59 protein-coding genes (1 of these 59 only partly in view) are annotated in these 55,176 nt (G+C 66.8%); 34 read left to right on the plus strand and 25 right to left on the minus strand.

The window, feature by feature from the left end:
* Positions 1-418 (plus strand): DUF7858 family protein (locus U3A55_RS08425; protein WP_330991049.1); only part of this gene is annotated, 418 nt, incomplete at its 5' end.
* On the opposite strand, the gene U3A55_RS08430 is transcribed toward U3A55_RS08425, so the two are convergent.
* Genes U3A55_RS08430 through U3A55_RS08440 form a run of 3 tightly spaced genes read right to left on the minus strand, consistent with a single transcriptional unit; the run spans position 410 to position 2,243 of the window.
* Positions 410-1,144 (minus strand): AAA family ATPase, encoded by a 735-nt coding sequence (locus tag U3A55_RS08430; RefSeq protein ID WP_330991050.1) that lies wholly within the window; start codon positions 1,142-1,144, stop codon positions 410-412. The genes U3A55_RS08425 and U3A55_RS08430 overlap by 9 nt on opposite strands.
* A gap of 51 nt (positions 1,145-1,195) precedes the next feature.
* Entirely contained in the window at positions 1,196-1,636 is a 441-nt protein-coding gene (locus U3A55_RS08435; RefSeq protein WP_330991051.1) for an HIT family protein, read from the minus strand.
* Between the two features lie 37 nt (positions 1,637-1,673).
* Entirely contained in the window at positions 1,674-2,243 is a 570-nt protein-coding gene (locus tag U3A55_RS08440) for a GNAT family N-acetyltransferase (RefSeq protein ID WP_330991112.1), read from the minus strand.
* 168 nt (positions 2,244-2,411) lie between these two features.
* Between U3A55_RS08440 and U3A55_RS08445 the strand changes: the two genes are divergently transcribed.
* On the plus strand, positions 2,412-2,639 hold the full coding sequence (locus tag U3A55_RS08445; RefSeq protein WP_330991052.1) for a hypothetical protein: 228 nt from the start codon (positions 2,412-2,414) through the stop codon (positions 2,637-2,639).
* A gap of 48 nt (positions 2,640-2,687) precedes the next feature.
* Complete coding sequence (ileS, locus tag U3A55_RS08450; RefSeq protein WP_330991053.1) at positions 2,688-5,912, plus strand: isoleucine--tRNA ligase; 3,225 nt, start codon at positions 2,688-2,690, stop codon at positions 5,910-5,912.
* Here ileS and U3A55_RS08455 read toward each other — a convergent pair.
* Positions 5,909-6,751 carry a ribose-phosphate diphosphokinase gene (locus U3A55_RS08455; RefSeq protein ID WP_330991054.1) on the minus strand — a complete coding sequence of 281 codons (843 nt, stop codon included), beginning with the start codon at positions 6,749-6,751 and terminating at the stop codon, positions 5,909-5,911. The two genes, ileS and U3A55_RS08455, sit on opposite strands and share 4 nt — an antisense overlap.
* A gap of 87 nt (positions 6,752-6,838) precedes the next feature.
* On the opposite strand from U3A55_RS08455, the gene U3A55_RS08460 reads away from it, so the two are divergent.
* Positions 6,839-7,684, plus strand: a complete 846-nt coding sequence (locus U3A55_RS08460) for an ArsR/SmtB family transcription factor (protein ID WP_330991055.1) — start codon at positions 6,839-6,841, stop codon at positions 7,682-7,684.
* On the opposite strand, the gene U3A55_RS08465 is transcribed toward U3A55_RS08460, so the two are convergent.
* Positions 7,681-8,460, minus strand: coding sequence for an HVO_0234 family beta-propeller protein (locus U3A55_RS08465; protein ID WP_330991056.1), 780 nt, complete (start codon positions 8,458-8,460; stop codon positions 7,681-7,683). The two genes, U3A55_RS08460 and U3A55_RS08465, sit on opposite strands and share 4 nt — an antisense overlap.
* A 65-nt stretch (positions 8,461-8,525) precedes the next feature.
* Here U3A55_RS08465 and U3A55_RS08470 point away from each other — a divergent pair, with 65 nt between their 5' ends.
* On the plus strand, positions 8,526-8,933 hold the full coding sequence (locus U3A55_RS08470; protein ID WP_330991057.1) for a hypothetical protein: 408 nt from the start codon (positions 8,526-8,528) through the stop codon (positions 8,931-8,933).
* Positions 8,934-8,969: 36 nt separating this feature from the next.
* The gene (gene glmM, locus U3A55_RS08475; RefSeq protein ID WP_330991058.1) at positions 8,970-10,319 is read left to right on the plus strand and encodes a phosphoglucosamine mutase; all 1,350 of its coding nucleotides are present in this window, start codon (positions 8,970-8,972) and stop codon (positions 10,317-10,319) included.
* Here the strand turns inward: glmM and U3A55_RS08480 are convergent.
* The 4 genes from U3A55_RS08480 to U3A55_RS08495 are packed head-to-tail and all read right to left on the minus strand — an operon-like array spanning position 10,316 to position 13,132.
* The gene (locus tag U3A55_RS08480) at positions 10,316-11,422 is read right to left on the minus strand and encodes a DUF7118 family protein (RefSeq protein ID WP_330991059.1); all 1,107 of its coding nucleotides are present in this window, start codon (positions 11,420-11,422) and stop codon (positions 10,316-10,318) included. The genes glmM and U3A55_RS08480 overlap by 4 nt on opposite strands.
* Positions 11,406-11,780, minus strand: a complete 375-nt coding sequence (hisI, locus tag U3A55_RS08485; protein WP_330991060.1) for a phosphoribosyl-AMP cyclohydrolase — start codon at positions 11,778-11,780, stop codon at positions 11,406-11,408. The genes U3A55_RS08480 and hisI overlap by 17 nt, the downstream gene beginning before the upstream one ends.
* A 37-nt stretch (positions 11,781-11,817) precedes the next feature.
* Positions 11,818-12,126 carry a hypothetical protein gene (locus U3A55_RS08490; protein ID WP_330991061.1) on the minus strand — a complete coding sequence of 103 codons (309 nt, stop codon included), beginning with the start codon at positions 12,124-12,126 and terminating at the stop codon, positions 11,818-11,820.
* 37 nt (positions 12,127-12,163) lie between these two features.
* Complete coding sequence (locus tag U3A55_RS08495) at positions 12,164-13,132, minus strand: A24 family peptidase (protein ID WP_330991062.1); 969 nt, start codon at positions 13,130-13,132, stop codon at positions 12,164-12,166.
* Positions 13,133-13,442: 310 nt separating this feature from the next.
* Here U3A55_RS08495 and U3A55_RS08500 point away from each other — a divergent pair, with 310 nt between their 5' ends.
* Positions 13,443-14,849: an ATP-binding protein gene (locus U3A55_RS08500; RefSeq protein ID WP_330991063.1), complete on the plus strand. Its 1,407-nt coding sequence runs from the start codon at positions 13,443-13,445 to the stop codon at positions 14,847-14,849.
* A 358-nt stretch (positions 14,850-15,207) separates the two neighbouring features.
* On the opposite strand, the gene fer is transcribed toward U3A55_RS08500, so the two are convergent.
* The gene (gene fer / locus U3A55_RS08505) at positions 15,208-15,597 is read right to left on the minus strand and encodes a ferredoxin Fer (RefSeq protein ID WP_330991064.1); all 390 of its coding nucleotides are present in this window, start codon (positions 15,595-15,597) and stop codon (positions 15,208-15,210) included.
* 52 nt (positions 15,598-15,649) lie between these two features.
* The gene (locus U3A55_RS08510) at positions 15,650-16,804 is read right to left on the minus strand and encodes an inorganic phosphate transporter (protein ID WP_330991065.1); all 1,155 of its coding nucleotides are present in this window, start codon (positions 16,802-16,804) and stop codon (positions 15,650-15,652) included.
* Positions 16,805-16,886: 82 nt separating this feature from the next.
* Here U3A55_RS08510 and hisA point away from each other — a divergent pair, with 82 nt between their 5' ends.
* From hisA to U3A55_RS08535, 5 genes are all read left to right on the plus strand, one after another.
* Positions 16,887-17,615: a 1-(5-phosphoribosyl)-5-[(5-phosphoribosylamino)methylideneamino]imidazole-4-carboxamide isomerase gene (hisA, locus tag U3A55_RS08515; RefSeq protein ID WP_330991066.1), complete on the plus strand. Its 729-nt coding sequence runs from the start codon at positions 16,887-16,889 to the stop codon at positions 17,613-17,615.
* A 30-nt stretch (positions 17,616-17,645) separates the two neighbouring features.
* Positions 17,646-18,233 carry an imidazoleglycerol-phosphate dehydratase HisB gene (hisB, locus tag U3A55_RS08520; protein ID WP_330991067.1) on the plus strand — a complete coding sequence of 196 codons (588 nt, stop codon included), beginning with the start codon at positions 17,646-17,648 and terminating at the stop codon, positions 18,231-18,233.
* Entirely contained in the window at positions 18,234-18,737 is a 504-nt protein-coding gene (locus tag U3A55_RS08525) for an amino acid-binding protein (RefSeq protein ID WP_330991068.1), read from the plus strand.
* Positions 18,737-19,357, plus strand: coding sequence for an IMPACT family protein (locus U3A55_RS08530; RefSeq protein ID WP_330991070.1), 621 nt, complete (start codon positions 18,737-18,739; stop codon positions 19,355-19,357). The genes U3A55_RS08525 and U3A55_RS08530 overlap by 1 nt, the downstream gene beginning before the upstream one ends.
* A 73-nt stretch (positions 19,358-19,430) precedes the next feature.
* Entirely contained in the window at positions 19,431-21,527 is a 2,097-nt protein-coding gene (locus tag U3A55_RS08535; RefSeq protein ID WP_330991071.1) for a S9 family peptidase, read from the plus strand.
* 94 nt (positions 21,528-21,621) lie between these two features.
* Here U3A55_RS08535 and U3A55_RS08540 read toward each other — a convergent pair whose 3' ends face one another.
* The 4 genes from U3A55_RS08540 to upp are packed head-to-tail and all read right to left on the minus strand — an operon-like array spanning position 21,622 to position 23,320.
* Positions 21,622-21,966 (minus strand): hypothetical protein, encoded by a 345-nt coding sequence (locus U3A55_RS08540; protein WP_330991072.1) that lies wholly within the window; start codon positions 21,964-21,966, stop codon positions 21,622-21,624.
* Positions 21,967-21,996: 30 nt separating this feature from the next.
* Positions 21,997-22,200, minus strand: a complete 204-nt coding sequence (locus U3A55_RS08545; RefSeq protein WP_330991073.1) for a DUF7569 family protein — start codon at positions 22,198-22,200, stop codon at positions 21,997-21,999.
* 39 nt (positions 22,201-22,239) lie between these two features.
* Positions 22,240-22,605, minus strand: a complete 366-nt coding sequence (locus U3A55_RS08550; RefSeq protein ID WP_330991074.1) for a hypothetical protein — start codon at positions 22,603-22,605, stop codon at positions 22,240-22,242.
* A 40-nt stretch (positions 22,606-22,645) separates the two neighbouring features.
* A complete protein-coding gene (upp, locus tag U3A55_RS08555) occupies positions 22,646-23,320 on the minus strand; it encodes a uracil phosphoribosyltransferase (RefSeq protein WP_330991075.1) in 675 nt (224 codons plus the stop codon).
* Between the two features lie 380 nt (positions 23,321-23,700).
* On the opposite strand from upp, the gene U3A55_RS08560 reads away from it, so the two are divergent.
* Both U3A55_RS08560 and U3A55_RS08565 read left to right on the plus strand, forming a co-directional pair.
* A complete protein-coding gene (locus U3A55_RS08560; RefSeq protein WP_330991077.1) occupies positions 23,701-24,378 on the plus strand; it encodes a DUF5828 family protein in 678 nt (225 codons plus the stop codon).
* Positions 24,379-24,415: 37 nt separating this feature from the next.
* Positions 24,416-25,573 carry an inorganic phosphate transporter gene (locus U3A55_RS08565; protein WP_330991078.1) on the plus strand — a complete coding sequence of 386 codons (1,158 nt, stop codon included), beginning with the start codon at positions 24,416-24,418 and terminating at the stop codon, positions 25,571-25,573.
* Here U3A55_RS08565 and U3A55_RS08570 read toward each other — a convergent pair.
* Positions 25,570-26,940, minus strand: coding sequence for a CNNM domain-containing protein (locus U3A55_RS08570; protein ID WP_442978292.1), 1,371 nt, complete (start codon positions 26,938-26,940; stop codon positions 25,570-25,572). The genes U3A55_RS08565 and U3A55_RS08570 overlap by 4 nt on opposite strands.
* Before the next feature lie 84 nt (positions 26,941-27,024).
* Between U3A55_RS08570 and U3A55_RS08575 the strand changes: the two genes are divergently transcribed.
* The 3 genes from U3A55_RS08575 to U3A55_RS08585 are packed head-to-tail and all read left to right on the plus strand — an operon-like array spanning position 27,025 to position 28,406.
* A complete protein-coding gene (locus U3A55_RS08575) occupies positions 27,025-27,315 on the plus strand; it encodes a glutaredoxin family protein (RefSeq protein ID WP_330991079.1) in 291 nt (96 codons plus the stop codon).
* Positions 27,315-27,824: a peroxiredoxin family protein gene (locus U3A55_RS08580; RefSeq protein ID WP_330991080.1), complete on the plus strand. Its 510-nt coding sequence runs from the start codon at positions 27,315-27,317 to the stop codon at positions 27,822-27,824. Before U3A55_RS08575 ends, U3A55_RS08580 begins: the two co-directional genes overlap by 1 nt.
* The gene (locus U3A55_RS08585; protein ID WP_330991081.1) at positions 27,825-28,406 is read left to right on the plus strand and encodes an L-threonylcarbamoyladenylate synthase; all 582 of its coding nucleotides are present in this window, start codon (positions 27,825-27,827) and stop codon (positions 28,404-28,406) included.
* Here U3A55_RS08585 and U3A55_RS08590 read toward each other — a convergent pair.
* Positions 28,389-29,036 (minus strand): CRISPR-associated protein Cas4, encoded by a 648-nt coding sequence (locus U3A55_RS08590; protein ID WP_330991082.1) that lies wholly within the window; start codon positions 29,034-29,036, stop codon positions 28,389-28,391. The two genes, U3A55_RS08585 and U3A55_RS08590, sit on opposite strands and share 18 nt — an antisense overlap.
* A gap of 33 nt (positions 29,037-29,069) precedes the next feature.
* Positions 29,070-29,666 (minus strand): conditioned medium-induced protein 4, encoded by a 597-nt coding sequence (locus U3A55_RS08595; protein ID WP_330991083.1) that lies wholly within the window; start codon positions 29,664-29,666, stop codon positions 29,070-29,072.
* 111 nt (positions 29,667-29,777) lie between these two features.
* On the opposite strand from U3A55_RS08595, the gene U3A55_RS08600 reads away from it, so the two are divergent.
* The 4 genes from U3A55_RS08600 (at position 29,778) to U3A55_RS08615 (ending at position 34,006) form a co-directional block, all read left to right on the plus strand.
* Positions 29,778-30,359 (plus strand): biotin transporter BioY, encoded by a 582-nt coding sequence (locus U3A55_RS08600; RefSeq protein WP_330991084.1) that lies wholly within the window; start codon positions 29,778-29,780, stop codon positions 30,357-30,359.
* Positions 30,359-31,060, plus strand: coding sequence for an energy-coupling factor ABC transporter ATP-binding protein (locus U3A55_RS08605; RefSeq protein WP_330991085.1), 702 nt, complete (start codon positions 30,359-30,361; stop codon positions 31,058-31,060). The genes U3A55_RS08600 and U3A55_RS08605 overlap by 1 nt, the downstream gene beginning before the upstream one ends.
* Complete coding sequence (locus U3A55_RS08610; protein ID WP_330991086.1) at positions 31,054-31,782, plus strand: energy-coupling factor transporter transmembrane component T family protein; 729 nt, start codon at positions 31,054-31,056, stop codon at positions 31,780-31,782. Before U3A55_RS08605 ends, U3A55_RS08610 begins: the two co-directional genes overlap by 7 nt.
* A 91-nt stretch (positions 31,783-31,873) precedes the next feature.
* Complete coding sequence (locus U3A55_RS08615) at positions 31,874-34,006, plus strand: (Fe-S)-binding protein (protein WP_330991087.1); 2,133 nt, start codon at positions 31,874-31,876, stop codon at positions 34,004-34,006.
* Here U3A55_RS08615 and U3A55_RS08620 read toward each other — a convergent pair.
* Entirely contained in the window at positions 34,003-34,512 is a 510-nt protein-coding gene (locus U3A55_RS08620) for a GNAT family N-acetyltransferase (RefSeq protein WP_330991088.1), read from the minus strand. The genes U3A55_RS08615 and U3A55_RS08620 overlap by 4 nt on opposite strands.
* Positions 34,513-34,545: 33 nt before the next feature.
* On the minus strand, positions 34,546-35,787 hold the full coding sequence (locus U3A55_RS08625; protein ID WP_330991089.1) for an MFS transporter: 1,242 nt from the start codon (positions 35,785-35,787) through the stop codon (positions 34,546-34,548).
* A gap of 96 nt (positions 35,788-35,883) precedes the next feature.
* Between U3A55_RS08625 and hemB the strand changes: the two genes are divergently transcribed.
* Entirely contained in the window at positions 35,884-36,918 is a 1,035-nt protein-coding gene (gene hemB, locus U3A55_RS08630) for a porphobilinogen synthase (protein ID WP_330991090.1), read from the plus strand.
* A gap of 382 nt (positions 36,919-37,300) precedes the next feature.
* A complete protein-coding gene (locus U3A55_RS08635) occupies positions 37,301-39,127 on the plus strand; it encodes an ammonium transporter (protein WP_330991091.1) in 1,827 nt (608 codons plus the stop codon).
* A 92-nt stretch (positions 39,128-39,219) separates the two neighbouring features.
* Here the strand turns inward: U3A55_RS08635 and U3A55_RS08640 are convergent, their stop codons facing one another.
* Positions 39,220-40,053: a VOC family protein gene (locus U3A55_RS08640; RefSeq protein ID WP_330991092.1), complete on the minus strand. Its 834-nt coding sequence runs from the start codon at positions 40,051-40,053 to the stop codon at positions 39,220-39,222.
* Between the two features lie 106 nt (positions 40,054-40,159).
* Between U3A55_RS08640 and hemL the strand changes: the two genes are divergently transcribed.
* The 5 genes from hemL to U3A55_RS08665 are packed head-to-tail and all read left to right on the plus strand — an operon-like array spanning position 40,160 to position 45,538.
* Positions 40,160-41,476, plus strand: coding sequence for a glutamate-1-semialdehyde 2,1-aminomutase (gene hemL, locus U3A55_RS08645; protein WP_330991093.1), 1,317 nt, complete (start codon positions 40,160-40,162; stop codon positions 41,474-41,476).
* Between the two features lie 39 nt (positions 41,477-41,515).
* Positions 41,516-42,634: a hydroxymethylbilane synthase gene (gene hemC, locus U3A55_RS08650; protein ID WP_330991094.1), complete on the plus strand. Its 1,119-nt coding sequence runs from the start codon at positions 41,516-41,518 to the stop codon at positions 42,632-42,634.
* The gene (gene cobA / locus U3A55_RS08655) at positions 42,631-43,377 is read left to right on the plus strand and encodes a uroporphyrinogen-III C-methyltransferase (RefSeq protein WP_330991095.1); all 747 of its coding nucleotides are present in this window, start codon (positions 42,631-42,633) and stop codon (positions 43,375-43,377) included. Before hemC ends, cobA begins: the two co-directional genes overlap by 4 nt.
* Positions 43,370-44,089 (plus strand): uroporphyrinogen-III synthase, encoded by a 720-nt coding sequence (locus U3A55_RS08660; RefSeq protein WP_330991096.1) that lies wholly within the window; start codon positions 43,370-43,372, stop codon positions 44,087-44,089. The genes cobA and U3A55_RS08660 overlap by 8 nt, the downstream gene beginning before the upstream one ends.
* A 39-nt stretch (positions 44,090-44,128) precedes the next feature.
* Complete coding sequence (locus tag U3A55_RS08665) at positions 44,129-45,538, plus strand: DHH family phosphoesterase (protein ID WP_442978293.1); 1,410 nt, start codon at positions 44,129-44,131, stop codon at positions 45,536-45,538.
* Here the strand turns inward: U3A55_RS08665 and U3A55_RS08670 are convergent.
* Entirely contained in the window at positions 45,530-45,742 is a 213-nt protein-coding gene (locus tag U3A55_RS08670; RefSeq protein WP_330991097.1) for a hypothetical protein, read from the minus strand. The genes U3A55_RS08665 and U3A55_RS08670 overlap by 9 nt on opposite strands.
* 127 nt (positions 45,743-45,869) lie before the next feature.
* Between U3A55_RS08670 and U3A55_RS08675 the strand changes: the two genes are divergently transcribed.
* Positions 45,870-46,190 (plus strand): DUF5783 family protein, encoded by a 321-nt coding sequence (locus U3A55_RS08675; protein ID WP_330991098.1) that lies wholly within the window; start codon positions 45,870-45,872, stop codon positions 46,188-46,190.
* A gap of 38 nt (positions 46,191-46,228) precedes the next feature.
* Entirely contained in the window at positions 46,229-46,585 is a 357-nt protein-coding gene (locus U3A55_RS08680) for a NifU family protein (protein WP_330991099.1), read from the plus strand.
* Here U3A55_RS08680 and U3A55_RS08685 read toward each other — a convergent pair.
* The gene (locus U3A55_RS08685) at positions 46,582-46,875 is read right to left on the minus strand and encodes a DUF7130 family rubredoxin-like protein (RefSeq protein WP_330991100.1); all 294 of its coding nucleotides are present in this window, start codon (positions 46,873-46,875) and stop codon (positions 46,582-46,584) included. The genes U3A55_RS08680 and U3A55_RS08685 overlap by 4 nt on opposite strands.
* A gap of 273 nt (positions 46,876-47,148) precedes the next feature.
* Here U3A55_RS08685 and U3A55_RS08690 point away from each other — a divergent pair, with 273 nt between their 5' ends.
* The 3 genes from U3A55_RS08690 to U3A55_RS08700 all read left to right on the plus strand — a co-directional run bounded on the left by U3A55_RS08690 (position 47,149) and on the right by U3A55_RS08700 (position 51,260).
* Positions 47,149-48,666, plus strand: coding sequence for a hypothetical protein (locus U3A55_RS08690; RefSeq protein WP_330991101.1), 1,518 nt, complete (start codon positions 47,149-47,151; stop codon positions 48,664-48,666).
* 43 nt (positions 48,667-48,709) lie between these two features.
* The gene (locus U3A55_RS08695) at positions 48,710-49,831 is read left to right on the plus strand and encodes an outer membrane protein assembly factor BamB family protein (protein ID WP_330991102.1); all 1,122 of its coding nucleotides are present in this window, start codon (positions 48,710-48,712) and stop codon (positions 49,829-49,831) included.
* Between the two features lie 115 nt (positions 49,832-49,946).
* The gene (locus U3A55_RS08700; protein ID WP_330991103.1) at positions 49,947-51,260 is read left to right on the plus strand and encodes a phosphoribosylamine--glycine ligase; all 1,314 of its coding nucleotides are present in this window, start codon (positions 49,947-49,949) and stop codon (positions 51,258-51,260) included.
* Position 51,261: 1 nt separating this feature from the next.
* On the opposite strand, the gene U3A55_RS08705 is transcribed toward U3A55_RS08700, so the two are convergent.
* Complete coding sequence (locus U3A55_RS08705; protein ID WP_330991104.1) at positions 51,262-52,197, minus strand: ABC transporter permease; 936 nt, start codon at positions 52,195-52,197, stop codon at positions 51,262-51,264.
* Positions 52,198-52,298: 101 nt separating this feature from the next.
* On the opposite strand from U3A55_RS08705, the gene U3A55_RS08710 reads away from it, so the two are divergent.
* Positions 52,299-53,465 (plus strand): ABC transporter permease, encoded by a 1,167-nt coding sequence (locus U3A55_RS08710; protein ID WP_330991105.1) that lies wholly within the window; start codon positions 52,299-52,301, stop codon positions 53,463-53,465.
* A gap of 152 nt (positions 53,466-53,617) precedes the next feature.
* Here U3A55_RS08710 and U3A55_RS08715 read toward each other — a convergent pair whose 3' ends face one another.
* Positions 53,618-55,176, minus strand: the end of a protein-coding gene (locus U3A55_RS08715) for a DNA-directed DNA polymerase II large subunit (RefSeq protein WP_330991106.1). It continues 2,503 nt past the right edge of the window; the window shows 1,559 of its 4,062 coding nt (coding positions 2,504-4,062); its start codon lies beyond the right edge, outside the window — the gene reads right to left on this strand; the stop codon is at positions 53,618-53,620.

Here is a 55,176-nt window from a genome sequence, read left to right on the forward strand (position 1 = left end):
GGAGGTGACGACGACCCAGCGCGCGCGCGGGCCGACGACCGTCGAGGGGACCGAACGCGCGCTCACGGACCGCCTGGTGCCGTTCGCAGCCGACCTCCCGTGTGACGCGGCGACCGCGGGGGCCCTGCTCGACGCGTACTCCGACGGCGGAAGCGTCGAGGACGCCGCGCGCGCCGCGGGACTGGCGCCGGTGGCGGGCGCGAAGGCGCTGCACTTGCTCGGCGTGGACGGTCTCACGCCGCTGTCACCGCTCGCCCGCGACATCGTGGCGGACTGGCTCGCCGGCGAGCTACCGCGGTCGGACGCGCTCGCGCTGACGGGCGTGAGCGAGCACGAGTTCGCGCTCGGCGCGTTCGTGGAAGCGCACGACCCGCTCCCGGACGCGCGGGCGGTCGTGGACGGCGAGTTCCTACGGTAGCCGACGGCGGAGGGCGTCCAGCCGCCCCGTCGGTTCTTCGAGGTCGAGATTGAGGGCGAACAGGGTCTCCGCGAGCCGACCAGCGGCCCGTGCAGCCGTCGTGCCGGGCGTCGCGGCGACGGCGTCGTCACCGTGGTCGGGGAGCGTCAGGTCGGCGTCCGGCGGCGCGGCGTCCGGCGTAGTGCGGGTGGCAACAACGGTGTCGGCGCTTGCGCCCACATCGGCGAGGCGGCCGCGTTCGCGGGCGGTGGCGTCGGTGCCGCGCGGCGTTCCGGGAGCGACGAGCGCGACGCGGTCGGCGTCCGTCACTGCGGCGACGGCGGGGTTCGACGTGACGGGCGGCGTGTCGAGGAGGACGTGGTCGAAGTCGGCGAGCGCCTCGTCGAGAATCCCGCGGAGTCGCCGGGCGGCATCCGGAGTCTTCGCGTCGGCGACGCGGACGAACGGCGCATGAGCGGGAGCAAGCGCGAGGCGGCCGGGCGCGTCCACCGGGTAGTCGTGGAGTGCGTCCGCGAGCGCGGCGTCGGGGTCGGTGAGGAGCGTCGCCGTATCGGTCGTGATGTCGCCGCGGACGTGTCGTGCGAGGCCCTGTGTGTCAAAATCGAGGTCGAGGACGAGCGCGTCGCGGTCGGCGGCGGCGAGCGCCGCGCCGAGTTCGAGGCAGACACGAGTGGTGCCCGCACCGCCAACGGTGCCGACGAACGCCACAGTTCGGGGAGAGTCCATCAGCAACTCTACTGTCGTTCTTGGATTAAAATATCCCTATTTCCCCCGGAATTAGCTCGGGGTGTGGTCGCCGGCCGCGTCCGCGATGTCCGCGGCGAGGTCGTCGAGTTCGGCGTCGGCGAGGTCGGGCGGACTACCGGCGACGGCGTGGATGGGACTGCCGCCGTCGTCCTCGAAGCGCGGGACGATGTGGCCGTGGACGTGCGGGACCTCCTGGCCGGCGGCCGCGCCGTTGTTGAACCCGATGTTCGAGCCGTCAGCGTCCACGGCGTCCTCCACGATGGGCGTGAGGTAGTGGATGGCCGCGAACATCATCTCGCCGGGTTCGGGCGGAACCTCGTCGAGCGTCTCGTAGTGGTCCTTCGGGATGACGAGCGTGTGCCCGGGCGCGATGGGGTTCGCGTCGAGGAACGCGAGCACGTCCTCGTCCTCGTACACGACGCGCGCGGGGATGTCGCCGTCGACGATCTGGCAGAAGATGCAGTCGTCCATACGCGAGGACACGGCGGGCGGGAGTAAGAAAGTACGGCTACAGGGAGGTGTCGGTCCAGACGCCGTCGGCGGGCGGGCGGCGCATCGTGTACTCGCAGGGGCGCGTAGTGACGGTCTCGAATCCGAGGTTCTCGTAGAGCGCGACGGCGGGGCGGTTGCTGCGTTCGACGTGCAGGCGGACGGCGACGCCGGCCTCGTCGGCGCGCGCGAGCAGGGAGCGAAGGAGGGCGGTGCCGACGTGCGCGCCCTGGTAGTCGTGGTGGACGAAGATGGCGAGTTCGTACGCGCCGTCGTGGTCGGGAACCAAGGCGGCGTGACCGACGGGGTCGCCGTCGTGACTGGCGACGACGTGGTAGCCGTCGCGGAGGCCGGAGAGCCAGGCCGCTATCTGCGGGACGCCGGCGGGCGGGATGCCCTGCGCGCGATCCGCGGGGTCGAAGTCGTCGTACATCCCGACGAGGGCGTCGAGTTCACGTTCGGGGAGCCGCGGGTAGGTGCGGAGGGTGAGCGTGCGTCCCTCGTCGTCGACGACTGACCGGACGACCGGTCGGGGGGTTCGGTCGCCGAACAGTGCACCATCATCGTTTTTTGTGTTCGTTTCGGCCATCGTTCTCACGGCTTATCGTACTCTCTGCCAGATATATACGTATTCCCCATATATTTGTCCAATTAGAAGGGTGTATGGTGGAGAGACTAGTGAACGACAATGTGATAATATACATACTAGGTCCAGACGTTCGAAAAGAGCCTTGAGTGTCGACGGCGGAGAGAGGATATGCTCGAACTCGTCGTCGAACTCGCAGAACCGCTCGCGTTCGCGCTCGGTGCGCTCGTATTCTCGATTGCGGGCGCGATAATCGACCTCACCGCCGTCTCGACGTACAGCGGCGGGCAGACGGCGCTCGCGCTCTGGATGGCGTTCGTCGGGTCCGCCGCGCTCTACGCCGGCCTGTTCCTGTTCGGGTCGGAAGCCCGGAAGCGACTGGCCGCGCGAGAGGCGTAGACTGCAGGACCGAACACCCTTTTAGCGGGGCGCGTGACAGACACGCGTATGGAACGCTTCGCTTCGGTCCCCGACCAGTACGACCCGGAGGACGTGCGAGAACGGGTGTTCGAGTACTGGGACGAGGTCGACGCATACGAACGGACGAAACAGCATCGGGCGGACGGCGAGGACTTCTTCTTCGTGGACGGCCCGCCGTACACGAGCGGCGCCGCCCATCTCGGAACGACGTGGAACAAGACGCTGAAGGACGCCTACATCCGCTACCACCGGATGCTCGGGTACGACGTGACGGACCGCCCGGGCTACGACATGCACGGCCTCCCCATCGAGACGAAAGTCGAGGAGAAACTGGGGTTCGAGAACAAGAAGGACATCGAGGAGTACGGCATCGAGAAGTTCATCGAGGAGTGCAAGACGTTCGCGGAGTCCCAGCTGGAGGGACTGCAGGAGGACTTCAAGTCCTTCGGCGTGTGGATGGACTGGGAGAACCCCTACAGGACCATCGACCCGACGTACATGGAGGCCGCGTGGTGGGGTTTCTCGCGCGCCGCCGAGCGCGACCTCGTCGAGCAGGGAAAGCGCTCAATCAGTCAGTGTCCGCGCTGCGAGACCGCCATCGCGAACAACGAAGTCGAGTACGAGGACGTCGAGGACCCGACGGTCTACGTGAAGTTCCCGCTCAGCGAGGGCGAGGGAAGCGACGAGGAGGGGAGTCTCGTCATCTACACGACGACGCCGTGGACGATCCCCGCGAACGAGTTCGTCGCCGTGCACGAGGACCTCACGTACCAGAAGGTCGCCGCGGAGAAGGACGGCGAGCGCGAGGTCATCTACGTCGCGGAGGACTGCGTGGAGAACGTCCTCTCGAAGGGCCGCTACGACGACTACGAGGTGCTCGACTCCTTCCCCGGCAGCCACATGCTCGGCTGGGAGTACGACCACCCGCTCCGCGAGGAAGTCCCCGACAACCCCGACACCGAGGACACAGGCCGTGTCTACCACGCGGACTACGTCGAGGCCGAGGACACCGGTCTCGTGCACTCCGCGCCCGGCCACGGTGAGGTGGACTTCGAGCGCGGCGAGGAACTCGGCCTCCCCGTCTTCTGCCCCGTCGACGGCGACGGCACGTACACTGACGCGGGCGGGAAGTACGAGGGCCAGTTCGTGAAGGACGCAGACGAGGACATCACGGAAGACCTCGCGCGGAAGGGACTCCTGCTCGCCTCCGGCACCGTAACGCACTCGTACGGTCACTGCTGGCGGTGCGACACCCCCATCCTCCAGCTCGCGACCGACCAGTGGTTCATCACAATCACCGACGTGAAAGAGGACCTCCTCGACAACATGGAGGACTCGGAGTGGCACCCGCAGTGGGCGCGCGACAATCGGTTCAGGGACTTCATCGAGAGCGCGCCGGACTGGAACGTCTCTCGCCAGCGCTACTGGGGGATTCCCGTCCCCATCTGGGTGGCGGAGGGGACGAAGGGCGAGAACCCGGAGGACCGCATCGTCGTCGGCAGCCGGGAGGAACTCGCGGAACTCGCGGACCAGGACCTCGACCCCGACGAGATGGACATCCACAAACCCACCGTGGACGACGTGACCATCACGCAGGATGGCGTGACGTACGAGCGCGTCCCGGACGTGTTCGACGTGTGGCTCGACAGCTCGGTGGCCTCGTGGGGGACCGTGAACTACCCGAGCGAGGAGGAGGGCTTCGAGGAACTCTGGCCCGCCGACCTCATCATGGAGGCGCACGACCAGACCCGCGGCTGGTTCTGGAGCCAGCTCGGAATGGGGACGGCCGCGATGGACGAAGTCCCCTACGACGAAGTCCTGATGCACGGGTTCGCGAACGACGAAAACGGCCGGAAGATGTCGAAGAGCGTGGGGAACGTCGTGCAGCCCGGCGAGGCCATCGAGCGCTACGGCGCGGACGCGATGCGGATGTTCCTCCTCTCCGTCACGCCGCAGGGCGACGACATGCGGTTCTCGTGGGACGAGATGGAGAACATGGCGCGCGACCTCAACATCCTCTGGAACGTCTTCCGCTTCCCGCTTCCCTACATGCGGATGGACGGCTTCGACCCCGACGTGCCCGAGTCCGCCGGCGGGAGCGGCGTCGAACTCGCCGTGGACGACGAGGCCCTGCTCGTGGAGGACGAGTGGCTGCTCTCCCGCCTCCAGGAAGTCAAGCACGAGATGAGCGACTACTGGGAGGACTTCGAGCAGCACCGCGCGCTCGACGAACTCCTCACGTTCGTCGTCGAGGACGTCTCGCGGTACTACGTCCAGCTCGTCCGCGACCGCGTCTGGGAGGAAGAACAGACCGAGGCGAAGACCGCGGCGTACGCGACGCTCTACAAGGTCCTCCTCGAGGTCGTGCAGCTGCTCGCGCCGTACGCGCCGTTCGTCAGCGAGGAGATCTACGGGCATCTCACGGGCGACGAGGGCCATCCGACCGTCCACATGTGCGACTGGCCGACGGAGACGGAGCGGTACCGGCAGCCCGCGCTCGAAGACGACGTGGCCGTCCTCCGGAACATCGAGGAGGCAGGCGGGAACGCCCGCCAGCAGGCCGGCCGGAAGCTCCGGTGGCCGGTCGCGGAGGTCACCGTGGACGCCGACTCGGAAGCGGTCGCGGACGCCGTGAACAGCCATCGCGGCCTGCTCGCGGACCGCCTGAACGCCCGCACCGTCACGGTCGTCGGTCCGGAGAAAAATTATGGAAACGTCGAGTACTCCGCGCGCGCCGACATGAGCGTGCTCGGCCCCGCGTTCGGCGGGGACGCCGGCGACGTGATGCAGGCGCTGAACGACGCGCGGGTCGCGAGCGACGACCTCACCGAACTCGAAACCGTCGTGAGTGACGCGCTCGGCCGCGAGGTCGACCTCACGCCGGAGATGGTGGAGTTCGTGGAGGAGACGCCGGACGACGTGGCGGCGACGGACTTCGACGGCGGCACCGTCTACCTCGACACCACGCTGGACGACGACGTGGAGAGCGAAGGGTACGCCCGCGAGGTCATCCGGCGCGCCCAGGAGCTCCGGAAGGACCTCGACCTCGACATGGACGCCCAGATTCGCCTCGACGTGCAGGTGTTCGACGAGCGCGTCGCCCGGTTGGTCCACGAGCGCGAAGACCTCATCAAGGAAGAAGTGCGAGCGCGCGAACTCGCGGAAGTCAGCGAGGACACCGCGAACGCGGTCGTGGAGGAGTACGAGGACGTCGAGGGCATGCGGATGGTGCTCGGCGTGCAGAAGGTTTAGTCGAGTTCGGCGGCGACGGCTTCGGCGGCGCTGACTTCGCTGACGGCTCGCTCGATGGTGTCAGTCCCGTAGATTTTCTCCGCGCCGGCGTTCGCGAGTTTGGTGCGGGCGTTCCCGGCGAGCAGCGGGTGGACGCACGTGACGAAGACGCGCTCGGGCGCGTCGAGGACGCTGATGGCTTCGCTCATCGTGGAGCCGGTCGCGATGATGTCGTCCACGACGACCACGTCCCGCCCCGATACGTCGGTGTCGCTCGGTTCGATGTCGACCTCGGTGCCGGAGTGCCGGGTCTTCTCGAAGTAGTCGGCGTCGCCGGGGCCGTAGGCGTCCCGGACCGATTGGGCGAGGTGGATAGCGCCGGCGTCCGGCGCGATGAACACGGGGTCGCGGAGGTCGTCCGGGAGCGCCGCCGCGAGCCGGGGTGCGGCGTTCACGTTCTCCGTCGGCACGGTGAAGAAGTCACAGACGCCCGTCTCGTGGACGTTCACGGTGAGCACGCGGTCCGTACCGGTGGAGACGGCGCGCGCCATCGCCCGCGCCGACACGGGTTCGCCGGGTTCGAACGCCTCGTCCTGGCGCGCGTACCCCATGTAGGGGAGGACGGTGACGACCTCGTCCGCGCCCGCCTCGCGCGCGGCGTCCTGTAACTGGAGGAGTTCGACGTAGTCCTCGTCCGCCGTCGTGCTGCAGACGACGATTGCCCGGCCCTCGATTGGGGGGACGCGCACGAGGCGTTCGCCGTCCGGGAACCGCTCGTACTCCACGTCCGCGAGCGGCTCCCCGAGTTCCGCGGCGAGCGCGGCGGCGAGCCCCTGCGAGGACGACCCGCTGACTATCATACCTGAGTCCTGTAGCGGACGGGGGGTATCGGTTTCGGTCCGCGCCACACGGAAAGCACTTGTCGGCGCATCCCACAGTCTCGGTCGATGAGTCGGCTGTTCCCGTTCCGGTCGCCCGCGTCCTCCGACGCCGAGGAGGCGCGGCTGGTCGACATCTCGGAGGACGCCGCGGACGACGTGTTCGCCGCGCTCTCCTCGGGGACGGCGCGCGCCGCGTACAAGGCGCTCCACGACGACCCCCGGACGGCGTCCGACCTCGCGGACGTGACGGACACGACGGTGCAGAACGTCCGCTACCACCTCGACAACCTCCGGGACGCCGGACTGGTGGAGGTCGTGGACACGTGGTACTCGGAGCGCGGCACGGAGATGAAGGTGTACGCGCCGACGGACACGAGCCTCGTCGTGTTCGCTGGTGACGACGACGACCGCTCCACCCTCATGACGGTGCTGCGCGAACTCGTCGGCGGCGTCGGCGCGCTCGCGGTCGGCGCGGTCGCCGTCCAGCGGTTCGTGGAGGAGGGTACGCTCGCCCCCAGCTCCGGCGCGCCGAGCGGGAACGTCACCGAGACTATAACCACGACGACGGACGGCGGGACGATTGCGGAGACCACAACCGACGCGGTGACGACCGCAACCCAGACCACGGACGCGGTGACGACGATGACGCGAACCACGGCGGAGGCCACGGGAACGCAGGTGTCGTACACCCAGACCACGACGGAGACGGTGACGCACGCCACGCAGACGACGGAGGCGCCGACGGTTGCGACGACCGCCGCGGACACGGTGACGCGAACCGCAACGCAGACCGCGACGACGGCGACGGACGCCGCGACCGCCAGCCCGGACGTGCTCGCGCCCGGCATCGTCTTCTTCCTCGGCGGGCTCGTCGTTCTGCTCGCCGTCCTCGCGTACCGGCACGCGCGCTAGGGCACGGCGATGCCGGCCACGTCCCGCAGACCCAGGCTCCGGGAGCGCCAGCCGTCACCGGCGTTCACGCACAGCGTCGCGTCCGCCGTTATCGCGTAGACGGCACCGTCGCCGTGCGCCACGTCCACGAGACGGGCGTCGGTTCCGGTGGAGCGCTCGGTCCAGCCGTCGGCTGTGCGCTCGTAGAGCGCGCCGTCCACGACGGCGTGCGCGCGGTCGCCGTCCGCGACCACGGCGGTCACGTCCCTCGAAACCTCGTTCAGCCAACCGTTCCCGAGCCGGAACAGGCCCTCCGCGGTCGCGGCGTACGGACCCGCGGCCGCCACATCGGTGGCGTCGTCCAGGCCGGCGTGTTCGACGCCGTCGGCGTAGAGGCGGTAGACGCCGTCCGCGGCCGCGACGAGGTCGCCGTCGATGGCGCGGGCGTCCGCGACCGTCCCGCGCTCTACCCACTCGCCGTCGGCGTACTCGGCGAGCGCACCCGCGGAATCGGTGGCAAGGAGGCCTCCTCCGTAGCCGACGGCGACGGCGTCCGGGAATCCGATTTCCTCGAACTCGTCCTCGTCGGCGGTGACGACGACGCCGTCGTCGGTGGCGACCGCACCCCCGCCGGGACGGGCCGCGACATCGCGGGCGGTGCAGCGGTGCGCGAGCCCGAACCGGCCGATCTGGTCGGCGGACACGGACACCGACGCGACGCCCATGCCGGTGGCGACGAGCACCACCTCGCTGTCCTCCTTCTCGGCGTACACGCGTTTCTCGTCGATAGTCGTCATACCCGACGCATCGGGTTTCGGCGGGAAAGCGTTGCGGCTATCCGCCTCGACTGAGAAGAGCGAGTATGAAGCGACGCGGGTTCCTCGCGGCGGCCGGAACCGGAGTGGCGGGCGCGCTCGCGGGTTGTTCGGGCGTCTTGAGCACGCAGTCCCCGGAGTGGCGGTTGCGCGCGATGGCCATCACGGAGGACACCGCGAGCGAGACGGACACCACCTGTACGCTGAACGAGCCGTTCGTGGAGGCGTACCCGAACCTCCAGAACGTGCTCGCACTCGCCGCACAGGCCGAGACCGGCGAGTGGCAGATAGTCCGCGTGAAGCTCGAAGCCGGGAACGAACTCGGGGACGCGCTCTACGATTTCTGCGGCGGCTCCATCCGGGGCGCGTACTACTACAAGGACCAGCCGTACTACATCAGCCTCGTCGACACCCGACCCGGGAACGACAAGGGACACGGCGCGCACGACCACTAACGGAACGCCTTAGGACGGCCGGACTAAGGGAAGCGTATGAAGGTGTTCGGGTCGAGCGGGACGCGGGGCGTGGCGAACGAGGAGCTCACGCCCGGGTTCGTTCTCGACGTGGCGAAGGCGGCGGGGACGCTCTGGGGGGCGGACCGCGTGGCTGTCGCGCGGGACACGCGCGCGACGGGCCGGATGCTCGCGAACGCGGCGACCGCTGGCTTGCAGGCCGTCGGGTCGGACGTGGACCGGCTCGGCGTCGTCCCAACTCCGAGCACCCAGGTGTACTGCGAGGAGGAGGGCGTGCCGGCGATGATGATTACCGCGTCGCACAATCCGCCCGAGTACAACGGCGTGAAGCTCGTCGGAGGGGATGGAATCGAACTCTCCGTGGACGAACTCGAACGCGTGGAGAACGTCTTCCTCGGGGACGGCTACGAGACCGTCTCGTGGGACGAGACCGGCGACGACCGCGACGTGGAGGACGCGCGCCGCCGGTACACGGACCAGCTCGTCGACGCCGTCGATGTCGAACGCATCCGGAATGCGGACCTCACCGTCGCGCTCGACCCCGGACACGGCGCCGGCGCGCTCACTAGCCCCGACTTCTACCGCGAACTCGGCTGCGAGGTCGTCACCGTGAACAGCCAGCCCGACGGCCGGTTCCCCGGCCGCGACCCCGAGCCGGTCGAGGAGAACCTCGCGGACCTCGGACGGCTCGTCGTCGCCGCGGACGCCGACGTGGGCATCGCGCACGACGGCGACGCCGACCGCGCCATCTTCTTCGACGAGACCGGTACCTACGTCGAGGGCGACGCCGCGCTCGCGAGCCTCGCCGCCGCCGAACTGGAAGAAGGAGACACCGCCGTTTCGGCGGTGAACGTCAGCCAGCGCCTCGTCGACGTGTGTGAGGACGCGGGCGCGACCCTCGACCTGACGCCGGTCGGGAGCACGCGAATCATGACCCGCATCCGCCAACTCCACGCGGAGGGCGAGACCGTTCCCGTGGCGGGCGAGGGGAACGGCGGTATCATCTTCCCGAACTACCGGCTCACGCGGGACGGCGCGTACACCGGCGCGCGCTTCCTCGAACTCCTCGCGGAAACGCCCGCGAGCGAGGTCGTCGAACCCTACGCCGACTACTGGAACGTCCGCGTGAACGTCCCCTACGACTCCGAGTCGGAGCGCGAACGCATCCTCGGCGCGGCGGAGGAGTACGCCCGCGACGCCGACGCCGACCTCACCACCGTCGACGGCTACCGCCTCGACTACGGCGACGCGTGGGTGCTCGCGCGCCCGAGCGGCACCGAACCCGTCGTCCGCGTGTACGCCGAAGCGACGAGCGCCGACCACGCCCGCGACCTCGCGGAGGAGTTCGCGGCCGCCATCGAACCCTAGTCGAGCGCCGCTTCCAGTTTCTCTCGTTCCTCCCGCACCGCTTCGAGTTCGTCGTCGACCGCGCCGGATTCGAGTTCCGCGCGCTCCTCGTCGGTGAGGTCTTCCTCCGCGACGGCGGCGGTGCGGAGGCGGTCGTAGTCCCCGCGGAGCGCGACGTTCCGCACCTCGCGCGCGAGCGCGACCGTCTCGTCGTCAGCGAACCGCGCCACGACGGCGACGAGTTCGCGCGCCCGATACCGGAGTTCGTCCGCCGGCAGCGGCGGCCACTCGACCGTGAGCGGGGCCGCGTCCAGCCGGTCGAGGTAGGTGGTGTTCCCGCCGACCGCGCGCTTCAACCGCTGGGGCTGCTCGACGTAGTGGTCGAGCTTCGACACCGAGTACTCCGCGAACTCCAGCAATTCGGAAATCGGTTTCTCGCCCGCCTCGGCGTCCGCGACGTACGCGTCGAGGTCGCTCGGCGGATGCGGGATACCGACGAGCGGATAGCCGGCGGCGGTCTCCGCGAAGTCGAGGAACTCGCGCGCGCTCGCCGACCCGCGGAAGTCGGAGAAGTCACCGCGAACGGCGTCGTTGTAGGACTCGATTGGGTCGCGGAGTTCCTCCGTCGGCGCGTCGAGGTCCGCGTTCCCGAGTTCGTGGAGGCGTTCGAGGTCCGCGAGCCGCTCCTCCACGGTGTCGAGCCGGTCGCGAACCGCGCGCATCGCCTCCCGGTAGCGCTCTCGTGCGTCCTCCCGCGCCTCCAGTAGTTCGCGGTACTCGCGTGCCGGCCCCAAGGCGTCGCGGGCGTTCTCGAAGTCGGACTCGGAGACGCGGCGCTTGTCCAGGCGGTCGTCGTACGCCTCGAACGCACCCCGCGCGGGGAAGTCCTCGGGGAGTTCGTCGAGCAGGTCGTCCACCTCGCCCTGGAACGCGACGAACGACTGGAAGTCGCCCGTCCCGGTCGCGGACTCCTCGTACTTCTCGAGCAACCGCTCCGCGCGCTCCAGTTTCTCGACGACGCGCTCGATGGTGTCCTCGCCGACCTCCTCGACGGCCGACTCCGCGTCCTCGCGGGCGGTCTCGGCGGCGTCGAGTTCGGCGAGGACGCTACTCGTAGACGGCATTCGGGTCGAACACCTGGTCGCCGACGGTGTCGCCGTCGAGCGTTCGATGGAAGCACGATTCGTAGCCCGTGTGGCACGCGCCGCCCGTCTGGTCCACGACGTAGAGCACGGCGTCGCCGTCGCAGTCCACGCGAACCTCCTCGATGTCCTGCGTGTGGCCGCTCGTCGCGCCCTTCTCCCAGAGTTCCTCCCGGGAGCGACTGTAGTAGTGCGCGCGCCCCGTCTCCTGGGACTTCGCGAGCGCCTCCCGGTTCGCGTACGCGAGCATCAGCACGTCGCCGGTGTCGGCGTCCTGCGCGACCGCGGGGACGAGGCCGTCGTCCCCGAAGTCGAGGTCCACGCCGAACTCTGATGACATGGGAGAATCGACGGTGCTGGTACGGATAATCTTTCTGTCAGCCCGCGGTGCGCCCCGTGACGACACGCCATCCGACGTAGCAGACGGCGGCGAGGATCAGCCCGAGGAGGAGGCCGTACAGCGTCCCCGTCGCTATCGTGACGAGCAGGACGAGGAGCGCGAGCAGCGCGACGACCATCGCGTGCCTGTCGTCCCGAGTGCGCACGACGGCCGCGACGGCGAAACAGGCGAGCGCGACGACGCCGCCGAGAATCGGCTGGAACGCGACGAGGACGGCGTACACGAAAACGGCGAGTCCGAGGAGGGCGAGACCGCCCGCGAGGGCGTCGTATCTGTCGAGAGCCATGTTTTCGGGTTCGGCCGGAACGGGAAGGACGTTTCGCCTACACGAGGCCGATGAGTCGCATCAGGGCGAACAGGAGGTCGCCGGCGGTGAGCGCCAGCAGGAGACCGACGAACAGCGGGACGATGAACGGAACGCCCGGCGTTATCCAGACGCGTTCCTGGTTCGTAATGACGTCGAGGCCGTCGCGGAGGTTCCCGGGCGTGGTTCCGTACGCCGTGGAGTCGATGTCGTCGAGGAAGCGCGCCGCCCCCCACGGGTCGTCGTACTCCGAGACATCCTCCCGGGGGGCGGGTTCGGACACGGGCGCGTGCGTCGCCTCTGTCGTCACGGACCCGTCCCCAGGGTCGTTCGCCTCCTCGGGAATGGTCGCGGGGTCGCGGTAGCGCTCCGGGTGGGCGAGCACCTGGCCGAGCGTGACGCCGCGCCACCGCAGGTACATCCGGAGCGCGTCCAGATCGAGGGCGCCGCGCGAGAACCCCTCGGGGGTTTCGAGGAGGCTGCCGTGCGCCTCCGCCAACTGATGGACCGCGATGGGCCGCCCGACGAACATCAGTTTCGAGACCACGCCCGCGAGCGCGTTCCGCAGGCCGAGTGCGAGCGGATACCCGAGACTCGCGAGCATCGCGTTCGTCACCACCGTCACCGAGAACACGCCGAGCTGGGTTCGGACGAGCGGGAGCGCGAGGTCCGCGACGTAGTAACTCGGATACGTCGGGTAGAGCAAGGCGACGACGCAGAACGCCTTGAAATCCGCGCCGCCGAACCCGCCGACGAACCAGAACACGTACGCCAGCGGAATCACCAGCAGGCTCACCACCGCCCGGACGAGGAAGAGGCTCGTGCGCTCGACGAGCACGTACTCCCACGCCAGCAGTCCGAGGCCGAGCGCGACGAACGGATACCAGAGTTCGTTCGGCACCCGCCGCACGCGCACGTCGTGGTAGGCCGCCCACGCCAGCGCCGGCACGAACAGGAGTCGAAGGATGTCGGGAATCGTCGCGTACACTACCCCAATCACTGGGGGCCGGCGTGTTAGGCGTTACTGCCCGCAATCGCCGCGACCGTCGAGCCGCCGGCTACGGGAGCGAGAAAGAACTGGAAAAGCTGGACGCCGCGTTGACGCAGGACGGCTGTCCTGCGAACCGTAACGCTGCCGCGTTAGATTGGTGCGGAACCTCGGTTCCGCGAACCGTAACGCTGCCGCGTTAGATGACGGGGTTCCCGTTACTGTTGCCTCAACTACCGTAGTTTGAACTACGATAGTTTAGACTACGCTATCTGCACGGTTTATGTGCTGGTGAGTCGAAAGTGAAGGTATGCCCGCGTTCGTCAACCGAGAACAGGAACTCGACAGACTCCACGAGTTATACGAGAGTAGGTCCGCGGAGTTGAGCGTCGTCTACGGACGCCGGCGGATGGGGAAGACAGCGCTCGTCGTCAAATCCATCGAAAACCGTGACGACGCGGTGTACCATCAAGCTGCACACGGGACGACGGAGCAACAACTCGACTCCTTCATCGCAGACGCCACAACGGTGTTCCCGAAAGTTAATCGGATTCGGAAGGACTGGGAGAACGTTCTTAGGTACCTCGCTGAGCAGGACGCGGTCGTCATCCTCGACGAGTTCCCGTATCTCGTTGGCGAAAACGAAGCGCTCCCCTCCCTCATACAGCGAATCTGGGACCACGAAGTCGCTGATACAGCTGCGACCTTCGTGTTGACTGGCTCGGCGATCGGGATGATACACAAAATCGCACTCGACGGGAGTTCACCGCTGTACGGGCGAATATCGAAACGGCCGAACGGGAAACTCGAAATCGGTCCGCTCCCGTTCGCGGCCGCGATGGAGTTCTTCCCGAACTACGCGCCAGCCGAACAGGTGATCGCATACGGTGTGTTCGGGGGGACACCGGAGTACCTCCGAGCAGTAGACGATACGCAGTCACTCCAAGGGAATATCACGGAGACCTTGCTGCTCCGGGATGGCGGCCTCCACGAGGAGCCCGAGGACGTCCTGTACCGGGAACTGGACGAGGTTGACCGGTATTTCGCCGTCCTGAAAGCGATGGCGGAGGGGAACCACAAGCGAAACGAGATCATTCAGGCGGCGGGCATCAACGCCAACAGCGCGAGTTACTACCTCTCCCGGCTGCGGGAACTCAAGATAATCGAGCAGGAGTACCCAGTAACCGTTGACCCGTCCCGGAGTCGGAACAGCCGGTATCGAATCAGGGACCAACTGTTCGCGTTCTGGTTCCGCTTCGTGCACGGCCGTTCGTCTCGGTACGAAGTGTTCGGAGCGGACGCGTACGACGAACTGGTCGAACCGCATCTTCCGGACTTCGTCAGTTCGTCGTTCGAACGACTCTGCCAGCGGGCAGTTCTCTACGAGTACGGGGACGGGTACACGTTCACGGAATCCCCCGGTCGGTGGTGGGACACCGACGGCCGTGAAATCGATATCGTGGCCCCGACGAACGGCGACACGCTACTGGTCGGGGAAGCGAAGTTCCAGCAACAACCGACGGGCTACGACGTGCTCGCCCAGCTCGAACGGGAGGCACCCGAAATCGAGTGGTCGCCGGCTGACAGCGACGTGAACTACGAATACGTACTGTTTAGCCGAAGCGGGTTCGCATCCTCAGTGGAGGAAGCGGCCGAGGAGCGGGACGACCTCGGTCTGTTCACAGTTGACGATGTCGTTGAGACCCTGTCCGAATAGCTGTTCCCGAGAATCACTTCCGTTCGTGTGCAGCAGTGATCGAAGGTGAAGGGCAAGCGAGAACACGAACGCTGCGTTGTCGGTGGAGTGTGGCTGAGCAGAAACATCGGTACGAGTGCGAGAGAAAGCGTGAGAGCCTCACACCTACTGACAGTACGACCCGCGTGCTATCAGTACGACTGTTTTGTACCCACGTTGTCAGAACGAAAGTGGGAAACGCGGGTCTGTTCTGAACGCAGTTAGTGCTGCAAGAGAAAACGGCCAGTAGAGACCGATTTCAGGCCGGAAACGGCTGGTCTGAACTATCGCCACCCCTGGAAGGGGCCGCGTCTGTGTAACGAGCGTTATACGCCGTTGTTTAGATGACGCGGTTCTGGAGGTAGTCGAGGTGCTTCGCGTTGTAGACGATGCGGACTTCCTCCGTCTCGGGGCTACCGATGCAGGTGAGGCGGACGTCCTTCTCCTCGACTTCCTCGTCGGAGAGAATCTGCTGCATGTCCATGTTGATCTCGCCCTCCTTGAGGATGGACGCGCAGTTCGCACACGCGCCGGCGCGACACGAGAACGGCCAGTCGTAGCCCTGTGCCTCGGCGGATTCGAGGATGTAGCCGCCCTGCGGTACGTCGAGTTCGCCGTAGTCCTCGGCGTCGAGGCCGGCGTCGGCGGCCTTCTCGAAGAGGTCGTCGTCCTCGATATCCCAGCCGTGGTCGTCCAGCACTTCGTAGTTGAGGTATTCGACGGTTGGCATCACCTGACGGTTCTACGGCCGGAGTCATATGGCTTGTGGGATGCGTCCGTCCTCAGGGCGTGTAAAGCGGTATCAGGCTGAACAGTCCCCACGAGGCGACCGCGGCGATGGAGGGCGTGAGCACCCAGAGCACGACGACGCGGGCGGTGGTGGTGGGGTTGAAGAGGTCGCTCGCGACGAGTTCGTCCGGGTCCTCCTCGCCCATCGCGGGGACTTCGTCGGGGCGGTCGGCTGCGAGCGCGTTCATGCTGACCTTCGCGTCCACGTCTCGGCGGGCGACGTCGCTCGCAGTGACGGTGCGGGTGGCGCGCCCCCAGCCCAGTCCGACGATGGACATGGTGGCTGAGACGGCGAGGCTGGCGGGGATGCCGATGACGGAAAGGAAGGTGATGAGGCTGGCGGAGACGACCTCGACGATGAGCGCGGCGAGCAACGGGAGGTCCGTCAGGTCGTTCCCGACCGTGTCGAGAGTGCGGCGGGCGATGGTGAACGCGCCGACGCCGATTGCCGCGCCGGCGAGCAGGACGCCGTTGCTGGCGGTGATGGCGTCGCTCCCGACGAGCGGGGCGACGGCGTTCGCGACGTTCGACGCGCCCGCGGAGAACGCCATGTAACAGCCGATAACGACCACGAGCGCGCTCGCGAGGAGTTCGCGGCCGGTAGCGTCGTCCGCGATACGGGGGCGGAGTCCCTCCAGGTATACCACGGAGCGTTCGGATTTCTCGATGGGGAACGCGGCGTCGAGGTAGGGGTAGAGGTAGCGGCCGATGACGGCGCACACCCAGAACGCGAGAATGGGTGCGACGAGCCACCAGATGACGATTTCGCCCATCACCGCCCAGTCGAGCGTGCCGGACGCGACGCCCAGTCCGGCGATGGCGCCGACGGCGGTCATGGACGTGGAGGCGGGGACGCCGAACGTGTTCGAGATGAAGAGCGCCAGCCCGACGAAGAAGAGGACGCCGACGGACGCGGCGAGCGTGAACGTGTCGGCGGGGACGATGTCGCCACCCATCGTGTCGATGACGTTCCGGCCGACGGTCCACCCGCCGAGCAGCGCGAACCCCGTCATGAGACCGGCCGCACCGAGTTTGGAGACGACGTTACTCCCGACGGCGGGGCCGAACGCGACGCCCGTCGACGACCCGCCGATGTTGAAACCGACGAACACGGCGACCGCGAGACCGACGACAAGGAGCAGTTCCATCTATCCCGGCTACTCGTTCGGGGCGTTTGAACCCCCCGAAGAACCGTCGGCGTTTTTCCCGGTCGGGTGTGAACTCAGGGGTATGTTCGAGTCCTTCGAAGTCGTCCCCGCGGTGGACATGCAGGACGGGGAGGCGGTGCAGTTGGTGCAGGGCGAGCGCGGAACGGGAACAACGTATGGGGACCCGCTCGCCGCCGCCGAAAACTGGGTGGATGAGGGCGCGGAAACTCTCCACGTCGTCGACCTCGACGGCGCGTTCGAGGGGCAGCGGAAGAACGCGGACGCCGTCGAGGCGATTCTCGCGGCCGTTGACGTCGACATTCAGCTCGGCGGCGGCGTGCGCACCGCGGCGGACGCGATGGGCCTCCTCCGCCTCGGCGTGGACCGCGTCATCCTCGGGACGGCGGCCGTCGAGGACCCCGAAATCGTGGACGTGGTGACGAACAGCTATCCCGACGGCGTGCTCGTCAGTCTCGACGCGAAGGGCGGCGAGGTCGTCGTCTCCGGGTGGACCGAAGGAACGGGTCTCGACCCCGCCGAGGCCGCGGGGCGCTACGAGGAGCTCGGCGCGTCCGGCATCCTGTTCACGGACGTGGACGTGGAGGGACAGGAAGCGGGCGTTCGAACCGAGGAAATCGAGCGCGTCGCAAGCGCCGTCGACATTCCCGTCGTCGCGTCGGGCGGCGTCGCCACCGTCGACGACGTGGTCGCGACGAAGGAGGCGGGCGCGGCCGCCGCCGTCGTCGGCACCGCGCTCTACGAGGGGAACTTCACGCTCCGGGAGGCGCAGGCGGCCGTCGGGCAGCGCTAGACCCTTGTGGGGGCCGGTAATAGAGGAGGTATGAGCGAGAGAAGCGCGAGCGTCGCACGCGCGACCGCCGAAACCGAAATCGAGGTCGCCCTCGACGTGGACGGAACCGGAGAGAGCGACGTCGAGACGGGAATCGGCTTCTTCGACCACATGCTGGAGTCGTTCGCGAAACACGGCCTGTTCGACCTCACGGTCTCCTGCGCGGGCGACCTCGACATCGACGACCACCACACCGTCGAGGACGTTGGTATCGTCCTCGGGCACGCGTTCGCGGACGCGCTCGGCGACAAATCGGGACTGGAGCGGTTCGCCGACCGCCGCGTCCCGCTCGACGAAGCCGTCGCGAGCGTCGTCCTCGACCTCTCCGGCCGCCCGCTCTACGAGTTCAGCGGCGAGTTCAGTCAGGCGTACGTGGGCGAGTTCACGAGCGTGATGGCGCGGCACTTCTTCCGGTCGTTCGCGACGAACGCGGGCGCGACCATCCACGTCGACATCGAGGGCGAGAACGCGCACCACGAGATAGAGGCCGCGTTCAAGGCCGTGGCGCGCGCGCTGGACGACGCGACGCGCGTGGACGACCGCCGGCAGGGCGTCGCGAGCACGAAAGGCCAGCTGTAGATGTTCGACGAGATACTCGAGAAGTTCGAGGGAAGCCCCGGCCAGCAGGCCGTCATCCGCCTCCTGCTCGAACGCGGCTTCTCCGTGAACGCGGAGGGCCGCGTCGTCTCCGGCGACATCGAGATTCCATACACGCAGATAGCGCAGGAGGCCGGCGTGGACAGGCGCGTGGTCGATTCCACGACGGACGCCATCCTCGCGGACGACGACCTCACGCGCATCTTCCGGAACATCAGTCAGATTCCGAGCCTGATGGACCTCGCGCCCGTCCTCGACCTCACGGTCATCACCATCGCCGTGAACGACGCCGACGAGTCAGGCATCGTCGCGCAGGTGACGAGTCTCGTCGCGGACTACGGCATCAGCATCCGCCAGACCATCAGCGAGGACCCCGAGTTCACGGACGAACCCCGTCTCTACCTCGTCACAGACGAAGACCTCCCCGGCGACCTCGTCACCGACCTGATGAACCTCGGCTTCGTGCGGTCCGTCGAACTGTCCTGATGTCGGAATCGTATCGAACCGTCGCGAACGCCGGACAGGCATCGTTCGAGGTGCGGGGCTCCGAGTTCATCGGCCACGTCCGACACGCCGCCACGACCGAGGACGCGGAGGCGTTCATCGACGCCGTGCGCGCGGAGTACGACGACGCGACCCACAACGTCCCCGCGTACCGCGTTCGAGTGGAGTCCGGCGGGCCGGGTACTGACTACATGCTGCGGGAGTACCAGAGCGACGACGGGGAGCCGTCGGGGTCGTCGGGAAAACCGGCGCTGAACGTCCTGCAGGGCGAGGAGCTGGAGAACGTCGTGGTCGTCGTCACGCGATATTACGGCGGGACGAACCTCGGCGTCGGCGGTCTCGTTCGGGCGTACTCGAAGGCCGTGAAGGACGCCGTCGCGGACGCGGGGACCGTGGAGGAGCGCCCGCAGGAGGCGTTCTCGGTGACGGTCGACTACGACGACTCCGGGACGGCGCGCGGCATCCTCGAATCCGCGAACTGCTCGTTCGATGCCGAGTACGGCGAAAACGTGGCGTTCGACGTGACCGTCGCAGCAGCGGACGCGGACGCGCTCCGCGACCGGCTTCGGGACGCGACGAGCGGTCGAGCGGACATCGAGTGACCGTGTGGGGACGCGCGGTCACCGCTCAGTTTCGAACCGAAATAGCCTTTGTGTCGGGTTGCCACCCGAACGTATGAATCGGATTCGTGCGAGCGAGCATCACGATATCGCGAAGCCGAGCGACCCCCGCGTCTCGCCGGACGGCGACCGCGTGGCGTTCGTGCGGCGCATCCCCGAGGACGACGAGTCCTACGACAGCACCGTCCACGTAGTGCCTGTGGGCGGCGGGGAGCCGCGGCAGTTCACGACGGGCGAGGGCGCGGACTCCCAGCCGCGGTGGTCGCCGTCCGGCGACCGCCTCGCGTTCGTCAGCACGCGCGGCGGGGACGACGACCGCCCCCAGTTGTGGATTCTGCCCACGAGCGGCGGCGAAGCGCGGCGGGTGACGGACGTACCGGGCGGCGTCTCGAACCCGGAGTGGAGTCCGGACGGCGAGCGCCTCCTGTTCACGCAGTCGGTCACCCCCACCGAGCGCGAGGACGGAATCGACCTCGAACTCCCCGACGAGGAGTACGAGCGCGAACCGCCCGACCCCCGCGTCATCGACCGGCACATCTACCGCGCCGGCGCGCGCTACATCGACAACGCCCGCAACCACGTCTACGTCCTCGACGCCGACACCGATGAGTTAGAGCGCGTCACGGACGGCGACTTCGACCACGTCTCCGCGACCTGGGGCGACTCTACTACCGTCTACTTCGGCGTGAAGCGCGGCGCGGAACCGGACGATTCGATGACGTTCGACGTTGACGCGTACGACATCGACGCTGGGACGGCGGAGACCGTGACGGAGGTGACGGGCTGGATGCCGATGCTCGCCGCCACGCCGGAGACGCTCGCGTACACGTGGACGCCGCTGGAGAACGCGTCGATGCGGCAGTCCGAAATCGACGTGCTCGACCTCGAAACGGGCGACGCGGAGACCGTCACGGACGGTCTCGACCGCACCGTGAGCGCGCTCGGGCTGGAGTTCCGGAAGGACTCGCTGTACTTCGCGACGCCCGACGAGGGCCGGGTCGTGCTGCGACGAACGACGGAGACCGGCGTCGAGACGGTGCTCGACACCGGTGGCCACATCGACGGCTTCTCCGTCTCGACGGACGCGGTGGCGTTCACGCAGTCCGAATGGGACCACCCCGGCGACGTGTTCGCCGCGACGCCCGGCGGCGCCGAGGAGGTCCGCCTCACCCGATTGAACAGCGACTACCTCGACGACCGCGCGGTCTCCGAACCCGAGGAAGTGTGGTTCGAGAACGGCGAGGGCGACAGTACTGACCCGTCTGCCGAACCGGGCCATACCAATACTGACCCGTCTGCCGAACCGGGCCATACCAAGATCCAGGGCTGGGTGCTCACCCCGCCGGACTTCGACCCCGACGAGACCTATCCGCTCGCGGTGGAGATTCACGGCGGCCCGCACGCGATGTGGAGCACCGCGGGCACGATGTGGCACGAGTTCCAGACGCTCGCCGCCGCGGGCTACGTCGTCTTCTGGTCGAACCCCCGCGGCTCGACGGGCTACGGCGAGGAGTTCGCGACCGCCATCGAACGCGACTGGGGTGACGTGACAATGACGGACGTGATGGCCGGCACGCGCGCCGTCGCGGACCGCGAGTACGTCGACGAGGACGACACGTTCGTCACCGGCGGCTCGTTCGGCGGGTACATGACCGGCTGGATCGTCGGCCACACCCAGTACTTCGACGGCGCGGTCGCCCAGCGCGGCGTCTACGACCTCTCCTCGTTCTACGGCTCCACGGACGCGTTCAAGCTCGTGGAGGGCGACTTCGGCACGACGCCCTGGGAGGAACCAGACTTCCTCTGGGAGCAGAGTCCAGTGGCGTACGCGGACCAGGTGGAGACGCCGACGCTCGTGGTGCACGCGGACAACGACTTCCGCGTCCCCGTGAACAACGGCGAGATGTTCTACCTCTTCATGAAGAAGAACGGCGTCGACACCCGCCTCGTCCGGTATCCGCGGGAGGGCCACGAACTCTCCCGGTCGGGCGAACCCGGGCACGTCGTCGACCGACTGGAGCGCCTCGTCCGGTGGTTCGACGGCTACTCCGCGCACAGCGACGCCGAGCGCGCGCTCGACCGCCCCGAGAACAACGGCCTGAGCGCGGGTAGCGAGGCGGACGGAACGGACGGTACGGACACCGAGAAGTAAAGAGGAGTACGGAGCCGTCCGGGGGTCGGCTTCGTTCGGAACATTCACGAGAAAAACGCACGACTACGGTGGGGTTCGAGGTGAAGGAAAGGGGTTAGGCGACGTGGATGGCGGCGAGCGTCGCGCCGGCGATGACGAACCCACCGATGAAGAACGCGCGAATCGCGACGATGCGCGGCGAGGTGCGGTTCCACTCGTCGTGCTCGTGGAGGTCCCGCCACGCCGTCATCGGGTTACGCCCCATCGCCTTCGCGTTCTCGATGTGGTCGTCCGCGCCGCTCGTCAACACGAGCGAGACGCACGCGAACGCGAACGCCAGTGCGAGCGCGACGTTTCCGGGCGGAAACTCCTGATACGCGGCGACGCCGACCGCTATCGCGACGACGAGGCCGGGGACGAGGACGCCGTAGAGTGCGACGATGCGAATCAGTCGTTTCATACACGCGCCGACGTATCCGCGATAGGTAACTTAGTCGACGATGATGTTCTCGTCGTCCACGGTGGTCGTCTCCTCGGGCTGCATCTCCGCCTCGTAGCGGTCGATCCAGTCCGCGAAGCACGTCGGGCAGAGCCGCTGTTGGTCAATCTGGGAGCGGTCGACGGTGACGCGGACCGTGCGAGCGAGAGCGTCCGATACGTCGTCCCCGCAGTGGTCGCAGGAGTCCTCCGACATACGTACCGCATACACGCCGAGGTATAAAGAACTGCGGCGTCAGAAGCCGTACGCCACCCCGAACGTCCAGAGGAGGCCCGCGACGGAGAACACGAGAATCTGTCGTGCGATACGCTGGCGCTCCTCGGGGTTCATGCGGTCGCGCGCCTCGATGTCAGGGCCGTCGTCGCCACCGCGCGCGAACGACGCGAGACGCTTCCAGAGCGAGTCCGGGAGGTCGCGCTCGCGCTCCGTCTTCGTCTCGACCACGGAGAGCGCGTAGAGGAGAAGCGCCAGCAGCGGCAATGTGAGCACGATGAGCGCGAAATCGGGCGCGACGCCGACCAGCATCGCGCCGCCGTAGACGACGGCGACGACCAGGAGCGGCAGGCCGACGGCGAGCACGAACAGCACGACCGGAGTCATACGTGGCGACTCTCGTGAACGACGTTGGGCGTTACGGTCCCTACTTCGTGCGGAACGCGCGGTCACCGGCGTCGCCGAGTCCGGGGATGATGTAGCCCTCCTCGTTGAGGTGGTCGTCGATGCTGACCGTGAGGAGGTCCGCCTCGGGGAAGCCGTCCTGGACGCGCAGCAGGCCGTCCGGCGCGGACACCGCCGAGAGCACGAAGAGGTTCTCCGGCTCCGCCTGCCCCTCCAGCACGGTTTCGAGGACGGTGCACATCGTGGACCCCGTCGCGAGCATCGGGTCCGCGACGATGACCGTGTCCTCCTCCTTGATTTCGGGGAGTTTCACGTAGTCCACGGTGATTGGGAAGGTGCCGTCCTCGCGCTGCCCGGACTCGTCGCGGCCCGCGCTGATGACGCCCTGCTTCGCGCGCGGGAACGCCTTCAACAGCCCCTCGACGAACGGCGTGGCCGCCCGCAGCACGTTGATGATGACCACGTCGTCCAGGCCCTTCACGCGCTCGCCCGTCGTCGGCGCGAGCGGCGTCTCCAGTTCCACGTACTCGGTCTCCATCACGCCGTCGATGACCTCGTACCCGCAGATGCGGCCGAGCTTCACCAGGCCCTTTCGGAATCCGACCTGCTCCGTCGATTCGTCCCGAATCCGGGAGAGCGTGTCCTTCGCGAGCGCGTGCGTGATGACGTGCGCGTTCTCGCGGTCCTCGATTGGCATACCGGAAAAACGGGCCGGGGATTGCGTTAAGGTGTCGGTTACGTGGCGTCGGAGACGCCACGAACGAGGCGAACGCGGAGTGTAGCGACGCGTGAGCACGCGCGGCGCTACGCGTTCGAGAATCGGCTTCCGATTCTCGTATCCCGACAGAACCGTCCCGCGGTTCTGCGGACGCCGCGGAACACGTGAGCGGGGAACAGGCGGAACGACAGTTCCCCGAACGCGCGAACGTTCACGAGACGCGCCGCGTCTCGTGAGCCAACCAGAACGCAACGCGTTCTGGTGACGGCGAAACGGGAGAGGGCGACGAAAGAGGTCGTGTGAATCGTTCGCAGCGGTAACACGTAAGGCGGCGGGCGTCGTAGGCGGTTCAAACCGCGATGGAAGAGAGTATCTCCGGGTTCAAGGTTCGGGGGGACTGGGGCGATATCGTCGAGCACGGTGAGCGCGTGACGCACGCGTTCCGGGAGGCGGGCGTCGATTCGGACGCGCTGGCGGCGTGGGACGAGTGGCGGCCGAAGGCGCACGAGCGGATCGACGAGGAGGTGTCGGAGAAGACGGCCGAGCAGGCGAGCGTCGGCGAGGGGGAGGGCGAGCGCGCGGGAAAGTCCCCGGACGACGACCTCGGGAGTGCGGGCGAGCGCCTCACGGAGTCCTACGAGAAGCTAGGGGACGACGACGTGGACGGCGCGGTGTCGAAGTGGCAGGACTCTATCGACTACGTGGCGCGCGCGGCGGACACGGCGGGCCGGAAAGCGCTGCGGACCATCGAGAACACGGTGTACCGGAAGGTGATGACGCAGATCGCGCCCTACTACTTCGACAACGATCTCGTGAGCGCGAACATCCGGTACGTGCGCTCCCAGGAGGAGTTCGTGTTCGAGGTGAACGTGAACGACGACGACCTGAAGGACGCGGTGCGCGAGTACCTCGAATCGTACAAGGAGGACGTCGAGCGCTGGCACGTGGACACGGAGAAGGATGTGGAGGCAGTCGCGGCGGCGGAGGGCGTGGACCTCCCGGAGACGGACGCGGACACGAACCCGACGACGAACTAAGCGACACCCTCAAGCGTCACCCTCCACACGGGAGCGTATGGCAGGTCTCGCGATTCTGGTCATCGCCGCCATAGCGAGCCTCTTCATGGCGTGGGCTATCGGCGCGGGGTCGTCCGGGTCGACACCGTTCGCGCCCGCGGTCGGCGCGAACGCGATTCCCGTGATGCGCGCGGGGTTCCTCGTCGGTATTCTCGGGCTCGCAGGCGCCGTCCTCCAGGGTGCGAACGTGAGCGAAGCGGTCGGACAGGACCTCATCATCGGTCAGTCACTCTCCCCGACAGCGGCGGTCATCGCACTCACTATCGCCGCGGTGCTCGTCGCTATCGGCGTGTTCGCGGGCTACCCCATCGCCACCGCGTTCACCGTCACGGGCGCGGTGGTGGGGACGGGCCTCGCGATGGGGGGCGCGCCCGCGTGGGCGAAGTACCAGCAGATAGTGGCGCTCTGGGTGCTCGTGCCGTTCGTCGGCGGCGGCATCGCGTACGCCACCGCGCGGGCGCTCCGCCGCCTCGACCGCGACCGCGTCGTCATTCCCGTTCTCGGCGGCGTCGTCGGCGTCATCGTCGCGAACGTGAAGTTCGTGTTCCTCGGGCCGAGCGGCGTGAGCCGGTCGCTCTCCGGCGCCGTTACGCCCGGAATTCCGGGACGCGTGGCGGTGACGCTCGGCGTCGCCGCGCTCGTCGCGCTCGTCCTCTATCGCGAAATCGACCGCGACCCCGCGCGCGGCCAGCGCCGGTTCCTCCTCGCGCTCGGCAGCCTCGTCGCGTTCAGCGCCGGCGGTAGCCAGGTCGGCTTGGCCGTCGGTCCGCTCCTCCCGCTCGTCGGCGAGGACATCCCCCTCACGTACGTGCTCGTCGGCGGCGGCATCGGATTGCTCGCCGGGTCGTGGACGGGCGCACCCCGAATGATAAAAGCGCTCAGTCAGGACTACTCCAGCCTCGGGCCGCGGCGGTCGATCGCGGCACTCATCCCGAGTTTCGCCATCGCACAGGCCGCTGTGTTCTTCGGCATCCCCGTCTCGTTCAACGAGATAATCGTCTCCGCCATCATCGGTAGCGGGTACGCCGCGGCGGGTGCAGGCGGCGGCGTGAGTACGCGAAAAATGGTGTTCACCGCGCTGGCGTGGGTCGGGTCGCTCGCGATCGCGCTCGGCGCGAGCTACGGCGCGTACGTCGCCGTCGACGCGGTTCTCTAAGGCTCGGATTCGTTCTCGGCCTCGAGCGACTCGGCGTCCTCAACGGGTTCTTCGACCCGTGAGACGCGCGCCTTCATGATGCGGGTGTTCTCCACCGTCTCCGCGCGGAGTTCGACGCCGTCGTACTCGAACGTCTCACCCTCCTCCACGAGCCGGCCCGCCCGGTTGAAGATGAAGCCCGCGATGGTTTCGAACTCCTCGCCCTCGGGGAGGTCGATGTCGAGCGCGTCGTTCACCTCGTCGATGTTCACCTCGCCGTGCACCACCACCGAATCGTCGTCGACGAACGTCACGGGCTTCTCCTCTTCGCCTTCCAGAATTTCGCCGACAATCTCCTCGATGAGGTCCTCGGTCGTGATGAGTCCCTCCGTGGTGCCGAACTCGTCGAGGACCACGACCATCCCGACGCGCTCGTCCTGCATCTCCTGCAGGAGTTCGTCGACGTTCTTCGACTCCGGAACGTGCAGCGTCGGTTCGAGGAGGTCGGAGAGCGAGACTTCGTCACCCTCACCGTAGACGTGTTCACGGACGAGGTCGCGGAGCGCGACGACACCGATAACGTTGTCCAGACTGCCCTCGTAGATCGGGAGTCGTTCGTGGCCGGACTGCACGCACGTCTGGATGGCTTCGTCGATCGGCGCGTCCTTCGGCACCGCGTCCACGTCGAGCCGGGGCGTCATCACTTCCTTCGCGATAGTGTTGTTGAACCGGAAGATGCGCTGGAGCATCTCGCGTTCTTCCTCCTCGATGACGCCCTCGCGCTCCCCGGTCTTGATCATCTGTTGAATCTCGTCCCGGGAGACGTACGAGGTTTCGATAGCGGCGCGCCCGCCCGTAACGCGGTTCACGACCCGCGTGAGGTAGTCGAACAGTACGACGAGCGGGTAGAGGACGCGTTCCGAGAGCTTGAGGAACGGCGCAACCCGGAGCGACCACGACTCCGTGTTCTCGACCGCGTACGACTTCGGCCCGGACTCGCCGAACAGGAGGACGAGCGCGGTGACGCCGAACGTCGAAACGAGCACTGCAACCGCGGAGTTCGTGACGTACATTCCCACGAGCGCGGTGGCGAGGGAGGACATCGCGATGTTCACGAGGTTGTTCCCGACGAGAATCGTCACCAGGAGGCGGTGCGGGTCCTCTTTGAGGGACGCCACGGCCTCCGCACCGGGAACGCCCTCCTCGCGGAGCGCGTCGATGCGGTGGCGAGCGATGGAGAACAACGCAATCTCCGAGGACGAGAAGAACGCCGAGAGCGCCATCAGGATGACTATCGCGACGGCGCCAAGCGCGGCGTACGTATCGGTCCCGAGCGTCACGCCGAACACCAGCGGTGTCAGTACCGGAGACAAACCCACAATAATCATGGATTTCGTCCCCGTCCGATTAAACGTTACCCCCTGCGTGCCGCGGGCAACACGTTTACGCCGGGTTCGACCGAACACTCGACCATGAGCGCGAGCGAAGCAACGCCGAAACCGGAGAGCGCGGACGCCGACATCCTGCTCTATCGACTGCAGGCGTGTCCGTTCTGCGAGCGCGTCGTGAACAAACTCGACGAGTACGGCCTCGACTACCACTCGCGGTTCGTCGAACCCCTGCACTCGGAGCGCGACGCCGTGAAGCGCGTCGTCGGCGCGCGCACCGTCCCCGCCATCATCGACGACAACACGGGCGTCGCGATGGCCGAGTCCGGGAACATCGTCCAGTACCTCGACCGGACGTACGGGGGTGAGAACTGATGGACTTCGACGTCGTCGACCTCCCCGACGCGGACCACGTGACCGAGGGCGAGCACGCGCCGAACTTCACGCGCCCGCTCGTGAACGACGAGTACTGGGAGGACGCCTCGCTCACGGACCTCCTCGACGAGTCGCCGGTGGTGCTCGTGTTCCACTCGATGGACGGCGCGTTCCCGGCCACGTACGCGTGGCAGGAACTCGCGGAGCGCGAGTTCGAGCAGTACGGCGTGCAGGTCGTTGGCCTCTCTATCTCGTCGCCGTACGAGCACAAGCGCACCATCGCGGAGCGCGGCATCGAGCAGTACGAGCTGTTCAGCGACCCCGCGAACGACGTGGCGCGCAAGTACGGCATCGAGCACGACCTCGACGGCATGGCCGGCATCGAGGAACCACGGCCGGCGGTGTACGTCATCGACGAGGACCGGACCGTGGCGTACGCGTGGGTCGCGGAGGAGTGGCCGGAGTTCCCGGACTACGACGAAATCGAGGCCGCGGTCGACGACCTGTAGATGTCGCTCGCGGACGCCACCACCGCCATCGAGCACGGCGAACTCGTCGTCTACCCGACCGACACCGTCTATGGTCTCGCCGGCGACGCGCTCGACCCGGAGGCGATAGAGCGCGTGTTCGCGGCGAAGGCTCGGGATCGCTCGAAACCGCTGTCGATGGGCGTCGGGAGCGTGGACGACGCGCTCGACCACGTGGACGCGAGCGAGCGCGAGGAGGCGTTCATGCGCGAATTCCTCCCGGGCGCGGTGACGGTGGTCTGCGAGAAGCGCGACCACGTCCCGGACGCGCTCACCGGCGGGAAACCGACGGTGGGCGTTCGCGTGCCCGACCACGCGCTCGCGCTCGACTTCCTCGACGCCGCGGGGCCGGTGACGGCGACGAGCGCGAACCGGAGCGGCCGCTCGAACGCCCGCCGCGTCACCGACCTCAACCCCGAGATACGGGACGCCGCCAGCGTGGTCCTTGACGGCGGGGAGACGCCGGGCGGGGAGAGCACCGTCGTCGACGCGGACGCGGGCGTGATTCACCGCCGTGGCCAGAACGCCGACCGAATCGAGCGCTGGCTACAGGAGCGAGCGTAGGCTCCGCGTCTTCGTCCCGCACTCCGCGCGGTAGTCGCAGCTCCCGCAGCGCGCGGTGTCGCGGAGGCGGGGCGGCGGGCCGTCCAATCCCTCGACGGCGCGGAGCGTGCGGCGGTAGAGCGCGCGATTCCCCGCAGTGAGTCTGACTTCCCGGACGACGCCGTGACGGGGGTACTCGACGAGCGCCGAGTCGACGGGCGTGCGTTCGCGCCACGCGAGCGCGAGCGCCGCCGCGACCGCCCGCACCCGCTGTGGCTCCCACACGCCGCTGTCCGCGGGGTCGCCGGGCGAGACGAGCACGGGCCGGAGGGGGTCGTACCCGATTTTCTGGACCGTGCCGCGGCAGTCGCGTCCTTCGACGAGCACGTCGCTCTCGGGCGGGTCGGTGAGGGTCTGCCAGCAGTCGCGTTCGCTAAGCGCGCGGAGCCGCCGTCGGTAGGCTTCGGGGTCGACCGCGAGGTCGAACGTCCGAAGGGCGGTGTCGGACGCGACGAGGAGGTCGGGGTACCGGCCAGCGAGACTGTGCGCGCGCTCCGCTGCGGCCGGCAGTCCGTCGGGCGGGTCGCGCTGTCGATAGTAGAGCTGGCGCGGACAGTACGCCGCCGTCGCCAGCGCGCTGAAGGTGGGCACGCCACCCGCTGGCCGCGCCTTCCTACTTGAACTCTATAACGAGACGTCCATCTCCTGGCCTTCGGTGGCCTCGTCGAGGCCGTCCTCCTGCACGCTCTCGGTGAGGGGGTCGGTGAGTTCGCGGTCGGTGAGAATGGCGTCGAACTCGTCGCGGTAGCGGTCGTTGACGCGCCGGATGTCGCGGCGGGTGGTGAGGACGCGGCGGTAGCGGCGGACGGTGCTGGCGCTGACGTCGAGGGCGTCGGCGGCGTCGACGAGGGTGTCGTGGTCGTCGAGCGCCGATTCGAGCGCGTCGAACTCGAAGGGTGCGTCGAGGTCGGTGTCGGCGAGGAGGTGGAGGTCGAGGCGGGCCCGAGCGACGGTTTCGGGAGTCGTGTCGAGGTCGCGGGCGATGGCGGCGTCGGCTTCGTCGGCGTAGAACCCGCGGACGACGCGGACGTACTCGTCCGTGGCGAGGTCTGTGGTGAAGTCGAGAGCGTCCTGCATGTGGGCGACGGTGTCGCGGAGGCGGTCGTCCACCTCGTCGTCGGACGCGAGAGTGCCGTGGGTCTCCGTCTGGGTCTCGGTGACCGTGTCCTCCTCGGTGACGTCGAGGAAGATGTCGCGGAGTTCCTCGGTCTTCTCGTTCATGATGGTCAAAGAGCACGTCCCGCTCCATTAAAGGCTTGTTGGGCGTTCTCACGCCCTGAGAAGTACTCGTAAACCAGTAGTTTGAACACGGTTGACGGAAGGCGTGTGGGTATGAGTACGAACCACGAATCGGTCGACCTGGTCGGCGACCAGGTCGTCGGCAACCTCGCTCGCGCGGCGCTGTTCGCGGCGCTCACCGGCGTGTTCGCCTACGTCTCCTTCCAGCTTCCCGTGTCGAGCGTGCCGTTCACGCTCCAGGTCCTCGGCGTGTTCCTCGCGGGCGCGTTCCTCGGACCGGTCTGGGGGTTCGCGGCGATGGCGCTGTACGTCGTCGCGGGCGCGGTCGGCGTCCCCGTCTACGCGTACGGCGCGAGCGGGCTCGGACAGCTGTTCGGACAGTGGGGCGGCTACCTCTGGAGCTATCCGCTCGCCGCCGCCGTCGTCGGGTACGCCGCGCACGGAGCGGGCGGCCTCCGCGACCTCGACGCCATCTCACTCCCCCGATTGGTCGCCGGACTGGCCGTCGCCACCGTCCTCATCTACGCGTTCGGCACCGTCTTCTTCGCGTACGTCGGGAACGTCGGACTGGTGGAGGCCGCGCTCACCGCCGCCGTCCCGTTCGTCCCCGCGGAACTCCTCAAGATGGGCGCGACCCTGGCCGCGGTCCGCGCCGACGACATCACCGCTGCCTGATGATTTCCGTCGACTCGCTCGTCCACGAGTACGCGGAGACGCGAGCGCTCGACGGCGTGAGCCTCGACATCGCGGACGGCGAGTTCGTCGTCGTCGCCGGTGCGAACGGCAGCGGGAAGACCACGCTCGTCCGGCACTTCAACGGCCTGCTCGAACCGGACGCGGGCGACGTGCAGGTGAACGGAACACCCGTCGCGGACGACCTCGTCGCGGCGCGAGCGAGCGTCGGGATGGTGTTCCAGGACCCCCGCGACCAGTTCGTCGCCGGCACGGTCCGGGAGGACGTGGCGTTCGGCCCGGAGAACCTCGGCCTCGCGCGCGAGGAAATCGAGGAGCGGGTGGACGCGGCGCTCGCCGCGGTGAACATGGCGGGCCGGGGTGACGCACTATTGAGCCGGCTCTCGGGCGGCGAGCAGGAGCGCGTCGCCATCGCGGGCGTGCTGGCGATGCGGCCCGACCACGTCGTGCTCGACGAACCCTTTACCGGCCTCGACCAGCCGGCGCGGGAGAGCGTGCTCGACCGCCTCGACGCCCTCCACGACGCCGGGACGAGCCTCGTCGTCGTGACGCACGACCTCCGGGACGTGTTCGAGCGCGCGGACCGCGTCTGCCTCCTCGCGGACGGACAGGTGCTCGCGGACGGGCCGCCGATGGAGGTGCGCGAGCGACTTCCCGACGCCAGTGTGCGCGACCCGTGCTGACGCACGAACCCGGCGACTCGCTCGGCCACCGCCTCGACCCCCGGTCGAAGCTCGCGCTCCAGGCCGGGTTCGCCGCCGCCGCGTTCGCCCACACGACACGCAGGGGGTTGCTCGTGCTCTCCGCGCTCGCGGTCGTCGCGACGCTCGCGTGCGGGCTTTCCCCCCGCGCGGCGCTCCGCGAGTACCTCGCCGTCCTCCCCTTCCTCGTGCTCGCGCCCCTGATTCAGGCGCTCACGTGGGGCGCGCCCTGGCTAGTGCTCGGGGACGCCGTCCAGCCGGCGCTCGCGTCGTGGCGGACGCTCCTCCTCCTCCTGCTCGCCGCCGCCTACGTCCACACCACGCCCGTCTCGGAGTCCCGGGCCGCGGTCGCGTGGCTCGTTCCCGGACGAGTCGGGCGGTTGCTCGGCGTCGGCGTCGGCCTCGTCTTCCGCTTCCTCCCGCTCCTCCAGCGCGACGTGCGGCGGCTCCGGGACGCCTCGCGCGCCCGACTCGGCGACCAGCGCAGCGTCCGCGACCGCGTGCGACTCGTCGGCGTCGGCGGCCTCCGGCGCGCCCTCCAGCGCGCCGACCGCCTCGCGCTCGCCCTCCGCGCGCGCTGTCTCTCCTACAACCCCACGCCACCGCCGCTGGCGTTCGCCCCACGCGACTGGCTCGCCGTCGCGTGCGCCCTCGTGTTCGCCGCGAGCGCGTACGCTGACGCGCTCACCACGGCCCTCCCGTGACGATTACAAGTGGTAGACAGAACGCACAACCAGCCTCCCATCGTTAGCCGTTGTGACAACCTTTAAGCGCGTCCTACCCGGGATAACGCGTATGTCACTACTCGCGCAGGCGTCGGACGTGACCCGTCCGACATTCTGGCGAATCGGCCACGTCGGCGAGGCTCTGTTCTACTACCTCGCCGCCGTCGCCATCGCCATCTTCCTGTACGGCGTCTACGACCGGTTCGCGCGCTACACCCGGGGAAGCGAGGACCCCCGCGAGCGCGTGAACGACCTCGCCGGCCGCGTCGTCTCCGCCGCGAAAATCGTCGCGTCGAACGAGAAGCAGTTCGACCGCGACCGGTACGCCGGCGTGATGCATCTCTTCATCCTCTGGGGCTTCCTCACCCTCCTCATCGGCACCACCATCCTCGCTATCGACATGGACATCTGGACGAAGGCGCTCGGCCAGCCCTCCTTCTGGACGGGCGACTTCTACATCGCGTACTCGTTCGTGATGGACGCGCTCGGCCTGCTCTTCGTCGTCGGCGTCGGCATGGCGCTCTACCGCCGGTACTGGGCGAAGACCGACCGCCTCTACGGCAAGCACACGTCCGCCGAGGACGGCCTCTTCCTCTGGACGCTCTTCGCGCTCGGCGTCGGCGGCTACATCCAGGAAGGCGTCCGCATCCTCGGTACGAGCGCGACCCGCGACGTGTCCTTCGAGACCGCGAGCTTCGTCGGCTGGTTCACGAAGGACGTCCTCCAGCTCGTCGGCGTCACGCCCGAGATGGCGACCGCAGCGTACGCGCCGCTCTGGTGGAGTCACGCCCTGCTCGCGCTCGCGTTCATCGCCACGGTCCCCTACGCGAAGCCGTTCCACATGATTTCGAGCTTCGCGAACGTCGTCACGCGTGACGAGAACGCCGGCAGCCGCCTTCCGCGCGTTCCCGAGGACGCCAGCCCCGACGAAATCGGCGCCTCCGACATCGACGACTTCTCGTGGAAACAACTGCTCGACCACGACGCCTGCACCAAGTGCGGCCGCTGTTCCTCCGTCTGCCCCGCGAAAGCATCGGGTCGCCCGCTCGACCCCCGTGACGTGATTCTCGACCTGAAGAACTACCGCGAGAGCCTCGACAGCGGCGACGGCGAGGAGAAAGCCATCGTCGCGGACGGCGGCACCTCCGTCATCGACTCCTCCACGATGGAGTCCTGCATGAGCTGCATGGCGTGCATGGACGCCTGCCCCGTCGACATCGAACACGTCACGCAGTTCACGGAGATGAACCGCCGCCTCACCGAGTCCGGCCAGATGGACGAGAACGTCCAGGAGACGATGATGGACCTCTTCCAGAACGGGAACAGCTTCGGCGACCCCGCCCGCAAGCGCCCGGACTGGGTCGAGGACCTCGACTTCGACGTGCCGGACGCCCGCGAACAGGAGGTGGAGTTCCTCTGGTACGTCGGCGACTACCCGAGCTACGACGACCGGAACAAGAAGGTCGCCCGCAGTCTCGCGCGCATCCTCCACGAGTCGAACGTCTCCTACGGCATCCTGTACGAGGACGAGCAGAACGACGGGAACGACGTGCGCCGCGTCGGCGAGGAAGGCCTCTTCGAGATGCTCGCCGAGGACAACATCGAGGCGTTCGAGTCGTGTGACTACGAGAAAATCGTCACCACCGACCCCCACTCGTACAACACATTCAGCAACGAGTACGACCAGTTCGGGTTCGAGAACACGGACTCCGTCTACCACTACACGCAGGTCGTCGAGGAACTCGTCACCAACGACCGCCTCGGCCTCTCCGGCACCGAACTCGACTACACCGTCACCTACCACGACCCCTGCCACCTCGGACGGTACAACGGCGAGTTCGAAGCGCCGCGCGAGGTCATCCGCGCGACCGGCGTGACCCTGGACGAGATGCCGCGCAACCGCTCCAACAGCTTCTGCTGCGGCGGCGGCGGCGGCGGTCTCTGGATGGACTTCGACGAGGAACCGAAACCCTCGGAGGAGCGCATCCGGGAGGCCCTCGAGGACACGGACGCTGGCTCCGGCGTCGACCGGTTCGTCGTCGCGTGCCCGATGTGCATGACGATGTACGAGGACGGCCGGAAGACCGGGAGCTTCGAGGACCAGATCGAGATTACGGACATTGCAGAGCTAGTGGTTGAAGCCCTCGACGCGAAGTCGGACGCGGCGGCGTCGGGCGACACGTCGCCCGCGGCGGCGGACTAGCGGTACTCGTTTTCGAGGAGGCGGTATCTGCGTTCGTCGGCGTACGCGCCGTCGTAGAACAGTTCGTCTTCGAGGCGCGCCTCCTCGCGGAAGCCGACGGATTCGAGGACGCCCGCGGAGGCGTCGTTGGATGCGACGAGGCCGGCGCGGAGTTTGTGGAGGCGGCGCTCTCGGAAGGCGTACTCGCAGACGGCGTCGAGCGCGTCGCTCGCGTAGCCCTCGCACTGGTGGGTGGGGCGAATCCAGTAGGAGACGGTGGCGTGGCCGTGGCGTTCGTCCACGCGGAAGAGCGAGCACGCGCCCACGCGGCCCTCGTCTACTCGCACGACGAACCGCGCGCCCTCGTCATCGAGGAGGCTCTCACGCATCTCCTCGCGCGTGGTCGGTTCGGCGAGGAGGAGCGGGGTGCGGAGGCGATGGTCGTTCCACGCGCGGGCGAAGAACTCGACGTCGTCCTCGGTGGCCGGGTCGAGGCTGACGGTGTCGCCGGTGAGGAAGGCGGACATGTCCGTTGGGTTCGCGTCGGCGGGCAAGAGCGGTTACCACTCAGTGAGCGCTCGCGGGCCGTGAGAGGACGCGAGCACCGCGAGGAAGAGGAGGGCGGCGAGGACGGCGGACGCGCCGCCGATGTAGAAGACGGAGTCCATGCCGTACGCGCTCCACGCCCAGCCGCCGAGGAGGGGCGCGAGGACGCTGCCGGGCCGCCAGACGAGTTCGCGGATGCCGAAACTCGACGCGACGCCGTCGCCGTCGGATCCCTCGTCCGCGAACAGGGCCATGCTCGCAGGTTCGCGGACGCTATCCGCGACGCCGAGCAGTCCGTTCAGGACGACGAGCGGGAGGAAGGCGGCGCTGAGTTCGCCGAGGTAGGGAAAGGCTGTGGGGACGCCGAGCGTGCTCCCGATGGCGGGCGTGAGGGGAACGAGGAGGGCGACGACGCCGTAGGTGAGGCCGCCGGCGAACACGAAGAGAGAGCGGCCGAAGCGGTCGCTCAGTCGGCCGGTGAACGGCTGGCAGAGCATGTTCGTGAACTTCTCCGACGTGAGGATGATGGTGACGACGATGGGGGCGTATCCGAGGCCGCCGCGGGCGACCGTGACGCCGGCGAAGAGCGCGAGCCAGGAGCGCGTGAGGGTGACGGCGACGGCGTAGGGCGCGCGAAAGGACGTGAGGGTGAGGATGCGGCGGTTGAGCGCGAGGTCGCTGAACGGGAAGCCGGGAACGCGGGTCTCGTCGGGGTCGAGAACGACGAGCACGGCGAGGAAGGTGAGGAAGAACAGGGCGACGACGGGGACGTAGGCGGCGGCGAACCCGAAGCCCTGGTAGAGGAGGGCGGCGCTGAACATGCCGAGGATGGACGCGGCGAACCGGCTGGCGTTCGCCTTCCCGATGTGGTTCGCGCGGGTCGCGCCCGTCGCGAGTTCGCCGACCATGCCGAGCGTGAGAAGGCCCATGCCGGTGGCGAGGATGCCCTGGAAGCCGCGCGCGACGAGGACGCCCGTGGTGGACGCAACGAACCCGAACCCGGCGTAGGTGAGGACGCCGAGCGCGAGACACGCGAGGAGGACGCGGCGCTTGTCCCCGCTGTCGCCCCAGTAGGCGAGCGGGACGACGGCGAGCGTCTGCACGAGCGTGAACGCCGTGTAGAACAGGCCGGCCATGAAGTCGGAGGCACGGAGCGATTCGACGTAGAACGGGAGGAGGATGGAGACGGTCGCGATGCCGAACCCGGCGGCGAACCGCGCGAGGTAGAGCGCGTAGAACTGTCTGCGGGAGGACACACCGGTACGAGCGCGGGACGCGGAAAATCGATTCCGATTCCGGGTTCCGGTCGGGGTTCGCGAACGCTTTTACTCGCCGCGGCCCCAGTTCGAGATATGGACCTCACGCGGCGGCCGCGCCGGCTTCGACGGGACGGCATCCGTGAACTGGTGAGCGAGACGAGTCTGGACAGTTCGGACCTCGTCGTGCCCGTGTTCGTGGACGCGACGACCGACGAGCGAGTCCCCATCGAGTCGATGCCGGGCCACGAGCGCGTGCCCGTCGACGAGGCGGTGCCGCGGGTGGAGGAAGCGCTGGACGCGGGCGTGGAGGCGGTGATGGTGTTCGGCATCCCCGAGTCGAAGGACGAGCGCGGGACGCGGGCGTGGGCGGAGAACGGCGTCGTGCAGCGCGCCGTCCGCGACATCACGGCGGAGACCGACGCCTACGTCATCACGGACGTGTGCCTCTGCGAGTACACCGAGCACGGCCACTGCGGCGTTCTCACGAGCGAAGCGCGAGAGAAATGGGAAGAGCAGCCCTCTGACGGCGTCCTGGAGTCGGACGCGCGAGAGGGCGGTCGGCTGACCGTACGGAACGACGAGACGCTCGACCTCCTCGCGAAGACCGCGGTGTCGCACGCGGAGGCGGGCGCGGACATGGTCGCGCCGTCCTCGATGACGGACGGCATGATTCGCGCGATACGCGGAGGTCTCGACGACGCGGGCTTCGAGAATCTCCCCGTGATGAGTTACGCGGTGAAGTACGAGAGCGCGTTCTACGGGCCGTTCCGGGACGCGGCGGACGGCGCGCCCGCGTTCGGCGACCGCCGGCACTACCAGATGGACCCCGCGAACCGGCGGGAGGCGATGCGCGAAGCCCGGCGGGACGTGGAGGAGGGCGCGGACGCGCTGATGGTCAAGCCGGCGCTCCCGTACCTCGACATCGTGAGCGACGTGCGCCGCGAGTTCGACCATCCGGTCGCCGCGTACAACGTCTCCGGGGAGTACGCGATGCTGCACGCCGCCGCCGAGAAGGGCTGGCTCGACATCGAGGAGACGGCGCTGGAGAGCCTGCTCTCCATCAAGCGCGCCGGCGCCGACCTCATCGTCACCTACTTCGCGGAGGACGTGGCTCCCGTCCTCGACTGACCAGCGAACGAGTCGCGGAAGCGCCGAAGAGAAATCGTGTTTCGTGAGAGCCCGCCGTGCGTCGTGTGTTCGGGGGTGCGCGCGCGGCGCAAACACTGGGCAAACCCACGATAGAAGCATCTAGTTGACACTACGTTCGGAAAGCGCTGTGGAAACAATTGCCACGGAACTGGACAGAATACATCCTTAAGGCCATAATGTCTGATTAGGTTTTGTGCATATGCACACCAACAGACCCGATATTTTTGTTTCGTAAAGCAAACCATTATACTCTCCTCTTTCATGGTGTCCTTCCGTGAGTTAGACGCATGTTGAAACACAACACGGCAACATCGGTAGACGAACGTCCAACGGCTGACTGCGGAACGACGGAGGTGGCGTGATGGCGAGCCTCATCGAACTCGCCAGTAGCGTTCAGACGGTCTGGACGCTCGTCGTCTGCTTCCTCATCTTCTTCATGCAGCCAGGGTTCGCGCTGCTGGAGGCCGGACAGGTCCGCGCGAAGAACGCCGCGAACGTCGTCATGAAGAACATGATGGACTGGGCGCTCGGCGTCATCGTGTTCTTCCTCATCGGAAACGCCATCTACGCGCTCGCCGGGATGATTACCACCGAGGGCGTCGCCGTCGACGTGAACGCCGCGTTCGCCTACATCGGCGACCCCAGTGCGTACGTCGGCTGGCTGTTCGGCGCGGTGTTCGCGATGACCGCCGCGACCATCGTCTCCGGCGCAGTCGCTGAGCGGATGAAGTTCAGCGCGTACGTGTTCACCGCTATCTGCCTCACCGCGTTCATCTACCCCGTCATCGGTGGGTTCGCGTGGGGCGGGACCGGCCTGCTTTCGAGCGCCGGATACCTCGGGCAGGCCATCGGCGCCGGCTACGAGGACTTCGCGGGCGCAACCGTCGTCCACATGCTGGGCGGCCTCGCTGGACTCGTGGCGGCGTACATGGTCGGCCCACGGACGGGTCGCTTCGACGCGGACGGCAACCCCCATCCGATTCCGGGGCACAGCGTCGTGTTCGCCGTCATCGGGACGTTCATCCTCGCGTTCGGCTGGTACGGCTTCAACGTCGGCACCCAGGCCGTCGTCTCCGTCGGTGACGCAACCGAGCTCGCCGGCGTCGCCGTGAACGGGGCGGACCTCGGTCGCGTCGCGCTGAACACCACGCTCGCGATGGGTATCGGTGCGGTCGGCTCCACGCTCGTCACCACGTTCCGGGAGGGCAAGCCCGACCCACTCTTCGCGGCGAACGGCCTGCTCGCCGGACTGGTCGCCATCACGGGCGCGTGTTTCCACGTCACCTGGTGGGGCGCGCTCATCATCGGCCTCATCGGCGGCATCCAGACGCCCATCGTTCACCGCTGGGTCGTTAACAACCTCAAGATCGACGACGTCTGCGGCGTGTTCGCCGTTCACGGGAGCGCAGGTGCCATCGGCACCATCCTCATCCCGGTGTTCGCCGCTGACGGCTTCGGCGCCGCGCAGCTCGCGATGCAGGTCGCCGGCGTCATCGTCATCGCCGTCTGGACCATCGTCACGATGGCCGTCATTCTCACCATCGCGGACTCCATCTGGGGCCTCCGCGTCGACGAGGACGAAGAAGAGATGGGACTCGACCAGGGCGAACACGGCATCGCCGCGTACCCCGAATTCGGCGGCGAGGAAGCCACCGTCCGCGCGGACGGCGGCGACCTCCGCACCGATGGTGGCGACACCGATGACGACCCCGAACTCGTCACCGACGGCGGCGTCGACCTCCCCGAGGACAAACGTCCCGTCACCGACGGTAGTGGGGGACGCACGGACAAACGTCCCGTCACCGACGGTGGCGAAGACGAGGGCCTCGACCTCGAGTCCGACGCCGAAATCGAACTCGTGATGTCCGTCATTCGGCCCGACCGCCTGAGCGAGGTGAAGACCGCGCTCGCGGAAATCGGCGCGCCGTCGCTCACCGTCACGAACGTCTCCGGGCGCGGCAGTCAGCCCGCGAAGACCGGGCAGTGGCGGGGCGAGGAGTACACGGTCGACCTCCATCAGAAGGTCAAAATCGAGTGCGTCGTCGCGGACATCCCCACGGAGGACGTGGTGGAAGCCATCGCGGACGCGGCGCACACGGGCGAGAAGGGCGACGGGAAGGTGTTCGTCATCCCCGTCTCCGACGCCTACCAGGTCCGGACAGGGAAGACCGGTCCGGACGCAGTCTGACGTAGCGTAGCGGGTCGTATCGCGCGGGAACCGACAGCGAACTCCCATCCATCATCCACTCTTTCGCTGTTCCAAATCGGTGAGCAGCAGCGCTACTCGTCGACGCGCACACGGAGCGTGATGCCATCCGGGTCAACGACCGTGAGGCCCGCGTGTGTTTTCTCGACCGAGTAGTCGGCGGCGGAGAGGCGGTCGGCGGCCGCGTCCAGCGTTCCAGTGTCCGGGACGAGAAGTTCGTACCAGTCAAGGCCGCGGCCCGCCGCGGGCGTGGTGCGGTCCCGCCATGTGTTGAGGCCGATGTGGTGGTGGTAGTCGCTGGCGGCGACGAACAGCGCGTCTTGGCCGAGCTCTTGGCGGACGGAAAGCCCGAGCGCGTCGACGTAGAAGGCGCGGGCGGCCGCGAGGTCAGTGGATTCGAGGTGGAGGTGCCCCACGTCGGTCCCGGGCGGTGCGTCGTCCGCGCCGGTGGCATCCGCGGCGAGGTTGTCAAGCGCGAGCGGGTCAGTCGTCATTTCGACGCGGCCATCGGCGACCGGCCACGCGTCTTTAGGTCGGTCGTAATAGAGTTCGACGCCGTTTCCCTCGGGGTCAGCAAGGTAGAGCGCCTCGCTCACGCCGTGGTCGGCCGCGCCGTCGAGCCGCCAGGTCTCGCGAACGCGTTCAAGGGCGTCCGCGAGCGCGCCGCGGGACGGGAACCGGAACGCGACGTGGTAGAGGCCGGCGGCCGAGCGCGGGCGCTCCGGGAGCCCCTCGTCAGCGCGGAGTTCGAGCAGGGGCGTGTCGCTGGCGCCGAGCGTCGCGGCGTCGGTGGTTCGGTCGAGAACCGCGAGGCCGACGACGCCCCGGTAGAACGCGGCGGCGGCGTCGAGGTCGGTGACGGCGAGCGCGACGCGGCCGACGCGCGCCCCGTCGAGACGTTCGGTCATACCTGAACGGACGCGAGCGAGCGTATAAACGCCGGGGGCGGCGGCGCGGGTCGCCGGCGAGCGTGGAGCGTCAATCCTTTTCCCGAGTCCGGTCCAACCTCGGGGTATGAACCGCGATACGTCGCGCGACCTCTACGACCGCGCGCTCGATTCGCTGCCGGGCGGCGTGAACTCATCCGTGCGCGCCGCGCCCGTGCCGTACCCGACGTTCGTCAGGTCGGGCGAGGACGGCCACGTCGTGGACGCGGACGGGAATCGGTACGTGGACTGGGTGATGGGACTGGGGCCGCTCCTGCTCGGGCACAGCCTCCCCGACCGCGTCACGTCCGCGATTCAGTCCCGGACGGCGGACGGCCCGATGTTCGGGATGCCGACCGAACTCGAAGTCGAGCACGCGGAGTTCGTGACGCGCCACGTTCCCTCGGTGGAGATGGTGCGGTTCGTGAACTCGGGGACGGAAGCCACCGTCTCCGCCGTGCGGCTCGCGCGCGGCTACACCGGACGCGACAAGGTCGTCGTGATGGAGTCCGGCTACCACGGCGCGCAGGAGTCCACGCTAGTGGAGCGCGTCGGACCACGTCCGACGGAACGCGCGAGCGGCGACGAGCCGCGAGCGGTGCAGGGACAGCCGTCGTCGCCGGGGATTCCGGCGTCGTTCGCGGAGCACACGCTCCCCGTGCCGTTCAACGACCCGGAGGCCGCCCACGAGGTGTTCGAGGAGCACGGCGACGACATCGCCGCGGTGCTGGTGGAGCCGATTCTCGCGAACAAGGGCATCGTCGAACCCGAACCCGGCTACCACGAAACCCTCCGCGACCTGGCGGACGACCACGGCTCCCTCCTCGTCTGGGACGAGGTCATCACGGGCTTCCGCGTCGGCGGCCTCCAGTGCGCGCAGGGGAAGTACGGCTTCGACCCCGACCTCACCACGTTCGGGAAGATTATCGGCGGCGGGTTCCCGGTCGGCGCCATCGGCGGGAAGACCGAAATCATGAACGAGTTCACGCCCTCCGGCGACGTGTTCCAGGCCGGAACGTTCTCCGGACATCCGGTGACGATGGCCGCGGGCCTCGAAACCCTCCGGTACGCCGCCGAGGAGGACGTGTACGGCCACGTGAACCGCCTCGGCGAGCAACTGCGGTCGGGCCTTTCGGACGTGGTCGCGGACCAGGCGCCCGAGTACTCCGTCGTCGGGACGGACAGCCTGTTCAAGGTCGTGTTCACGCGCGACGGCGAACGGCCGCGGAACGGCGGGGACGTCGGTGACGCGAGCGTGGAGCGCTGGAACCGCGTGTTCCGCCCGCAGATGCAGGACCACGGAATCATGCTCTCGCAGAACCAGTTCGAGAGCCAGTTCGTCGCGGACGGCCACACCGAGGAGGACGTAGAACAGACCATCGAGGCGTACGCGGACGCGCTCTAGAAGGGAAGGGGGTTTCAACGACGCCCTCCCAGTGTTCGTATGGACAAGAGCGAGCCGATTCGGCTGGCGACGCGGGGGTCTCAGCTCGCGCGCCGGCAGGCGGCCGAGGTGCAGGCCGCCCTCGAAGACCGCCGGTACACGGTGGAAATCGTGGAGGTGGAGACCGAGGGCGACCGCATCACGGACGAACGCATCCAGGACCTCGGGAAGACGGGTGCGTTCGTGCGCGCGCTGGACGAACGCGTCCTCGAAGGGGAGGTGGACGCGGCGGTGCACTCGATGAAGGACATGCCGACGGACGTGCCGGACGACCTCGTGACGGCGGCGGTGCCGCGGCGCGCGAGCGCGGGCGACGTGCTCGCGACCGTCGAGGGGGAGAACCTCGACGATCTGCCGGAGGGCGCAGTCGTGGGGACGTCGAGTCTCCGGCGGAAGGCGCAGGTGTTGAACGCGCGCCCCGACCTGACTGTGGAGCCGATTCGCGGGAACGTCGACACCCGACTGGAGAAACTGCTCGCGCCCGCGTTGCAGGCCGAGCACGAGCGCCGACTGGACTACGAGAAGGAACAGCAGTCCGCGGAGGCGCGCGACCAGAAGCGCGACGGCGACGACATCCATCAGGACGACGAGCGCGAGTACGACCGGGACGTGGAGGAGTGGTTCAGTTCGCTCTCCGAGCTCGAACGCGCGGCGATGGAGCGCGAGGTCGAGACCGAGTACGACGCCGTCGTGCTGGCGCGCGCCGGCCTCGAACGCAGCGGACTGGCGTACGACGTGGCGCTCACCGACCTCGACGTGAACGACCACGTACCCGCGCCGGGACAGGGCGCGCTCGCGGTGACGGCGCTCGACGGCGACGTCGCGGACGCGGTGCACACGGCGCTCGACCATCCGCGTTCGCGGGTGGAGACGACGACGGAACGCGTCGTCCTCGAAGAGCTGGGCGGCGGCTGCATCGCCCCCATCGGCGTGCACGCGTTCATCCAGGGCGGCGTCGTCCGCACGCACGTCCAGGTGTTCAACGAGGACGGCAGTGAGTCCGTCGTGGAGACGCGCGAACTCGACATCGACGACTACGCGCCCGAAGCCCGCGACCTCGCGAACGACCTCCGCGAGCGCGGCGCGGCCGACCTCATCGCGGAGGCCCGCCGAGAATGACCGGAACCGTGTACCTGGTCGGGAGCGGGCCCGGCGACCCCGAACTTCTCACCGTGAAGGCTCGCCGCCTGCTGGACGAGGCGGACGTGGTGCTGCACGACAAACTCCCCGGGCCCGATATTCTGGAGACCATTCCCGACGCGAAGCGCGAGGACGTGGGGAAGCGTGCGGGCGGCGAGCGCACGCCCCAGTCGGAGATAAACGAACGCCTCGTCGAACTCGCGCGCGAGGGAGAACAGGTGGTTCGCCTGAAGGGCGGCGACCCGTTCGTGTTCGGGCGGGGCGGCGAGGAGATGGAGTACCTCGCCGACCACGAGGTTCCGTTCGAGGTCGTGCCCGGCGTCACCTCCCCGCTCGCCGCGCCCGCCGTAGCGGGGATTCCCGCGACCCACCGCGACTTCGTGTCGAGCGTCACGCTCGTCACCGGCCACGAGGACCCGACGAAGGCGGAGTCGAGCGTGGACTGGAGCGCGCTCGCCGCCACCGGCGGAACGCTCGTCGTGCTGATGGGTGTGGGGAAACTCCCCGAGTACACGCGGGAACTCCGCGAGGCGGGGATGGACCCGGCGACGCCCGTCGCGCTCGTCGAGCGCGGGACGCGACCCGGTCAGACGGTCGCCACCGGCACCCTCGAAACAATCGTCGACGTGCGCGACGCGGAAGGCATCGAACCGCCGGCCGTGACGGTCATCGGCGAGGTGGCGCGCGTCCGCGAGGACGTGGAGGCGTTCCTCGATGCCTGACATCGCCGTTTTCCGGCCCGACGACGGCCGGCTCGCGCGGGCGGGCGAACACCTCGAAACGCGTGGCGCGACGCCCGTGCTCGACCCGATGCTCGAAGTCGCACCCACGGGAAACACGCCCCGAGACGACGCGGACTACGCGGTGTTCACGAGCAAGACGGGCGCTGAACTCGTCAGCGCGGCGGGCTGGACGCCCGGTGATGCGACGGTGTGCGCAATCGGCGAATCGACGCGGGTTGCACTAGAAACGGAGGGGTTCGACGTGGGCGTGGTTCCCGGGGAGTACTCGTCTACCGGCCTCGTGGACGCGCTCCGGGGCGAGGTCGGTGGGTTGCGCGTGGAAGTCGCGCGCTCCGACCACGGGAGCGACGTGCTGCTCGACGGCCTCACCGAGGCGGGGGCGTACGTCCACGAAACCGTGCTCTACCGGCTTACTCGCCCGGAAGAGAGCGGCGTGTCGACCAAACGGGCGGCCGCCGGCGACCTCGACGCGGCGTTGTTCACGTCGAGTCTCACCGTCGAGCACTTCCTCGACGCCGCGGACGACCGCGGGTGTCGCGCGCAGGCTATAGAAGGCCTGAACCGCGCCGTCGTCGGTACCATCGGCGAACCGACCCGGCAGACAGCCGAAGAGCGCGGCATCGCGGTCGATGTCGTGCCCGACGAGGCGAGTTTCGAATCGCTCGCGGACGCGGTGCTCGACGACCTGTAGGGCGGACGTTTATAGCCGAGAGCGGCCTAGTCCTTCTCGATGAGTGAGTCCACGGTGTCCTTCCCCGTCCCCGAACTCGAAGCGCGCGCACGCCGATGTGCGGACGCGCTCCGCGACGCGGACGCGGTCCTCCTCGCGTCCCACATCGACGCCGACGGCCTCACGAGCGCCGGCGTCGCCTCCCACGCCCTCTCCCGGGCGGGTATCGACCACGAGACCCGCTTCGAGAACCAACTCGGCCCCGACGAGATAGCAGACATCGCCGACGCGGACTACGACACGGTTCTGTTCACGGACTTCGGGAGCGGGCAGCTTGACGAGATAGTCGAATACGACTTCACGCCCGTGGTCGCGGACCACCACCAGCCCGCCGATGTCGACATCGAACACCACCTGAATCCCCTCCTCGAAGGCGTGGACGGCGGGAGCGAACTCTCGGGGGCGGGCGCGGCGTACGTGCTCGCGCGGGCGCTCGGCGGCCCCGAGAACAGGGATTTGGCGGCGCTCGCCGTCGTCGGCGCGGTCGGCGATATGCAGACGGAGGGCGGGGAACTGGTCGGTGCGAACACCGTCGTCGCGAAGGAGGGCGTGGAGGCGGGCGTGCTCGACACCGCGCGCGGCCTCGCCGTGTACGGCGTGCAGACCCGCCCGCTGCCGAAACTCCTCGCGTACGCGAGCGACGTGCAGATACCGGGAATCACGAACGACCGGCAGGGCGCGGTGCGCTTCCTCGCCGGCCTCGACCGCGACCTCCGGCGGGACGGGGAGTGGCCGACGTGGGCGGAACTCACCGTCGCAGAGAAGCAGACGGTGGCGAGCGCGCTCATCCGCCGCGCGATACGCAACGGCGTCAGCACGGAGGACGTCGAGGATCTCGTCGGAACGACGTACACCTTGACCGAGGAGGAACCGGGGACGGAGGTGCGGGACGCGAGCGAGTTCTCCACGCTCCTGAACGCGACAGCGCGCTACGAGCGTGCTGACGTGGGGCTCGCGGTGTGTCTCGGCGACCGAGATGGCGCGCTCACGGATGCTCGGGAACTCCTCACAGAACACCGGCGGAACCTCTCCGCGGGCGTGCGCTGGGTGGAGGAGCACGGCGTCACCCAGGAGGAGCACGTGCAGTGGTTCGACGCGGGCGACGAAATCAGGGACACCATCGTCGGCATCGTCGCGGGGATGGCGATGAGCGCGGACGGCGTGCGGTACGACAAACCCATCGTCGCGCTCGCGCGGAAGAACGAGGCGGAGCTGAAGGCGTCGGCGAGGGGGACGAGTCGGCTCGTGGACGACGGCCTCGACCTCTCCGTGGTAATGGGGGAGGCCGCCCGTGCCGTCGGCGGTGACGGCGGCGGCCACACTGTCGCGGCGGGCGCGACCATCCCGGACGACGCCGTCGAAGCGTTCGTCGACGAGGTCGGGCGGCTGGTCGCGGCGCAGTTATCCTAAGTCGAGCACGCCGGCGTACGCGAGCACGGAAACGGAGAACGCGTAGACAGCGCTCACGGCAGCTAGCGCGATGAACGGGACGGAGAGCAGGCGGGCGGTTCGGTAACCGATGAACCCTCTGGTAGTGCCCAGGACGACGAATCCGCAGAGCGTCGCGGCCAGTGTGACGACGGCGGCGGCGACGAGGCGGTCACGGCGGCGCATACAGGGACGTGGCGGAGCGCCGGCAAATCGGTGTCGGTCACCCGCCACACCCAATTCTATATCTCCGTATTTGGTTTATTGATGGTGAATCGGCCGGTTTTTACTCCCGACTCCCCCGAGTAGGAGTATGAGCGACTTCACGCCCGAGGAGTTCGAGGAGGAGAAGTATACGGAGTACTTTTCGGAACTCCAGACCGCGTACAAGCGGGCGTTCAACGAACTGAACGGGACGTACGACTCCACGCTGATTCACGCCATCGACCAACAGATTCTGAACGAGAGCGAACCACACTACGAGGGCGATGGCGAGTTCAGCATCGAACTCCCGGACAACCCCATCGACCGCCTGACTGGCGTACCCGTGAGCGACGAGAAAGCGGAGGAGACGCTCGACGTGTACGTCGCGGAGTTGAAGAAGCAGTTGCGCGCGACGTTCGATTTCGCGTAGTCCAAGAACTTAAGCCGCCAGACACCGTATCCCGCAGTATGAGCACCGAGAGTCAGTCCGGCGACGACCTGGAGGAGCGCATCAACAACTTCCTCCGCCGGAACTTCCCCCAGATTCAGATGCACGGCGGGAACCACGCCATCCAGAACATCGACCGGGAGAACGGCACGGTCAGCATCTCCCTCGGCGGCGCGTGTTCCGGCTGCGGCATCAGCCCGATGACGATTCAGGCGATCAAGTCCCGGATGACGAAGGAGATCCCCGAAATCAACACGGTTCACGCGGACACCGGCATGGGTGGCGGGCACGGCGGTGACGGCGGTATGAGTCCCTCGTTCCCCGGTGAAACGACCGAGGACGGCGAGGACGACGAAGGCCCGCAGGCCCCGTTCTAATCCTCGGTCCAGTAGTAGAGTTGTTCTTTTTCGGCGCCACAGGACGGACACTCATCGGGAAGTCCGTCGTGTAGGTCGCCCAGTTCGCCGCACTCCGAACAGCGCCAGGTGAGTTCGGCCTCGCCGAAGGCGTGGCCGGCGCGTTCGTGTTCGATGGAGAGGGATTCGACGCCCTCGCGAGTGGTGACGTAGAAGCCGTCCTCGTCGAACCCGCGGACGGTGCCGAGTTTCCGGCCGTCCTCGTCGTGAATCGTTGCGCCGAGCGCGACTTCTGGCGGGTCGTCTGCCATACGTGAGGAATCGACGCCAGCCGGGATAAAAGCACCCACCAACCACCCGATAAATCCAATACTGCGATATAGAAGTCGGGAGTGGTGCGCGCACACGAGTTTCTGGATAGAGAGCAACCAAGATGCAGAGCATACATTCACTTTAAACGACATTAGTGAGAAATTCAGATGATAAGAAGTATAGAATTCAATATCAGTCATAGGAGCCAGTATTAAGAAAGAATGTGTTTTCCCTGGGGAAGATTTATTTACAGATAGTTTAGACAGAGTAGTATGGTGGATTTCACTAGTATTAATCGCAGGGAAGCGGTGAAAGGTGTGTTGGCAGCTTCGTTCCCCGCAACCGAACGGATACTTGGGAACGCCACAGACCAGGAGTCTAATAAGAGATACGTCGGATATTCCTATTGCCCCATGACAGAGCAGGGGCAGACGACTGCTACTGCAATCCTAGATTTGAATCAAGATGGGCTTAAAGGAGTTCTAAACGTAGCGGGATTTCGAATCCCGATTGGCCAAAGGAGTCGTATAGACGACTCCGCGGATTCAGACAATATATCAAAATACCATTTTTCGTCTAATAAGGAAGCACATCAAGAGGTAGTACGAGACTCTACAGTCGGCCTAAAGGGATATATTCAGATGACTGACTCTCAAGCAACAGGAGTCGTAAGTAGGCCATCTGGGGCATTTGGCGATATTGCATTCACATTGGGAGAGAGTAGCAAAGGGTTCACTAGCGAGCTGGTGAAGCGGAGCCTCAACACTGCTAAACGCAAAGTAAGCATTCAGTCATTCGACAGAATGGACATCCCCACAACGGGAATACCAAGAGAGAATAGCTTTGAAAGCCTCGATGTGTTGGACGAGACCAGTTTAGACAGTGGAACCGCCCGGAGGACAGCGGCACGTTCCGAGAAAGTAGATAGCCGAGATGGAGTTTCAACAGAATCTACATCAGGACATGATGTTGGAATATTCGACCAAAGTAACGCCGGCCCAAACTCTCTAACCCACGTTTTCGACGATAATTGCAGTGCGTCAAGTGCTACAATGACGTGGGAGTATGAGTTCGCCACATCCTCTATAATCAGGTACAATCAAGGGAGTCCTGCATACGGAATCGACACTGATTACGACGAGATAGAAGCGCAAGGCGGTGAAAAACCATTCCACCTGCAAGCGTACTTTAGCGATCCCCCTGATCCACTCGTACTCCCCTGTGACGAACGGCCCGGCTACCCGTACGCCTCAAAAGTAGAATTCTGGGCACAGCACGACGAAGAAAACTCATATAATAAAGCGAATCTTGAGGACGCTGTTCCAAACTCTACAGATTCACAAGACCCAAGTCTAATCCTCGATACAGTACTCAATATTATTTCCGGGGTGGGAGGCCCGTGGGTTGCTGGCGTTGCATCAATCATTGATTACGCGCTCACCTTATCAGATGTAAATAACGGAACCATACGTCGAACTACTAACGATGGTGGGATACGTCAGTGGTACTGGGATCTTCCGTTGAGCTATGGTGGCTCAAATAACCCCGGAAATAATTTCTTCCCAGATGCTAAGAATGACACAGCTGGTGTCAAAGTTTTTGTCGAAAACACCGCTGCCGAAGGAATAGACGTCAGTATAGACACTAAGAGTAAGATGACGTGGGGTTATTATGATTACACAGACGGTCGCTGCCCATGCGGAAATACAAACTTTACGACTATACTAAAGACACAGCAAACAATCCCCCATACGAACACTTGCACGTACAAAAGTGTATTATCTGATTAGATATAATACACTTAATCCCAACTGAATACCCAAATATAAAATAATGAATCGAAGACAGTTTCTCTCGGGCGTCGCCGGCGGTGGTGGACTCCTGCTCGCTGGCTGTCTCTCCCCGGAGTACACGAAAACCCACGTCTACTCCGCAGGCGAGACGATGATCGCTGGCCCGACAGTCACAGACGATACGGCCTACTTCACCATTCAGGTTCGCAGCCGGGATAATAAATCGAACGCGGGAACGCTCCTCGGCGTCGATCTCACGACGGGCACCCGGACGGCGAAGATCCCGTACATCGTCGAGTACGCGTCCTGGGAGCGCGACATCCCTCTGCAATCCACGCGACCAATCGTTGACGACCAGCAGGTGTTCATCGGCGGGCGTGCACCCGTCGCCTACGATCTCTCGGGCCAGGAGCTGTGGACGGTCGATTTCGTCGAGCAGTTCAGTGCACAGGCCTCGCTACGCCCGCCGCGCGTCACCGACGATACGGTCTATTTCGGGCTGTCCACCGGCGACATCTGCGCACTCCACCGAGAGACGGGTGAGGTTCTCTGGAAAACATCGCTTGGTGACGGAGGGATTAGCGGCTGGAAGCCTCTTGAGGCCTCCATAATCGCGGTTGACACGAGTGGAGTGATTGCGATGCTGAATCAAGAATCAGGGGCTATCGAACGACAGCGAACATTCAAGCGCGGTGGAGACGGGGGGCCATTCACAGTTGGCTCAGCGCTATCCGTCAGAAAAGATGGGGTTTACGTCGAAGGGAACGGCATTGTTTCTCGATTCGGCCGCGAACTACAGACTACATGGACGCAGCCACTCCCACTCGACTGGGCACACCCACCAGTCATAACGGAAAACAACTGTTACGTCATCGGGGAGAAACCCGAAGACTCGACCGGCTACCTCTACAAGGTAGACCGGGAAAGCGGACGGTTGGAGTGGGAGAAATCACTCGCCGCCAAACTGGGCGGCTGGGAGGCAGTTAGGGCCGGCGATCAAATATACACGTGGGGCGAAAACCAGGAGAGTGTTGGCGTAACGACGCTGGACGGCGACGTTGTCTACGAGATTCCGTTCGAGTCACAGATAGCGGGCGTCAGAGAAATAGAGGACGGCGTGAGTGTTCTGACGACCGACGGAGAGCTATTCAAAGTGAGCTAGCGGATGTAATGGTCTCTCCGTCGGTGGAATCGGAATCCACCGAGAGAGACGTATATCGAAGTCGATAGTGTGCGAGCGCCCCCACGGTTTAGGAGGTTGGGGGCGTCCAGTCCGTATGGACGCGAAGAACTTCCTGTTTGTCTCCGCTGACGCTGCACTGATTACCGACCTGGCCTGGCAGGTCCACAGAGAAGGCCACGCCGTGAAGTACTACATCGAAGCGGAGAGCGACAGGGAGATCGGCGACGGGTTCGTACCCAAAACGGACGACTGGCGCGCGGACGTCGAGTGGGCGGACGTCATCATCTTCGACGACATCTGGGTCGGTTCAGACATCGGGACCGGCGAACTCGCGCAGGAACTCCGCGAACAGGGGAACGCGGTCGTCGGCGGCACGCCGAACACCGACCATCTCGAGGAGGACCGCGGGTACGCGATGGAGGTTCTCGAAGAGCACGGCGTCAACACCGTCGAGCACCACGTCTTCCACGAGTTCGATGCGGGCATCGAGCACGTCCAGGAGAACCCGGCGCCGTACGTGATTAAGCCGCTCGGGGAGGTGCAGAACGTCAAGCGACTGTTGTACGTCGGGAACGAGGACGACGGCAGCGACGTCGTCGACGTCCTCCGCGCCTACAAGAAGGCGTGGGGCCACCGAATGAGGGGGTTCCAACTACAGCGGAAAGTCGAGGGTGTGGAGGTCGCTATCTGCGGGTTCTTCAACGGCAACGAGTTCATTGACCAGGTCAATTTCAACTTCGAGCACAAGAAGCTGTTTCCCGGAAACATCGGCCTCTCGACCGGCGAAATGGGGACGTCGATGTTCTGGGCCGGGCAGAACAAGTTGTTCGAGGAGACATTCGGCAAACTGGAAGACTGGCTCGCCAACGAAGGATACGTTGGGAGCATCGACATCAACTGCATCGTGAACGAGACCGGAATCTACCCATTGGAGTTCACGCCGCGCTTTGGCTATCCGACGATTGCGCTGCAGCAAGAGTCCATCGAGTCATCGACTGGCAAATTCTTCTACGACCTCGCACATGGTAATGACCCAGAAGTAGAAGTGCACACCGGCTACCAGATCGGCGTGCGGATCGTCCTGCCGCCGTTCCCGTTCGACGACGAGGAGACGTACGACGAGAACTCGCGGAACGCAGCGGTGGTGTTCGAGACGGACAGCCGCGACGGGATCCATCTCGAAGACGCGAAGAAGGTTGATGGTCAGTGGCGCGCGGCGGGCGACAACGGAATGCCCATCGTCGTGACCGGCAAGGGCGACACGATGCACGCCGCGCGCGAGCAGGCGTACGACCGCATCGACGACATCGTGATGCCGAACATGTACTACCGGGACGACATCGGCGAACGGTGGATCAACGGTGACGGCGACCGCCTGCAGGCATGGGGCTACCTCGGGCCGGCGTAGGTCAGGTCACGCGGGGGTCGACGGCGAGGCGGACGACGTCCCGGAGGAGGGAGCCGAGCACGCCGAGCGCGACCATGCCGAACACGGCGGTGAAGCTCAGCATCGGGTCGCCCGCGCCGAACCCGTTGAACACGGCGACGGCAGCCCCGGGAACGTCGAGGACGCCCTCGACGACGATGGTGGTGAGGACGAGCAGTCCGAGCGCTTCGCCGAGGACGGTGGAGACGAGGGTTGGCCAGGTGTTCCGGAAGACGTGGCGGGCGACGCGGAGGCGGCCCGCGCCCTTCGAGCGCGCGGTCTTGACGAAGGGGTCGTCGAGGCGGTCGGCGGTGACGCCCTTGACGTGGCGTATCTGGACGGCGGTGAGGGAGAGCGCGACGATGCCAGCGGGGAGCGCGAGACGGGTGAGGTTCTGGGCGTGGAGGAGGCCGAGTTCGGGGTCGTAGACGCGAACCCAGCCGAGGACGGTCGGGTGGTAGGCGAACGCGAGTTCCGCGAGGAGGAACGCGGGTACCGCGAGGCCGACGTAGGAGACGACGGAGAGCGCGCGGTCGAGGCGGCTTCCGGGTTCGACAGCGGCGTACGTGCCGACGCCGAGGCCGACGGCGAGCGAGACGAGGACGCCGGGGACGAGGTAGGTGAGCGTGACGGGGAGCCGGGTGGCGTAGAGCGAGACGACCGACGTGTCGTAGTAGAGCGAGCACCCCCAGTCGACCGTGAGGAAGGCATGCATCCACGCGAGGTACTGGTCGAGGGGGCCGCCGTCGGCGTCGAGAACGGCTCCGAGACCCATCTCGACTTCCGCGAAGAAGACGCGGCGGGTGTCGGGGAGGACGGCGAGCACGAGGTAGGTCGCGGTGAGCACGACCCAGACGACGGCGACGGCCCACGCGAGTCGGCCGAGGACGTAGCGGGCGTCGCCGCCGAGGGATGCCATACCCACGATGGATGAAACATCACTCATAAATCCACGTGTACCGGATTTTCTGTCCGGCTAGCGCGGCGTTACGTAGGTGTCTCGTGGCGGTGTGAACGCGAATGACCGGGACGCCCGGCGACCGACGGATCGACTGGACGGCGGACACCAGTCGCGGCTACTCGCCGCCCGCCGTCGCCGCGCTCGCGGGAGTGCTCGCGGTTCTCGCGGCGTTCGCATACACGGCCGTCACGCCGGGCCGGAGCCTTCTCGGATACGAAATCAGTCGACTAGAGTGGCTGTGGATGGCGAGCCTCTGGCTGTTCGTCGTCGCGAGCGGCACCGTCGTCGCGAACGCCGACCGCCAGGACGCCCGGAACGCGCTCGCGTACTTCGCCCGCCATCCCGCGGCCGCCGCCGGGACGTTCGCCGCGCTCGCTGTCTTCCTCGCGGGCACGCTCGGCCCCGTCTTTCTCGACCCGCCCGCCGTCAACATCCCCTATCGGAACCAGCCGCCGGTCTACACGAGCGTCCCCAAGTACAACGTCGTGCAGTGCTACAACCCCGTGGGAGACCGGTGTTACGGCACCTGGTCGGCCCCGCTCGGGACGAACGCGCTCGGACAGGACATGGTGCAGTTGCTCGTGTTCGGCGCGCGGAACGTCGTCCAGCTCGCGCTCGTCGCCATCGCGCTCATCGTCCCGCTCGCCACCCTCGTCGGCACCGTCAGCGCGTACGCCGGCGGACGTATCGACCGCGTGCTCGCCGGGTCAGCGGAGAGCCTGAAAGCAGTGCCGGCGCTCCTCGTGTTCTTCGTCTGGCGGTGGCTCTCCGGCGACGGCACGCTCTTCATGCTCGTCGTCTCCTTCGGCCTCGTCAACTGGGGGAGCGTCGCCACCGTCGTCCGCAGTCGCGCGCTCGACGAAGTCGCAAAGGACTACGTGCGCGCGGCGAACGCGAGCGGCGCGAGCGCCGTGCAGGTCGTGCGCTGGCACCTCCTCCCGAACGTCTCCCGGAGTGCAACCGTCGCCGCCGTCTCCCAGATACCGCTCTTCATCACCATCGAAGCGACGCTCTCCTTCCTCCGGTTCGGCACGCCGCCGTCCCCCCTCCTGCTCCGCCCGCCGACCGTCATCTCCTGGGGCGACATGATAGGCAGTAACATCTCGTCCTTCCAGCGATACTGGTGGACCGTCGCGATACCCGTCGCCGCCCTCCTCGCCACCATCCTCGCCGTCAGCCTCCTCAGCGACGCGATTCAAGACCTCCTCGGCCCCCGCTCAACCTAGAGCCGACCGCTGGCTCGCGGTCAAGTACACGAAGCCCACAATGCCCGATTGCTTGTTCTTATCGTCCTGCGCCCACGTTTTACGTCGTCGAGCGCGCTTCGCACACCCTCCTCGCAAAACCTGGACTAAAAGGAGTGCCTGCGGCGTAACTCCTACATGAAGTCCGCGATACCCGATTGCTTGTTCTTGTCGTTCTCGAAGATGCTTTCGAGGGATTGTTCGAGGACTTCGAGGCGTTGTTTGGTGTACTCGCGGCAGTCGTACTCCTCCGCGACCTGAATCGCGGTGTCCATGTACTTGTTGACGGAGCCGCGGTGGACGGTGAGGTTCACACGCCCGCCACACTCCCGGCAGTCACCCGTCAGCGGCACGCGCCGGTACTTCTTCCCGCAGTCGAGACACCGCGTCTCCTGCCGGCTGAACGCGCGGAGGTTCCCGATGAGGTCGGGGAGGAAGTGGTACTCGATAACGCGCTCCGCCACGTCCGTCTCGTCCACCGCCCGCAGTTTCCGCGCGAGTTCGAGCTGCGCGTCCATCTTCTCCATCATCGACCCCAGGGTCTTGTACGCCGAGAGGTCCGGGCCGAGCGCGATGTTCGACGTGTCGTGCGTGTGGTCGAACCCCGTGTACTCCAGGTCGGTGCCGAGGTTCTTCTCCGCGATCTCCACGTCCACCGCCTCCGGGTCAGCCATCTCACGGCTCGCCTCGTAGAACTCCCGCGAGTACTGTCGCACAACGTCCATGTTGTGCGCCTCGTCGTCGATTTCCGAGGGGTCGATGCGGCTCGACATCACCAGGGGCGCGTCCATCTGCCCACCCCTCTTGTCAGGCAAGAATGATTTGGAGAAGTTCAGCAGACCGTCCATCAACAGCATCACGCAATCCTCGTCACCGTCGCACTGGCCGACGTAGAGGCCGTTCGCGACGAGGGAATGCGTACCCGAAACAGTCAGACAGTACGTGTACTCCGTGTCGCTCTGAGTGATAGTCACACTATCGACTACATCGGTTTCGACCGCGCCATCATCCGCGAGCGCCCGGTTCTCGATTTCAGCAGACGACTGTATTTCCGGGTGTGAAGGAAGGATGTCCCCTGGTTCGAGTTCGCTCGCCGTGAGTTCCTCTGGCCGGCCCGAGTTCCAGCGGAGCATCGTGTGGTCGGGCGTGACCGTGATTTCGCGGCCACTTCGCGTCTCGACGTGAACCATGTGGTCGGGCGCGGGGTGTTTGGAGACTGCTTCGACCGGTTTCCGGACGTGTTCGCCGTCTTCGGTGAGCGAGGGAACGTACACGTCGCCGTCGAGTTCCTGGACGAGCGTGCCGAAGTCGTCCACGTCGGCTGTCTCGGGGTCGAGACGGGTTTCGACGAACTCCTCGATGTTGCCGTAGTGAGTGGTTCCGTCTTCGTCGTCGTACCAGAGTTTGGTGTCGGGGTGGAAGCAGTTCCGGCGTTTCGCGGCGTGGAAGTAGGGATGGGCGTAGCCGACGGCGGCGGAGGTGAAGCCGACGACTCTCCCTACTGTCGCGGCGCTGGTGTGGGGGGCCATGCCGAAGACGAGTTCGCCGACGAGGTCGTCGCGGTCGTCGAGTTCGTAGAAGGGTTCGACGCCGTAGTACTGGATGAGGAGGTCGTCGACGAAGTCGGCGGTTTTGAGCATGTGTTCGGCGGCGCCGTCGCTGAGGACGATGTCCTGGACGTTGAGTTCGAGGA

It is taken from the genome of Salarchaeum sp. III, from assembly GCF_036418315.1.
In the GTDB taxonomy this organism is placed as follows: Archaea; Halobacteriota; Halobacteria; order Halobacteriales; family Halobacteriaceae; genus Salarchaeum.

Bases quoted from the DNA above. Each gene is read 5' to 3' on its own strand.
- U3A55_RS08430 (WP_330991050.1), bottom strand. From the start codon at position 1,144: ATGGACTCTCCCCGAACTGTGGCGTTCGTCGGCACCGTTGGCGGTGCG.
- U3A55_RS08435 (WP_330991051.1), bottom strand. From the start codon at position 1,636: ATGGACGACTGCATCTTCTGCCAGATCGTCGACGGCGACATCCCCGCG.
- U3A55_RS08440 (WP_330991112.1), bottom strand. From the start codon at position 2,243: ATGGCCGAAACGAACACAAAAAACGATGATGGTGCACTGTTCGGCGAC.
- U3A55_RS08445 (WP_330991052.1), top strand. From the start codon at position 2,412: ATGCTCGAACTCGTCGTCGAACTCGCAGAACCGCTCGCGTTCGCGCTC.
- ileS (WP_330991053.1), top strand. From the start codon at position 2,688: ATGGAACGCTTCGCTTCGGTCCCCGACCAGTACGACCCGGAGGACGTG.
- U3A55_RS08455 (WP_330991054.1), bottom strand. From the start codon at position 6,751: ATGATAGTCAGCGGGTCGTCCTCGCAGGGGCTCGCCGCCGCGCTCGCC.
- U3A55_RS08460 (WP_330991055.1), top strand. From the start codon at position 6,839: ATGAGTCGGCTGTTCCCGTTCCGGTCGCCCGCGTCCTCCGACGCCGAG.
- U3A55_RS08465 (WP_330991056.1), bottom strand. From the start codon at position 8,460: ATGACGACTATCGACGAGAAACGCGTGTACGCCGAGAAGGAGGACAGC.
- U3A55_RS08470 (WP_330991057.1), top strand. From the start codon at position 8,526: ATGAAGCGACGCGGGTTCCTCGCGGCGGCCGGAACCGGAGTGGCGGGC.
- glmM (WP_330991058.1), top strand. From the start codon at position 8,970: ATGAAGGTGTTCGGGTCGAGCGGGACGCGGGGCGTGGCGAACGAGGAG.
- U3A55_RS08480 (WP_330991059.1), bottom strand. From the start codon at position 11,422: ATGCCGTCTACGAGTAGCGTCCTCGCCGAACTCGACGCCGCCGAGACC.
- hisI (WP_330991060.1), bottom strand. From the start codon at position 11,780: ATGTCATCAGAGTTCGGCGTGGACCTCGACTTCGGGGACGACGGCCTC.
- U3A55_RS08490 (WP_330991061.1), bottom strand. From the start codon at position 12,126: ATGGCTCTCGACAGATACGACGCCCTCGCGGGCGGTCTCGCCCTCCTC.
- U3A55_RS08500 (WP_330991063.1), top strand. From the start codon at position 13,443: ATGCCCGCGTTCGTCAACCGAGAACAGGAACTCGACAGACTCCACGAG.
- fer (WP_330991064.1), bottom strand. From the start codon at position 15,597: ATGCCAACCGTCGAATACCTCAACTACGAAGTGCTGGACGACCACGGC.
- U3A55_RS08510 (WP_330991065.1), bottom strand. From the start codon at position 16,804: ATGGAACTGCTCCTTGTCGTCGGTCTCGCGGTCGCCGTGTTCGTCGGT.
- hisA (WP_330991066.1), top strand. From the start codon at position 16,887: ATGTTCGAGTCCTTCGAAGTCGTCCCCGCGGTGGACATGCAGGACGGG.
- hisB (WP_330991067.1), top strand. From the start codon at position 17,646: ATGAGCGAGAGAAGCGCGAGCGTCGCACGCGCGACCGCCGAAACCGAA.
- U3A55_RS08525 (WP_330991068.1), top strand. From the start codon at position 18,234: ATGTTCGACGAGATACTCGAGAAGTTCGAGGGAAGCCCCGGCCAGCAG.
- U3A55_RS08530 (WP_330991070.1), top strand. From the start codon at position 18,737: ATGTCGGAATCGTATCGAACCGTCGCGAACGCCGGACAGGCATCGTTC.
- U3A55_RS08535 (WP_330991071.1), top strand. From the start codon at position 19,431: ATGAATCGGATTCGTGCGAGCGAGCATCACGATATCGCGAAGCCGAGC.
- U3A55_RS08540 (WP_330991072.1), bottom strand. From the start codon at position 21,966: ATGAAACGACTGATTCGCATCGTCGCACTCTACGGCGTCCTCGTCCCC.
- U3A55_RS08545 (WP_330991073.1), bottom strand. From the start codon at position 22,200: ATGTCGGAGGACTCCTGCGACCACTGCGGGGACGACGTATCGGACGCT.
- U3A55_RS08550 (WP_330991074.1), bottom strand. From the start codon at position 22,605: ATGACTCCGGTCGTGCTGTTCGTGCTCGCCGTCGGCCTGCCGCTCCTG.
- upp (WP_330991075.1), bottom strand. From the start codon at position 23,320: ATGCCAATCGAGGACCGCGAGAACGCGCACGTCATCACGCACGCGCTC.
- U3A55_RS08560 (WP_330991077.1), top strand. From the start codon at position 23,701: ATGGAAGAGAGTATCTCCGGGTTCAAGGTTCGGGGGGACTGGGGCGAT.
- U3A55_RS08565 (WP_330991078.1), top strand. From the start codon at position 24,416: ATGGCAGGTCTCGCGATTCTGGTCATCGCCGCCATAGCGAGCCTCTTC.
- U3A55_RS08570 (WP_442978292.1), bottom strand. From the start codon at position 26,940: ATGATTATTGTGGGTTTGTCTCCGGTACTGACACCGCTGGTGTTCGGC.
- U3A55_RS08575 (WP_330991079.1), top strand. From the start codon at position 27,025: ATGAGCGCGAGCGAAGCAACGCCGAAACCGGAGAGCGCGGACGCCGAC.
- U3A55_RS08580 (WP_330991080.1), top strand. From the start codon at position 27,315: ATGGACTTCGACGTCGTCGACCTCCCCGACGCGGACCACGTGACCGAG.
- U3A55_RS08585 (WP_330991081.1), top strand. From the start codon at position 27,825: ATGTCGCTCGCGGACGCCACCACCGCCATCGAGCACGGCGAACTCGTC.
- U3A55_RS08595 (WP_330991083.1), bottom strand. From the start codon at position 29,666: ATGAACGAGAAGACCGAGGAACTCCGCGACATCTTCCTCGACGTCACC.
- U3A55_RS08600 (WP_330991084.1), top strand. From the start codon at position 29,778: ATGAGTACGAACCACGAATCGGTCGACCTGGTCGGCGACCAGGTCGTC.
- U3A55_RS08605 (WP_330991085.1), top strand. From the start codon at position 30,359: ATGATTTCCGTCGACTCGCTCGTCCACGAGTACGCGGAGACGCGAGCG.
- U3A55_RS08615 (WP_330991087.1), top strand. From the start codon at position 31,874: ATGTCACTACTCGCGCAGGCGTCGGACGTGACCCGTCCGACATTCTGG.
- U3A55_RS08620 (WP_330991088.1), bottom strand. From the start codon at position 34,512: ATGTCCGCCTTCCTCACCGGCGACACCGTCAGCCTCGACCCGGCCACC.
- hemB (WP_330991090.1), top strand. From the start codon at position 35,884: ATGGACCTCACGCGGCGGCCGCGCCGGCTTCGACGGGACGGCATCCGT.
- U3A55_RS08635 (WP_330991091.1), top strand. From the start codon at position 37,301: ATGGCGAGCCTCATCGAACTCGCCAGTAGCGTTCAGACGGTCTGGACG.
- U3A55_RS08640 (WP_330991092.1), bottom strand. From the start codon at position 40,053: ATGACCGAACGTCTCGACGGGGCGCGCGTCGGCCGCGTCGCGCTCGCC.
- hemL (WP_330991093.1), top strand. From the start codon at position 40,160: ATGAACCGCGATACGTCGCGCGACCTCTACGACCGCGCGCTCGATTCG.
- hemC (WP_330991094.1), top strand. From the start codon at position 41,516: ATGGACAAGAGCGAGCCGATTCGGCTGGCGACGCGGGGGTCTCAGCTC.
- cobA (WP_330991095.1), top strand. From the start codon at position 42,631: ATGACCGGAACCGTGTACCTGGTCGGGAGCGGGCCCGGCGACCCCGAA.
- U3A55_RS08660 (WP_330991096.1), top strand. From the start codon at position 43,370: ATGCCTGACATCGCCGTTTTCCGGCCCGACGACGGCCGGCTCGCGCGG.
- U3A55_RS08665 (WP_442978293.1), top strand. From the start codon at position 44,129: ATGAGTGAGTCCACGGTGTCCTTCCCCGTCCCCGAACTCGAAGCGCGC.
- U3A55_RS08670 (WP_330991097.1), bottom strand. From the start codon at position 45,742: ATGCGCCGCCGTGACCGCCTCGTCGCCGCCGCCGTCGTCACACTGGCC.
- U3A55_RS08675 (WP_330991098.1), top strand. From the start codon at position 45,870: ATGAGCGACTTCACGCCCGAGGAGTTCGAGGAGGAGAAGTATACGGAG.
- U3A55_RS08680 (WP_330991099.1), top strand. From the start codon at position 46,229: ATGAGCACCGAGAGTCAGTCCGGCGACGACCTGGAGGAGCGCATCAAC.
- U3A55_RS08685 (WP_330991100.1), bottom strand. From the start codon at position 46,875: ATGGCAGACGACCCGCCAGAAGTCGCGCTCGGCGCAACGATTCACGAC.
- U3A55_RS08690 (WP_330991101.1), top strand. From the start codon at position 47,149: ATGGTGGATTTCACTAGTATTAATCGCAGGGAAGCGGTGAAAGGTGTG.
- U3A55_RS08695 (WP_330991102.1), top strand. From the start codon at position 48,710: ATGAATCGAAGACAGTTTCTCTCGGGCGTCGCCGGCGGTGGTGGACTC.
- U3A55_RS08700 (WP_330991103.1), top strand. From the start codon at position 49,947: ATGGACGCGAAGAACTTCCTGTTTGTCTCCGCTGACGCTGCACTGATT.
- U3A55_RS08705 (WP_330991104.1), bottom strand. From the start codon at position 52,197: ATGGCATCCCTCGGCGGCGACGCCCGCTACGTCCTCGGCCGACTCGCG.
- U3A55_RS08710 (WP_330991105.1), top strand. From the start codon at position 52,299: ATGACCGGGACGCCCGGCGACCGACGGATCGACTGGACGGCGGACACC.